Annotated in this window: 52 protein-coding genes (2 of these 52 cut by a window edge); 32 read left to right on the top strand and 20 right to left on the bottom strand. The window is 59.8% G+C overall.

From position 1 onward, the window contains the following. A protein-coding gene (locus CKW38_RS09295) for a CaiB/BaiF CoA-transferase family protein (RefSeq protein WP_007908962.1) crosses the window boundary here: on the bottom strand, positions 1-974 show its 5' portion. It extends 226 nt beyond the left edge of the window; the window shows 974 of its 1,200 coding nt (coding positions 1-974); the start codon lies at positions 972-974; its stop codon lies off the left edge, out of view. A gap of 147 nt (positions 975-1,121) precedes the next feature. Here CKW38_RS09295 and CKW38_RS09290 point away from each other — a divergent pair, with 147 nt between their 5' ends. The 3 genes from CKW38_RS09290 to CKW38_RS09280 all read left to right on the top strand — a co-directional run bounded on the left by CKW38_RS09290 (position 1,122) and on the right by CKW38_RS09280 (position 4,806). Further along, entirely contained in the window at positions 1,122-1,664 is a 543-nt protein-coding gene (locus CKW38_RS09290) for a YaeQ family protein (RefSeq protein ID WP_007908961.1), read from the top strand. Between the two features lie 55 nt (positions 1,665-1,719). Continuing rightward, the gene (recJ, locus tag CKW38_RS09285; RefSeq protein WP_007908960.1) at positions 1,720-3,429 is read left to right on the top strand and encodes a single-stranded-DNA-specific exonuclease RecJ; all 1,710 of its coding nucleotides are present in this window, start codon (positions 1,720-1,722) and stop codon (positions 3,427-3,429) included. Positions 3,430-3,699: 270 nt separating this feature from the next. Continuing rightward, on the top strand, positions 3,700-4,806 hold the full coding sequence (locus CKW38_RS09280) for an NADH:flavin oxidoreductase/NADH oxidase (protein ID WP_095112560.1): 1,107 nt from the start codon (positions 3,700-3,702) through the stop codon (positions 4,804-4,806). A gap of 202 nt (positions 4,807-5,008) precedes the next feature. Here CKW38_RS09280 and CKW38_RS09275 read toward each other — a convergent pair whose 3' ends face one another. Then, a complete protein-coding gene (locus CKW38_RS09275) occupies positions 5,009-6,637 on the bottom strand; it encodes a glucan biosynthesis protein D (protein ID WP_034154835.1) in 1,629 nt (542 codons plus the stop codon). Between the two features lie 392 nt (positions 6,638-7,029). Between CKW38_RS09275 and CKW38_RS09270 the strand changes: the two genes are divergently transcribed. Beyond that, positions 7,030-7,215 carry a hypothetical protein gene (locus CKW38_RS09270; protein ID WP_007908956.1) on the top strand — a complete coding sequence of 62 codons (186 nt, stop codon included), beginning with the start codon at positions 7,030-7,032 and terminating at the stop codon, positions 7,213-7,215. Here the strand turns inward: CKW38_RS09270 and CKW38_RS09265 are convergent. Both CKW38_RS09265 and CKW38_RS09260 read right to left on the bottom strand, forming a co-directional pair. Continuing rightward, complete coding sequence (locus tag CKW38_RS09265; protein ID WP_007908954.1) at positions 7,212-7,418, bottom strand: hypothetical protein; 207 nt, start codon at positions 7,416-7,418, stop codon at positions 7,212-7,214. The genes CKW38_RS09270 and CKW38_RS09265 overlap by 4 nt on opposite strands. 84 nt (positions 7,419-7,502) lie before the next feature. Then, positions 7,503-8,015 (bottom strand): Bro-N domain-containing protein, encoded by a 513-nt coding sequence (locus CKW38_RS09260; protein ID WP_095112558.1) that lies wholly within the window; start codon positions 8,013-8,015, stop codon positions 7,503-7,505. A gap of 347 nt (positions 8,016-8,362) precedes the next feature. Between CKW38_RS09260 and CKW38_RS09255 the strand changes: the two genes are divergently transcribed. After that, positions 8,363-8,944 (top strand): ComF family protein, encoded by a 582-nt coding sequence (locus tag CKW38_RS09255; RefSeq protein ID WP_007908952.1) that lies wholly within the window; start codon positions 8,363-8,365, stop codon positions 8,942-8,944. 5 nt (positions 8,945-8,949) lie between these two features. Then, positions 8,950-9,507 carry a hypothetical protein gene (locus CKW38_RS09250; RefSeq protein ID WP_007908951.1) on the top strand — a complete coding sequence of 186 codons (558 nt, stop codon included), beginning with the start codon at positions 8,950-8,952 and terminating at the stop codon, positions 9,505-9,507. Between the two features lie 58 nt (positions 9,508-9,565). On the opposite strand, the gene CKW38_RS09245 is transcribed toward CKW38_RS09250, so the two are convergent. The 8 genes from CKW38_RS09245 to CKW38_RS09210 form a co-directional block, all read right to left on the bottom strand. Then, the gene (locus CKW38_RS09245) at positions 9,566-11,050 is read right to left on the bottom strand and encodes an APC family permease (protein ID WP_007908950.1); all 1,485 of its coding nucleotides are present in this window, start codon (positions 11,048-11,050) and stop codon (positions 9,566-9,568) included. 226 nt (positions 11,051-11,276) lie between these two features. Beyond that, positions 11,277-12,701 carry a gamma-aminobutyraldehyde dehydrogenase gene (locus CKW38_RS09240; protein ID WP_095112556.1) on the bottom strand — a complete coding sequence of 475 codons (1,425 nt, stop codon included), beginning with the start codon at positions 12,699-12,701 and terminating at the stop codon, positions 11,277-11,279. Positions 12,702-12,870: 169 nt separating this feature from the next. Next, a complete protein-coding gene (locus tag CKW38_RS09235) occupies positions 12,871-13,680 on the bottom strand; it encodes an ABC transporter permease (protein ID WP_007908948.1) in 810 nt (269 codons plus the stop codon). After that, complete coding sequence (locus tag CKW38_RS09230) at positions 13,670-14,590, bottom strand: ABC transporter permease (RefSeq protein ID WP_007908947.1); 921 nt, start codon at positions 14,588-14,590, stop codon at positions 13,670-13,672. Before CKW38_RS09230 ends, CKW38_RS09235 begins: the two co-directional genes overlap by 11 nt. A gap of 16 nt (positions 14,591-14,606) precedes the next feature. Next, the gene (locus CKW38_RS09225; protein ID WP_095112555.1) at positions 14,607-15,644 is read right to left on the bottom strand and encodes an ABC transporter ATP-binding protein; all 1,038 of its coding nucleotides are present in this window, start codon (positions 15,642-15,644) and stop codon (positions 14,607-14,609) included. 279 nt (positions 15,645-15,923) lie between these two features. Next, complete coding sequence (ydcS, locus tag CKW38_RS09220; RefSeq protein WP_095112553.1) at positions 15,924-17,075, bottom strand: putative ABC transporter substrate-binding protein YdcS; 1,152 nt, start codon at positions 17,073-17,075, stop codon at positions 15,924-15,926. An 83-nt stretch (positions 17,076-17,158) separates the two neighbouring features. Continuing rightward, a complete protein-coding gene (locus CKW38_RS09215; protein WP_042704886.1) occupies positions 17,159-18,616 on the bottom strand; it encodes a gamma-aminobutyraldehyde dehydrogenase in 1,458 nt (485 codons plus the stop codon). Positions 18,617-18,747: 131 nt separating this feature from the next. Continuing rightward, a complete protein-coding gene (locus tag CKW38_RS09210; RefSeq protein ID WP_007949637.1) occupies positions 18,748-19,662 on the bottom strand; it encodes a LysR family transcriptional regulator in 915 nt (304 codons plus the stop codon). A 178-nt stretch (positions 19,663-19,840) separates the two neighbouring features. On the opposite strand from CKW38_RS09210, the gene CKW38_RS09205 reads away from it, so the two are divergent. From CKW38_RS09205 to CKW38_RS09135, 15 genes are all read left to right on the top strand, one after another. Further along, on the top strand, positions 19,841-20,563 hold the full coding sequence (locus tag CKW38_RS09205; protein ID WP_095112551.1) for a tellurite resistance TerB family protein: 723 nt from the start codon (positions 19,841-19,843) through the stop codon (positions 20,561-20,563). A gap of 367 nt (positions 20,564-20,930) precedes the next feature. After that, on the top strand, positions 20,931-22,553 hold the full coding sequence (locus CKW38_RS09200) for a methyl-accepting chemotaxis protein (protein ID WP_095112550.1): 1,623 nt from the start codon (positions 20,931-20,933) through the stop codon (positions 22,551-22,553). Next, entirely contained in the window at positions 22,553-23,089 is a 537-nt protein-coding gene (locus CKW38_RS09195) for a chemotaxis protein CheW (protein WP_095112548.1), read from the top strand. Before CKW38_RS09200 ends, CKW38_RS09195 begins: the two co-directional genes overlap by 1 nt. Next, complete coding sequence (locus CKW38_RS09190) at positions 23,086-24,357, top strand: CheR family methyltransferase (protein ID WP_095112547.1); 1,272 nt, start codon at positions 23,086-23,088, stop codon at positions 24,355-24,357. Before CKW38_RS09195 ends, CKW38_RS09190 begins: the two co-directional genes overlap by 4 nt. Continuing rightward, complete coding sequence (locus CKW38_RS09185; RefSeq protein WP_007908926.1) at positions 24,354-25,037, top strand: chemotaxis protein CheW; 684 nt, start codon at positions 24,354-24,356, stop codon at positions 25,035-25,037. The genes CKW38_RS09190 and CKW38_RS09185 overlap by 4 nt, the downstream gene beginning before the upstream one ends. Next, positions 25,034-27,319: a hybrid sensor histidine kinase/response regulator gene (locus tag CKW38_RS09180; protein WP_095112545.1), complete on the top strand. Its 2,286-nt coding sequence runs from the start codon at positions 25,034-25,036 to the stop codon at positions 27,317-27,319. Before CKW38_RS09185 ends, CKW38_RS09180 begins: the two co-directional genes overlap by 4 nt. Next, a complete protein-coding gene (locus CKW38_RS09175) occupies positions 27,316-28,326 on the top strand; it encodes a chemotaxis response regulator protein-glutamate methylesterase (RefSeq protein ID WP_007908919.1) in 1,011 nt (336 codons plus the stop codon). The genes CKW38_RS09180 and CKW38_RS09175 overlap by 4 nt, the downstream gene beginning before the upstream one ends. A gap of 48 nt (positions 28,327-28,374) precedes the next feature. After that, positions 28,375-29,376 (top strand): PleD family two-component system response regulator, encoded by a 1,002-nt coding sequence (locus tag CKW38_RS09170; RefSeq protein WP_007908918.1) that lies wholly within the window; start codon positions 28,375-28,377, stop codon positions 29,374-29,376. Positions 29,377-29,686: 310 nt separating this feature from the next. Then, a protein-coding gene (gene prfB / locus CKW38_RS09165; protein ID WP_102358477.1) for a peptide chain release factor 2 occupies positions 29,687-30,782 on the top strand; the annotation gives its coding sequence in 2 pieces (ribosomal slippage) (positions 29,687-29,758 and positions 29,760-30,782; 1,095 coding nt in all). A 114-nt stretch (positions 30,783-30,896) separates the two neighbouring features. Beyond that, complete coding sequence (gene lysS, locus CKW38_RS09160; protein WP_007908910.1) at positions 30,897-32,399, top strand: lysine--tRNA ligase; 1,503 nt, start codon at positions 30,897-30,899, stop codon at positions 32,397-32,399. Between the two features lie 105 nt (positions 32,400-32,504). Beyond that, a complete protein-coding gene (locus CKW38_RS09155) occupies positions 32,505-33,218 on the top strand; it encodes a TetR/AcrR family transcriptional regulator (protein ID WP_007908909.1) in 714 nt (237 codons plus the stop codon). Between the two features lie 157 nt (positions 33,219-33,375). After that, a complete protein-coding gene (locus CKW38_RS09150) occupies positions 33,376-33,930 on the top strand; it encodes a hypothetical protein (protein WP_095112544.1) in 555 nt (184 codons plus the stop codon). Between the two features lie 51 nt (positions 33,931-33,981). After that, entirely contained in the window at positions 33,982-35,232 is a 1,251-nt protein-coding gene (locus CKW38_RS09145) for a flavohemoglobin expression-modulating QEGLA motif protein (RefSeq protein WP_176091693.1), read from the top strand. A 165-nt stretch (positions 35,233-35,397) separates the two neighbouring features. Continuing rightward, positions 35,398-36,303 carry an alpha/beta hydrolase gene (locus CKW38_RS09140; RefSeq protein ID WP_095112542.1) on the top strand — a complete coding sequence of 302 codons (906 nt, stop codon included), beginning with the start codon at positions 35,398-35,400 and terminating at the stop codon, positions 36,301-36,303. After that, positions 36,300-36,629: a hypothetical protein gene (locus CKW38_RS09135; RefSeq protein WP_007908903.1), complete on the top strand. Its 330-nt coding sequence runs from the start codon at positions 36,300-36,302 to the stop codon at positions 36,627-36,629. The genes CKW38_RS09140 and CKW38_RS09135 overlap by 4 nt, the downstream gene beginning before the upstream one ends. 459 nt (positions 36,630-37,088) lie before the next feature. On the opposite strand, the gene CKW38_RS09130 is transcribed toward CKW38_RS09135, so the two are convergent. The 3 genes from CKW38_RS09130 to CKW38_RS09120 all read right to left on the bottom strand — a co-directional run bounded on the left by CKW38_RS09130 (position 37,089) and on the right by CKW38_RS09120 (position 39,048). Beyond that, the gene (locus tag CKW38_RS09130; protein WP_007908901.1) at positions 37,089-37,877 is read right to left on the bottom strand and encodes an OmpA family protein; all 789 of its coding nucleotides are present in this window, start codon (positions 37,875-37,877) and stop codon (positions 37,089-37,091) included. A gap of 54 nt (positions 37,878-37,931) precedes the next feature. Further along, on the bottom strand, positions 37,932-38,336 hold the full coding sequence (locus tag CKW38_RS09125) for a DUF4398 domain-containing protein (RefSeq protein WP_007908899.1): 405 nt from the start codon (positions 38,334-38,336) through the stop codon (positions 37,932-37,934). Positions 38,337-38,703: 367 nt separating this feature from the next. Beyond that, positions 38,704-39,048, bottom strand: coding sequence for a pilin assembly protein (locus CKW38_RS09120; RefSeq protein WP_095112540.1), 345 nt, complete (start codon positions 39,046-39,048; stop codon positions 38,704-38,706). Between the two features lie 213 nt (positions 39,049-39,261). On the opposite strand from CKW38_RS09120, the gene ppc reads away from it, so the two are divergent. The 7 genes from ppc (at position 39,262) to CKW38_RS09080 (ending at position 46,548) form a co-directional block, all read left to right on the top strand. Next, positions 39,262-41,892 carry a phosphoenolpyruvate carboxylase gene (gene ppc / locus CKW38_RS09115; protein WP_007908896.1) on the top strand — a complete coding sequence of 877 codons (2,631 nt, stop codon included), beginning with the start codon at positions 39,262-39,264 and terminating at the stop codon, positions 41,890-41,892. Positions 41,893-42,192: 300 nt separating this feature from the next. Beyond that, entirely contained in the window at positions 42,193-42,840 is a 648-nt protein-coding gene (adk, locus tag CKW38_RS09105; RefSeq protein WP_095112539.1) for an adenylate kinase, read from the top strand. Positions 42,841-42,933: 93 nt separating this feature from the next. Next, positions 42,934-43,608: a tRNA (adenosine(37)-N6)-threonylcarbamoyltransferase complex dimerization subunit type 1 TsaB gene (tsaB, locus tag CKW38_RS09100; RefSeq protein WP_095112537.1), complete on the top strand. Its 675-nt coding sequence runs from the start codon at positions 42,934-42,936 to the stop codon at positions 43,606-43,608. Between the two features lie 222 nt (positions 43,609-43,830). Next, positions 43,831-44,139: a hypothetical protein gene (locus CKW38_RS09095; protein ID WP_007908889.1), complete on the top strand. Its 309-nt coding sequence runs from the start codon at positions 43,831-43,833 to the stop codon at positions 44,137-44,139. Continuing rightward, positions 44,139-44,999, top strand: a complete 861-nt coding sequence (locus CKW38_RS09090; RefSeq protein ID WP_095112536.1) for a DUF72 domain-containing protein — start codon at positions 44,139-44,141, stop codon at positions 44,997-44,999. Before CKW38_RS09095 ends, CKW38_RS09090 begins: the two co-directional genes overlap by 1 nt. A 32-nt stretch (positions 45,000-45,031) precedes the next feature. Then, complete coding sequence (locus CKW38_RS09085; protein ID WP_095112534.1) at positions 45,032-45,853, top strand: oxaloacetate decarboxylase; 822 nt, start codon at positions 45,032-45,034, stop codon at positions 45,851-45,853. Positions 45,854-45,855: 2 nt separating this feature from the next. Next, positions 45,856-46,548, top strand: coding sequence for an extensin family protein (locus tag CKW38_RS09080; protein WP_095112533.1), 693 nt, complete (start codon positions 45,856-45,858; stop codon positions 46,546-46,548). Between the two features lie 3 nt (positions 46,549-46,551). Here the strand turns inward: CKW38_RS09080 and CKW38_RS09075 are convergent, their stop codons facing one another. Then, positions 46,552-47,172, bottom strand: a complete 621-nt coding sequence (locus CKW38_RS09075) for a hypothetical protein (RefSeq protein WP_007908883.1) — start codon at positions 47,170-47,172, stop codon at positions 46,552-46,554. Between the two features lie 92 nt (positions 47,173-47,264). Here CKW38_RS09075 and CKW38_RS09070 point away from each other — a divergent pair, with 92 nt between their 5' ends. Then, complete coding sequence (locus tag CKW38_RS09070) at positions 47,265-48,047, top strand: class I SAM-dependent methyltransferase (RefSeq protein ID WP_007908882.1); 783 nt, start codon at positions 47,265-47,267, stop codon at positions 48,045-48,047. 132 nt (positions 48,048-48,179) lie between these two features. Here CKW38_RS09070 and CKW38_RS09065 read toward each other — a convergent pair whose 3' ends face one another. After that, positions 48,180-48,815: a TetR/AcrR family transcriptional regulator gene (locus tag CKW38_RS09065; RefSeq protein ID WP_007908881.1), complete on the bottom strand. Its 636-nt coding sequence runs from the start codon at positions 48,813-48,815 to the stop codon at positions 48,180-48,182. Between the two features lie 94 nt (positions 48,816-48,909). On the opposite strand from CKW38_RS09065, the gene CKW38_RS09060 reads away from it, so the two are divergent. The 3 genes from CKW38_RS09060 to CKW38_RS09050 all read left to right on the top strand — a co-directional run bounded on the left by CKW38_RS09060 (position 48,910) and on the right by CKW38_RS09050 (position 55,209). Further along, positions 48,910-50,010 carry an efflux RND transporter periplasmic adaptor subunit gene (locus tag CKW38_RS09060; RefSeq protein ID WP_095112531.1) on the top strand — a complete coding sequence of 367 codons (1,101 nt, stop codon included), beginning with the start codon at positions 48,910-48,912 and terminating at the stop codon, positions 50,008-50,010. A 6-nt stretch (positions 50,011-50,016) separates the two neighbouring features. After that, positions 50,017-53,088: an efflux RND transporter permease subunit gene (locus CKW38_RS09055; protein ID WP_095112530.1), complete on the top strand. Its 3,072-nt coding sequence runs from the start codon at positions 50,017-50,019 to the stop codon at positions 53,086-53,088. Positions 53,089-53,817: 729 nt separating this feature from the next. Beyond that, complete coding sequence (locus CKW38_RS09050) at positions 53,818-55,209, top strand: Fic family protein (protein WP_095112528.1); 1,392 nt, start codon at positions 53,818-53,820, stop codon at positions 55,207-55,209. On the opposite strand, the gene CKW38_RS09045 is transcribed toward CKW38_RS09050, so the two are convergent. The 3 genes from CKW38_RS09045 to plsB form a co-directional block, all read right to left on the bottom strand. Further along, positions 55,206-55,895, bottom strand: a complete 690-nt coding sequence (locus CKW38_RS09045) for a DUF4197 domain-containing protein (RefSeq protein WP_007908873.1) — start codon at positions 55,893-55,895, stop codon at positions 55,206-55,208. The genes CKW38_RS09050 and CKW38_RS09045 overlap by 4 nt on opposite strands. A gap of 40 nt (positions 55,896-55,935) precedes the next feature. Beyond that, on the bottom strand, positions 55,936-56,334 hold the full coding sequence (locus CKW38_RS09040; protein ID WP_095112527.1) for a YbaY family lipoprotein: 399 nt from the start codon (positions 56,332-56,334) through the stop codon (positions 55,936-55,938). Positions 56,335-56,467: 133 nt separating this feature from the next. Next, on the bottom strand, positions 56,468-57,374 hold the end of the coding sequence (plsB, locus tag CKW38_RS09030) for a glycerol-3-phosphate 1-O-acyltransferase PlsB (RefSeq protein ID WP_095112525.1). The gene runs 1,595 nt beyond the window's last position; the window shows 907 of its 2,502 coding nt (coding positions 1,596-2,502); its start codon lies off the right edge, out of view; it ends in the stop codon at positions 56,468-56,470.

Here is a 57,374-nt window from a genome sequence, read left to right as displayed (position 1 = left end):
TCCTCGGCGCTGAAGATCCGGCTGGCCGGCACCTCGGCCTGATTGAGCAGGTCGAGCACGCTTTGCAGCGGCAGCGAATTGACCCAGCGATCGATCACGCCGTACAGCTCGTCGCGGCGATTGTCGCGGCCATCGTTGCTCGCCAGTGTCGGATCGTTGGCCAGGTCTTCACGGCCGATGATCAGCATGAAGCGTTTGAAGATCGCGTCACCATTGGCGCCGATCTGCACGTGCTTGCCGTCGGCGCTGGTGTGAATAGAAGAGGGTGTAATGCCCGGCATGATGTTGCCGGTGCGCTCGCGGATAAAGCCGAACACGTCGAACTCCGGCACCATGCTTTCCATCATCGCAAAAATGGCTTCATACAACGCCACATCGACAACCTGACCGGTGCCACCGTTGACTTCGCGATGACGCAGCGCCATCAGTGCGCCGATCACACCCCACAGTGCGGCAATCGAATCGCCGATGGAAATCCCGGTACGCACCGGTGGCCGGTCCTCGAAACCGGTGATGTAACGCAAACCGCCCATGGACTCGCCGACCGCGCCGAAGCCCGGTTGATCTTTCATCGGCCCGGTCTGACCGAAACCGGACAGCCGGACCATCACCAGTTTCGGGTTCAAGGCGTGCAGGGTTTCCCAGCTCAGGCCAAGCTTTTCCAGTACGCCGGGGCGGAAGTTCTCGATGAGGATGTCGGCTTCACTGAGGAGTTTTTTCAGGATCGCCAGACCTTCAGGGTGTTTGAGGTTCAGCGTCAGTGATTTCTTGTTGCGCGCCTGGACGAACCACCACAGCGACGTGCCTTCGTACAGTTTTCGCCATTTGCGCAAGGGATCACCGCCGTCGGGCGATTCGATCTTGATCACTTCGGCACCGAACTCGCCGCAAATGCGCGAGGCAAAAGGCCCGGCAATCAATGTACCCAATTCAATGACTTTCAGACCCGAGAGCGGTTTGCTGGTGAACGGCATGCGAAATCCTGTAGGACAAAGGCTGAGCAGATACAGCGTTTTAACATAGCCGGCTGTCAGACGCCGCAGCTTGATCGCCATCAATTCGATGATTGCCTACCGCATCGGTTAGACTTGCCGACTTTCCTCGTATCAAGAAGCCCGTTCATGGCCCAGCCGTCCACTACCTATAAATTTGAACTGAACCTCACCGACCTCGACCGCAGTGTCTACGAGAGCGTCAAGCAGACCATCGCCCGTCACCCTTCGGAAACCGAAGAGCGCATGACCGTGCGACTGCTGGCCTACGCTCTCTGGTACAACGAGCAGTTGTCGTTCGGCCGTGGTCTGTCAGACGTGGATGAACCTGCGCTGTGGGAAAAGAGCCTGGATGACCGTGTTCTGCACTGGATCGAAGTCGGCCAGCCAGACGCCGACCGTCTGACCTGGTGCTCGCGTCGCACCGAGCGCACCAGCCTGCTGGCCTACGGCAGCCTGCGTGTCTGGGAAACCAAGGTGATCCCGGCGATCAAGAACCTGAAAAACGTCAACATCGCTGCTGTCCCGCAAGAAGTGCTGGAAACCCTGGCCAAGGACATGCCCCGCGTTATCAAGTGGGACGTGATGATCAGCGAAGGGACGATCTTCGTCACCGACGACCGTGGTCAGCACGAAGTCCAGTTGCAATGGCTGCAAGGTGAGCGCGGCTGATCCCGCGTCACCACCGGAATAATCCCACGTAATCAAGAGAAGTCTCCGTCACCCCATGCGTATCGAACCTCGTCAACTGCCTGCCACTCTGCCTTTTCTCGGTGATCTGCCGCCGCTGTTGACCCGCTTGTACGCGGCGCGGGGCGTGCAGTCCGAGGCAGAGCTGGACAAGAGCCTGGCGCGGTTGATCCCGTTCCAGCAACTCAAAGGCATAGACGCAGCGGTAGACCTGCTGGTGACGGCGCTGGAACAACGTCAGCGCATCCTCATCGTCGGCGACTTCGATGCGGACGGCGCGACGGCCAGCACTGTCGGCATGCTCGGTTTGCGCTTGCTCGGTGCGGCGCACGTCGATTATCTGGTGCCGAACCGTTTCGAGTATGGCTACGGCCTGACCCCGGAAATCGTCGAAGTTGCGCTGACCCGCGAGCCGCAATTGCTGATCACCGTCGACAACGGCATCTCCAGCGTCGAAGGCGTGGCAGCAGCCAAGCGTGCGGGTCTGAAGGTCTTGATCACCGACCACCACTTGCCCGGTGATGAGCTGCCGCAGGCCGATGCGCTGGTCAATCCGAACCAGCCCGGTTGCGAATTCCCGAGCAAGGCACTGGCCGGCGTCGGGGTGATTTTTTACGTGTTGATGGCGTTGCGCGCGCGTTTGCGCAGCCTCGGCTGGTACGAGAACAAGCCGCAGCCGAACATCGGTGAACTGCTTGATCTGGTAGCGCTGGGCAGCGTTGCCGACGTGGTGCCGCTGGATGCCAATAACCGGATTCTGGTGCATCAAGGGTTGGAACGAATTCGCGCCGGTCGCGCACGGCCGGGGATCAAAGCGATCCTTGAAGTGGCCAAGCGTGACGCTGCACGCATTACTTCCACGGATCTCGGCTTCATCGTCGGCCCGCGCCTCAACGCCGCCGGGCGTCTGGATGATATGAGTCTGGGCATCGAATGCCTGCTCACCGCCGACGCCAACCTGGCCCGGGAAATGGCCGCACAACTGGACGGCATGAATCAGGATCGCAAATCTATCGAGCAGGGCATGCAGCGTGAAGCGCTGGCGCAGCTCAAGGACTTGCCGGTGGAGTCGATGCCGTTTGGCCTGTGCCTGTTCGATCCGGAATGGCACCAGGGCGTGATCGGGATTCTCGCGTCGCGGATGAAAGAGCGTTACTTCCGTCCGACCATTGCTTTTGCTGATGCCGGTGATGGTTTGCTAAAAGGTTCGGGCCGTTCGGTGCAGGGCTTCCACATTCGTGATGCCTTGAGTGTGGTGGCGGCGCAGCATCCGAACCTGATCGCCAAGTACGGCGGCCACGCAATGGCCGCCGGTCTGACCTTGCCGCAGGAGAATTTTCCGCTTTTTGCCGAGGCCTTTGACGCTGAAGTGCGTAGGCAACTTCGCGAGGAAGACCTGACCGGGCGCATGCTGTCGGACGGCACACTGGCGGTGGAAGAATTCCACCTCGAACTGGCTCGCGCCTTGCGCCATGCCGGGCCTTGGGGGCAGCACTTCCCGGAGCCGCTGTTTCATGGCGTGTTCCAGTTGGTCGAGCAGCGCGTGGTCGGTGAACGTCATCTGAAAGTGGTGCTGAAGAGTGAATGTGGCTCGGTGAAGCTGGATGGCATCGCGTTTGGTATCGACCGGGATATCTGGCCGAATCCGACGATTCAGTGGGTTGAGCTGGCTTACAAGCTCGACGTTAATGAGTTTCGGGGTAATGAGACTGTTCAGTTGATGATTGCCCACATCGAACCGCGCTGAAGATCAAAAGATCGCAGCCTGCGGCAGCTCCTACATGGGAATGCGGTTTCCTGTAGGCGCTGCCGAAGGTTTGGGCCGCGATCGGACGATCTTTTCTTGAATTTCCCGCGATCCCCCGTTGTCGACTAGGCTCTAAGCACTGCTTGATTGGCCTTGTGACGTCTTGTCGAATTTTTTGCCCGCGGGGGCGGGTGCTGTGCCTTTTTCCTGTCACTCGTCGACTATTCAAACAGAACCCTGGAGCCTGCCCACTGATTTGAGAGGTGCCCCATGAGTCTGCTGCTTGAACCCTTCACCTTGCGACAACTGACACTCCCGAACCGCATCGCCGTATCGCCGATGTGCCAGTACTCCAGCGTCGACGGCCTGGCCAACGACTGGCATCTGGTGCACCTCGGCAGCCGCGCCGTGGGCGGTGCCGGCCTGGTCTTCACCGAAGCCACGGCCATTACCGCCGACGGGCGGATCACCGCCGAAGACCTGGGCCTGTGGAACGACGAACAAATCGAACCGCTGCAACGCATTACCCGATTCATCACGTCGCAAGGCGCAGTCGCCGGCATTCAATTGGCCCACGCCGGGCGCAAGGCCAGCACCCATCGGCCGTGGATCGGCAAGCATGGCAGCGTCAAACCGGAAGATGGCGGCTGGACGCCGGTCGGGCCGTCGCCGATTGCTTTCGATCCGCAGCACACGCAACCGAAACAGCTGGATGAGGGGCAGATTGCCGACGTCATTCAGGCGTTTGTCGATGCTGCCAAACGTGCTTTGACGGCTGGTTTCAGTGTGGTTGAGGTGCATGCGGCGCATGGTTATCTGCTGCATCAGTTTCTCTCGCCGCTGAGCAATCAGCGTCGTGATCAATACGGTGGTTCGTTTGAGAACCGTATTCGTCTGGTGCTGCAAGTTACCGAGGCGGTGAGGGCGGTCTGGCCTGAGGAATTGCCGGTGTTTGTCCGCGTGTCGGCGACTGACTGGGTGGAAGACGGCTGGAATCCGGACGAAACCGTGGAGCTGGCGCGACGCCTGCACACCCTTGGCGCGGATCTGATCGACGTGTCGTCGGGCGGGACAGCAGCCAACGCTGAAATTCCGGTGGGGCCGGGTTATCAGACGCGTTTCGCCGAGCGTGTGCGCAAGGAGTCAGGCATCGCCACCGGCACTGTGGGAATGATTACCGAGCCGGCGCAGGCTGAGCACATTCTGCGCACCTGTCAGGCCGACATCATCTTCCTCGCCCGCGAGCTGCTGCGTGATCCGTACTGGCCGCTGCACGCGGACGATGATCTGGGTGGGCGCAAAGCGGTGTGGCCGGCGCAGTACCAGCGTGCGACTCATCGGGATCAGCCGATTCATGAGTCTGATCTGCGCGATTGAGTCAGTCGCGGTAAAGCAAAAAGCCCCGGTCAGTGATGGCCGGGGCTTTGTTTTGTCTGATGATCTTTTGTTGAAATACTGCCGTCATCGCTGGCAAGCCAGCTCCCACAGGTTTGGCGTCGTACATAAAAATTGTGATCAACACCAAACACTGTGGGAGCTGGCTTGCCAGCGATGAGGCCCGTGCAGGCGCCTCAAATCATCAAGGGTACTTACGCTTGTCCGGCGCCGGCGGGAAGTACTGGTACAGCCAGGTCTCGCTCAACGTTCGGTCATTGGTGCGAATGAACAAGCGCAGCTCCACCGGCTCCACGCTGTCATTGGTCGGGTACCAGTCGAACAGAATCCGGTAACCCTTGATGTCATCCAGCACCAGCACGCTGAAGTCCTGCACCTTGCCGTTCGAGCAGGTCACCACCGGCTCGATCCCGGTGCCCTGCGGCAGACGATCCAGACCACCACCGGTGAAGTCCACGGCAAAGCGACGGGCCCAAACCGGCGGATAATGCTCGCCCGGTGCCCAGCCCTCAACGAAACCGCCCATGCCGGAACGGGTCGCGTGCACCCGTGCCAACGGCGTACCCACTGGCGGTAATGCGCTCCAGTAAAGCTTGTAGCCATAGTTCAGCGAATCGCCGGCAGCCACCGGTTTTTTCGGTGTCCAGAACGCCACGATGTTATCGAGGGTCTCGCCGGTGGTAGGGATTTCCAGCAGATCGATAGAGCCTTCACCCCACGCCGTGGTCGGTTCTACCCACAGGCTCGGGCGCTTGCTGTACCAGTCGACGGTGTCCTGGTAGTTGGCGAACTCGTGGTCGGTCTGCACCAGACCGAAACCTTTCGGATCGGTGTCGGCAAACGCGTTGAACTGCAGAGTCGCCGGGTTGTTCAGCGGACGGCAGATCCACTCGCCGTTGCCGCGCCACATCGCCAGACGATCCGAGTCGTGGATCTGCGGGTGGATGGTGTCGCACATGCGGCGCTCGTGGGTGCCGCAACTGAACATACTGGTCATCGGCGAGATGCCCAATTGCTCGATCGCCGTGCGCGCATTGATGTGCGCATCGACTTCCATTACCACGCGCTCGGCCTGGCAATCGATGTCGAAACGGTAAGCGCCAGTGGCACTCGGCGAGTCGAGCAGGGCATACACCACAAATCGGGTGGCGTTCTTGTCCGGGGTCTCGAACCAGAACTTGGTGAAGTCAGGGAATTCTTCGCGTTTTTTCGCGTAAGTGTCGATCGCCAGGCCGCGCGCCGAGAGGCCATATTGGCCAGTGGCGTCTACCGCACGGAAATAGCTGGCACCGAGGAACGACAACACATCGTGACGATCCAGCTCTGGCGCTTTGAACAGCTTGAAGCCGGCAAAACCGAGGTCACCCTTGAGCTGCTGGGTGTCGACTGACGTGTTTTCATAGTTGAACAGTGCCGGGCGGAAATGCACCTCGCGGGCAGTGCGCGTCTTGGCGTCGACGCTGTACATGCGCACCGGCTGACGGAACCCCATGCCGACATGGAAGAACTGCACGTCCAGTTGGCCCTTGTTTTCCTTCCACAGCGAATGCTCGCCGTCGTAGCGGATCGCGTTGAAGTTCTGCGGGGTCATGGTCGCCAGGGTTGGCGGCAGCACCTGTTTGGTGTCCTGATAGGCGCTGCCAGCCAGTTGCTTGGCCTGGCGCTTCAGCGCTTCGAAGTCGAAGGCCTGCGCCTCGCCATCGGCGGCGCCGCCATTGGCCGCCCACGCACGGCTGGCCAGCAGGCCAGTGGCCGAAAGACCGGTGTAAGCCGCAATGGCCATGGACGCTTTGAGCAAATTCCTGCGGTGCATAAATACAACCTGTCGTGTGCAATCCCGCGCCGTTCCTGGCACGTGCTGGATCAGAAATAACGGTTCGGACAAGCCTTCGGCCAAACGCAACGGACTATTAACAGATGCCCGCTAGCTTAAACGGTTCGCTCGCAATGCAAAATTCGTTGATTCACCGCGCCAGTGTGTCAATGAAACAAGACATGTCGGTTAAATATCTGACAGGGCATTCTGATTTACACGGCATATCTGCTTTTTTCGACTAATTACTCTAAAAACCGCTTTTCAGCGCCGATTTAATTTCTATTCTATGGGCATGACCGGTGCTGACCGGTAGGGCACACGGCGCTGCTGTAAGGGGCAGGGCGATGTGGTGGTTTAGCAATTCTTTGAAGTATTGAAGGACATCGTCCATGGCAAAAATACAAGGTATCACCGACATGCTGGGCATCTTTCCCTGCCTCGGCAGCGGCCGCAAAAGGCGTCGGCTCAGCTCTGACGAAGTGAAACTGGTGGAGCGATATCGGGAGCTTTCGGAGAACGACCGGATTGCGATGCGGTACCTGGTGGATGCGATGCGGAGTGTTTCGCGGTTTTAACGCTGGGGTGGGCACCGGGAAAGCCATTTGGCTTTTACGCTGGCCAGGTCAATCAAATTGCCTGCGTCGGCATCGTCGATGCCGACGGCAATGGCTTTCTGAAGCTCGGCACTGTCGTTTAGTTTCAGGTAAGAGATCGCAAAGCTTTCATCGCAGGGAATGACTTCCTCAATCTGAGGAAATTTGAGAACAGTTCTACTCATCTGAATTCAACTCGCTAGAGGGGACACGCTAAACCTGTGGCGAGGGAGCTAGCTTCCTCGCCACAGGTTTTTTGTTTATGAGCCTTAGCTGCAAGTGGCCAGAACCGGATACGGCCGTTGGCCGTGCATTAACTCCGGCACATCCCGCCATTTGACCCACGCCTGCTGTTGCCAGTGCAGCAACGGCACGGTGACGCCTGCCCAATGCATCGAACTCACGCTGGGGTGGTTTTTCACAGAGCTTGAATGGGTTTCGCGCAGCATCGGGATGACTTCATGGCTCGGCCATTGGCGCAGGTGTCGGTTTTCCGGGACGAAGTGATGGACGAGCAGGGCGAACAGGCCGGATTCGCTGACCATCGCGCAATCGATGATTTCGCCGTCCCGACGCAGAAGGACATGGCGACGCTGGTCGGGATCGAGTTTCAGAGTAAGGCGTTCGTTCAGCGGATAGCCCATCAAGCGACCGAGATCCTGAACACAGAACCAGGTTTCGTGATCTTGCATGAAGGCGTGGAGGAAACGGTTGTGGCGGGTGAAGACGACGGGGGTGAAGAAAGCGGAGCTTTCAGAAGGAATTTGTACATGGTTAGGCATTTGTCGACTCCAATATCGAGAATAGAGCCGCCACTCAAATGAGTGCGGTCACGCCGTTTTGATATTTACTCCGGCTCCGACACCGGGCCGCTGATTTCGCTGCCGAGAGAAAGCCTATCGGCTAGCCACCTACTACGCCAAGTCGGCTCTATCGATACCTTCTGTAGGAAAGAGGATTTATCTCTGAGGGTCGTATCTGTAGGAAATGCCTGTTTTTGCATAGGTGCCAGCGAGCCCGCCCCTAACCAGTGTTTTTTCCGTTATTTGTTTGAATCTTGCGCATCGCTGCAGATGCTCGGCCCTTGGTTTCAGGGCTCAAAGGATTGTTAGGAATAACGGAGAATTCAATGAAGGTGTCTCTCAAGCAGATCAACGGCCCTTGGGATCAGGGCTGGGTGCTGGACAAACACATGGTAAGTAGTACCTTTCTTGGCAACGATGATCGCGGACACCCATGCTTCGATAATCAGCGCACTGAGATTGGCGAGGCGACCTACCGGCTCAAATACCAGAAGGACTGGACTCAGGTCAGCCCACTTGCTCAGGCAGTAGCGACAAATGTCTTCCCAAAACTGGATCAGGTCGGGTTTGTAGTGCCTATGCCTGCTTCAAATATTCGTCAGCGACAACCGGTAACTGAGGTTGCCCAGGCGTTGGGACGAATTATCGGTCGGCCGGTTTTCTCGGATTTGCTTCGAAAAGCGACCACGGGAAAGTCGCTCAAGGATTTGCATTCGAAAGCAGACAAGGTTGCTGCGATTGGAGACAGTTTCAGCGTCAATGATGAAATCACCACTGATGGGCGCTGGAATGTTTTGGTTGTAGATGATTTGTTTGATAGCGGGGCGTCCATGGACGCGGCCTGCGCTGTTTTGCGTAAATATCCGAAGGTAGGGAAAATTTACGTCGCAGCGCTAACTTGGAAGTGAATTCAATGACGACTGTATTTATTGCCGGCTCTATCAACATCAAGAACCTTGATCCGAAGGTTAAAGAGCGCATCAATAATATCGTAGCGTCAGATTTTGAGGTGGTGGTGGGTGATGCTGGGGGCGCCGATACCTCCATTCAGGAGTACCTGCTGAGTCTCGAACGATCCAGAACCACGGTGTTCTGCAGCGGTTCGGCGCCGAGGAACAACCTAGGGCACTGGCCCGCCAGAACAGTCGACTCCAAGCATTCCAAAGGGTCGAGAGCTTTCTTCACCGAGAAAGACGTCGTCATGGCCGAAGCGGCTGACTACGGCTTGATGATCTGGGATGCAAAGAGCACCGGTACGCTCAGCAACGTCATTGAATTGTTGTCGAGAAAGAAGAAGTCGCTTGTTTTCGTCAACAAGGAAAAGCAATTCAAAGTAGTCGGAGACGTTAGTCAGCTCGAAGAGTTGATTGCATTCATGTCCGATCACGCCAAGCAAAAAGCCAATGAAAAAATCAAACTGTTCGACCGTATTTCCCTGTTGAAGCACGATCAGGCAGAGCTTTCTTTTTGATGATGTTTCACGGCTTGCCTGAACCCCGGCACCTTGTCGGTGCCGGGATCACAGGCTCTTAGCGACTCACCTTCCACGCATCCCCAGCCGGCGCCTTGCCATGGTCATACGGCTTGCCAATCCACATGTAAACCAAGCCCAACCCAATCACGATCGCAGTACTCAACACCATCGCATAGTTCACATACCAAGCCGCATCCGGCGTACGTGGCCAGGCCATGTTGATGATTGCGCCAACGCCGTACACCAGCGCGCCGATGTTCACCGGCCAGCCCCACGCGCCGAGGGTGAATTTGCCGCTCGGTTTCCAGCCTTTGCTGCGGGCGTACAGTGCGGCCAGGACGATCATCTGGAATGCGAGGTAGATGCCGATGGCGGCGAAGCTGACGATGGTGGCCACGGCGTCTTGCAGGAAGAAGCCGAGGGCGATGATCAGGGCGGGCAGGACGCCGGACACGAACAGTGCGGCAACCGGTACTTGGGTGGTAGGAGAAATCTTTTTCAGCAGTCGGCTGCCGATGACCATTTCATCGCGAGCGTAGGAGTACAGCAGACGGCTTGCCGCTGCTTGTAGGCTGATGACGCAGGAGATGAAGGAAATCATTACCACGCCCATCACCACTTTCGAACCGACCGGGCCGAAGGCGTTGTTGAGGATGGTGGTGACCGGGTCTTTGTCGGTGCCGTTGATCACCGCTTGCATGTCCGGCACAGCGAGGATCAGCGCCAGGCAGGCGAACATCGCCGCGATGCCGCCGATGTAGATGGTCATGCGCATGGCCACCGGGATTTTTGCGCTCGGGTTCGGGGTTTCTTCGGCGACGTCGCCGCAGGCCTCGAAGCCGTAGTAGAGGAACATCCCCGCCAACGACGCGGTGAGGAACGCCGGCAGGTATGAGCCGTCGACGCTGATGTCGAAGGTGTTGAACAGCACGCTCAGCGGTTGATGGCGTTCGAACACCAACAAGTAAACACCAACGATCACTGCGCCGACCAGTTCGCACAGAAAGCCGAACATGGCGATGCGCGCCAGCACTTTGGTGCCGCTGAGGTTGACCAGTGTGGCGAACAGGGTCAGCACCAGGGCGATGACGATGTTGGTGTTGTTGCTCGGCTCAAAACCGAGCATGGCGGCCAGGTATGGGCCAGCGCCGACCGCAACGGCAGCGATGGTGACGCAGAGGGCGATGGAGTAGATCCAGCCGACCATCCATGCCCATTTTTTACCGACCAATCGGCGTGCCCAAGGGTAAACACCGCCGGAAATCGGGAACTGCGAAACCACTTCGCCGAAGATCAGGCACACCAGCAATTGGCCGCAACCGACCAGCAAGTAGGCCCAGAACATCGGTGGGCCGCCGGCGGCGAGGCACAGGCCGAAGAGGGTATAAACCCCTACGACCGGTGACAGATAAGTGAAGCCCAAGGCGAAGTTTTCCCACAGGCTCATGCTGCGGTTGAAGTTCGAGGTGTAGCCCAGTTTGCGCAGTTGTTCGGCATCGCTGTCGGCAACGGCTGTGGCGAGATCGGGTGAGGAACTCATGTGTGTTTTGCTCCGTGAAATCGGCAGATTTCGGATGGCCGAAGCCGTGGCGAGGCTTTGCAGGCGCCGCCCGGTTCGGTAGTTATTGTTTTGGTTTCGGTGAAGCCTGGTGGTGGATCGCCGACATCGTCCGTGTGTCGCGGAAAAGATCGCAGCCTGCGGCAGCTCCTACAGAAGAGCGGCGTCCATCATGTAGGAGCTGCCGCAGGCTGCGATCTTTTCGCTGTTAATGCTTGAACATCACATGCCGAACCGTGGTGTAGTCCTCCAGCCCATACATGGACATGTCTTTCCCGTAGCCGGACAATTTCTGACCGCCATGGGGCATTTCGCTGACGAGCATGAAGTGCGTGTTCACCCACGTGCAGCCGTACTGCAAACGCGCCGACATGCGATGCGCGCGTCCGACATCTGCCGTCCACACGGAGGAGGCGAGGCCGTAATCCGAGTCGTTGGCCCATTCCAGCGCCTGCGCTTCATCGGTGAACTTGGTCACCGAAACCACCGGCCCAAACACTTCGCGACGGACAATCTCGTCGTCCTGCTGCGCATCGGCCAAAACGGTTGGTTCAAAGAAGAACCCGTTACCGTCGACAGCCTTGCCACCAGTGATCAAACGAATGTGCGACTGCGCCACGGCACGCTCGACAAACCCGGCAACACGGTCGCGATGTTGTGCAGTGATCAACGGCCCCAGTTCGGTCGACGGATCATCCTGCAAGCCGTACTTGATGCTGCTGACCGCCGCGCCAAGCTTCTCGACGAACTTGTCGTAGATGCCCTGCTGCGCGTAGATCCGGCACGCGGCGGTGCAGTCCTGCCCGGCGTTGTAAAAACCAAAGGTACGAATGCCTTCCACCGCCGCGCCGATATCGGCGTCATCGAAGATGATTACCGGCGCCTTACCGCCCAGTTCCATATGCATGCGTTTGACGCTGTCGGCAGTGCTGGAAATGATATTGGCGCCCGTGGCGATGGAGCCGGTCAGCGAAACCATGCGCACTTTCGGGTGTGTGACCAACGGACTGCCTACGGTAGGCCCACGACCAAACACCAGATTGAGTACGCCAGCCGGGAAGATTTCCGACGCCAGTTCGGCCAGACGCAACGCGGTCAGCGGGGTTTGCTCCGACGGCTTGAGCACCACGGTATTACCGGCGGCCAATGCTGGAGCGATTTTCCAGGCGACCATCATCAGCGGGTAGTTCCACGGCGCGATGGAGGCGATCACGCCGACCGGATCGCGGCGGATCATTGAGGTGTGGCCGGGCAGGTATTCGCCAGCGGCCGAACCGCTCATGCAACGGCTGGCGCCGGCGAAGAAACGGAACACGTCGGCAATCGCCGGAATCTCGTCGTTGAGCGCGGCGCTGTAGGGTTTGCCGCAGTTGTCGGATTCCAGTTTGGCCAGCTCCTCGCCGTGGGCTTCGATGGCGTCGGCGAGTTTGAGCAGCAGCAGCGAGCGGTCTTTCGGCGTGGTTTGCGACCACTCGGCGAAGGCGTTATCGGCGGCGCGCACGGCGGCATCGACCTGGGCTTCAGTGGCTTCGTTGATTTCTACCAGGACTTCGCCGAGCGAGGGATTGAGCACTGGTTGCGCCGGGCCTTCGCCGTTGACCAGTTGGCCGTTGATCAAGAGTTTGGTTTGCATCGTTCTGTCCTCTTCGAATCTATTATTTTTCTGCCGAAACCGGATTAAAAACTGTGGGAGCGAGCCTGCTCGCGAAAGCGGTGTATCAGTCGACATCAATGTTGGATGTGACGGCCTCTTCGCGAGCAGGCTCGCTCCCACAAGGGGATTTTTGGTGTCTGTTGAATATTTATTTACCGCCGCTGCCGGCGACGCTCTCGCCACCACGCGTCAGGTAATACGCGCCGAGGATTGGCAGCATCGTCACCATCATCACCAGCATGGCGACGACGTTGGTCACCGGTACATCCCGTGGCCGGCTCAGTTGGTTAAGTAGCCACAACGGCAACGTGCGTTCATGCCCGGCGGTGAACGTGGTGACGATGATTTCGTCGAACGACAGCGCAAACGCCAACATGCCGCCGGCCAGCAACGCCGAGCCGAGGTTGGGCAGGATGATGTAGCGAAAGGTCTGCCAGCCATCGGCGCCGAGATCCATCGAGGCCTCGATCAAACTGTGCGAAGTACGGCGCAGGCGGGCGATGACGTTGTTGTAGACGATCACCACACAGAAGGTCGCGTGACCGACGATGATGGTGAACATCCCCGGCTCGATCCCCAGCGTCTTGAACGTCGCCAACAGTGCGATCCCGGTGATGATCCCCGGCAGCGCAATCGGCAAAATCAGCATCAGCGAGATGCCTTGTTTGCCGAAGAAATCCCGGCGGTACAACGCTGCTGAAGCCAAGGTGCCGAGGACCATCGCAATCAACGTGGCGATGGCTGCGATCTGCAACGAAAGCTTGATCGCCTCCAGAACATCCGGCCGCGAAAACGCCACGCTGAACCAGTGCAGCGTGAAGCCCTTCGGCGGAAAGCTGAACGCGGCTTCTTCAGTGTTGAAGGCGTAAAGGAAGATGATCAGGATCGGGAAGTGCAGAAACACCAGCCCGCCCCAGGCTGCGATTCGTAGCCCGATTGAAGCCCTTTCAGAGCGCATCGAAGGCCCCCAGTCTTTTGACGATGGACAGGTAAACCGCGATCAACACAATCGGCACCAACGTAAACGCGGCGGCCATCGGCATATTGCCGATCGCACCTTGCTGCGCGTACACCATGCTGCCGACGAAGTAACCTGGCGGCCCGACCAGTTGCGGCACGATGAAGTCGCCCAAGGTCAGCGAAAACGTGAAGATCGAACCGGCGGCGATGCCCGGAATCGACAGCGGCAAAATCACCTGCATAAACGTCTGACGCGGCTTGGCCCCAAGGTCAGCGGAGGCCTGCAACAGCGACGGCGGCAGACGTTCCAACGACGCCTGAATCGGCAGAATCATGAACGGCAGCCAGATATAAACGAACACCATGAACCGCCCCAGATGCGAGGTCGACAAGGTGCTACCGCCCACCCCGGGAATCCCCAGAATGAACTGCAATACCGGCTCCAATCCCAAGTGCTGCACGAACCACTGCGCCACGCCGCCCTTGGCCAGCAGCAACGTCCACGCATACGCCTTGACGATGTAACTGGCCCACATCGGCATCATCACTGCGATGTAGAAAAACGCCTTGGTTTTGCCCGTGGTGTAGCGCGCCATGTAGTATGCAATCGGGAACGCAACGATGGCGCTGGCGATCGACACGACGATGGCCATGCTCAGCGTGCGCAGGATGATGTCGAAGTTCGACGGCTGAAACAGCGCGGCAAAATTCGCCAGGGTCAGGTCCGGCGTGACCGCCATGGTGAAGTCGTCGAAGGTGTAGAAACCCTGCCACAACAGCACCAGCAGCGAGCCGAGGTAGATCGCGCCAAACCACAGCAGTGGCGGCACCAGCAGCATCGACAGATACAGGTTCGGCTTGCGGTAGAGCAGGTTGGAAAACCGGCGCAACGGCGGCGATGCAGTCATCGCGAGCATGCTCATGTCACACCCCGCTCGCCACGTTATCGTGCAGCGGGATCATCGCTTCCCGCGCCCAACGCGCGCTCAGACGCTGGCCGGTCTGGTGCTGTGCGCTGCTGTCGATCCATTGATTGTTGGCGTGGCTGATGCTCAGGGTCTGACCGTTATCCAGCTTCAATTCATAACGCGTGGCGCGGCCCTGATACTGGATGTCATGGAGCAGACCGCTGACTTCGATTTCGTGACTGGCCAGCGGGCCTTCGGCAAAACGTACATGTTCCGGACGGATCGAAAACGGCTGCGGATGGCCGCTGATTTGGCGGGCCAGATCGCCGCGAATCACGTTCGAGGTGCCGACGAATTCAGCCACGAATGTGGTGGTCGGTTTCATGTACAGATTGCGCGGCGTGTCGACTTGTTCGATGCGGCCCTTGTTGAACACGGCGACGCGATCGGACATCGACAGCGCTTCGGTTTGATCGTGAGTGACGAAGATGAAGGTGATGCCGAGCTGGCGTTGCAGCTTCTTCAATTCACTTTGCATTTGTTCGCGCAGTTTCAGATCGAGTGCACCCAACGGCTCATCGAGCAGCAGCACACGCGGACGATTGACCAGAGCGCGGGCGAGGGCCACGCGCTGGCGCTGACCGCCTGACAATTGCACCGGTTTGCGTGCGCCATAACCGCCGAGGGCGACCATGTCCAAGGCTTCTTCGGCGCGTTTGTGGCGCTCGGTTTTACCGACGCCTTTGACCTTCAAACCGTAGGCGACATTGTCGAGGACGTTCATGTGCGGGAACAGCGCGTAGTCCTGAAACACCGTGTTGACGTCACGTTGATACGGCGGCAAACCGGCCGCTTCGGCGCCGTGGATGCGGATCGAGCCGGCGCTCGGTTGTTCGAACCCGGCGATCAGGCGCAGGCAGGTGGTTTTGCCCGAGCCGGAAGGGCCGAGCATGGAAAAGAACTCGCCGTCCTCGATATCGATGGAAACCCGGTCAACGGCCTTCACTTCGCCGAACTGCCGGGAAACGTTGGTGAACTGGACTGCAAGCGTCATGGTGCGGTGCTCCAAAAAGGCGAGGGCCGTCGCAGCGGCCCAGCCTGGACTTCTGAAAAATCTGAAACGTTTTACGGTTTGCTTGGTTCACACATTCGGCGGACGAGATGCGATCCGCTTTTAGCTCCCTCTCCCTCCGGGAGAGGGCGGGGGGTGAGGGTGGCTTTATTGGCCGTTGCTCTGAAGTCAAAGGCAAGGTCAAAAGCTACCCCCTCACCCCAGCCCTCTCCCCCAGGGGGGCGAGGGGGGAAAGGGAGCAGACCGCGTCGTTGTCGAGAGCTAGCGGCCGCCCATGATCGCGATGTAATCCTGGGTCCAGCGGCTATACGGCACAAACTTGCCACCCTCAGCCTGCGGGGTTTTCCAGAAGGCGATCTTGTCGAACTGGTCGAAACCGTTGGTCTTGCAACCTTCAGCACCCAGCAATTCGCTCTCCTTGCACGCCGCAGGAACGGCCGGCAACGAACCAAACCAAGCTGCTACATCACCCTGGACTTTCGGTTTCAGCGACCAGTCCATCCACTTGTACGCACAGTTCGGGTGCTTGGCCTCGGCGTGCAACATGGTGGTGTCAGCCCAGCCCGTGGCGCCTTCTTTCGGAATGGTCGACGCGATCGGCTGCTTCTCGTTCATCAAACCATTGACCTGATACGGCCACGCACTCGATGCCACCACGCCTTCGTTTTTGAAGTCGCTCATCTGCACCGTGGTGTCGTGCCAGTAGCGGTGGATCAGCGGCTGCTGCGCGCGCAACAGGTCGAGCACGGCTTTGTATTGATCTTCGGTGAGCTGGTACGGATCCTTGATGCCCAATTCAGGCTTGGTCGATTTCAGATACAACGCCGCATCGGCGATGTAGATCGGCCCGTCATAGGCCTGCACGCGGCCCTTGTTCGGCTTGCCGTCGGGCAGATCCTGCGCGGCAAACACCACGTTCCAACTGCTCGGCGCGGTCTTGAATACGTTGGTGTTGTACATCAGCACGTTCGGGCCCCACTGGTACGGGGTGCCGTAAGTCTGGTTGTTGACCACGTACCACGGCGCGTCTTTCAGGCGCGGGTCGAGGGTGTTCCAGTTCGCGATCAACGCAGTGTTGATCGGTTGCACACGCTTGCCGACGATCAACCGCAGCGACGCATCGCCCGACGCGGTGACCAGGTCATAACCGCCCTTGGCCATCAGGCTGACCATTTCGTCGGAGGTCGCAGCGGTCTTCACATTGACCTTGCAGCCGGTTTCTTTTTCGAAACCGGTGACCCAGTCGTAAGCCTTGTCGCTCTCGCCACGTTCGATGTAACCCGGCCACGCAACGATATCCAGCTGACCTTCGCCAGCACCGACAGCCTTTAACGGCTCGGCCGCTTGCAGGCTGGCGCTGGCCAGCAGGGCCGTGGTGATTGCACTGAGCAGTGCGGTCTTGTGCACGAACATGGTTGAACCCTCTTCTTCAAATTATGGTCGGGGCAGTTGTGAACGCGGTGAAGCATGCCGTTGGCGGCTTGTTATTAGCGTAGTCAGAGATGCTGGCCGTGGCGGGCCATGATGTGCCGCACCACGCTGTAGTCCTGCAGCGAATCACTGGATAAGTCTTTGCCGTAACCGGAGCGTTTCAGCCCGCCGTGGGGCATTTCGCTGACCAGCATGAAATGGCTGTTGATCCACGTGCAGCCGTACTGCAGGCGCGCGGCAACTTGCATCGCCTTGTCCAGATTCTGTGTCCACACCGACGAGGCGAGGCCATACTCGGAGTCGTTGGCCCAGTCGACGGCCTGCGCGAGTTCGTCGAAACGGGTCACGGTGACCACCGGGCCGAACACTTCGCGCTGAACGATTTCGTCGCTTTGTTTGCAACCGGCGAGCAGCGTCGGTTGATAGTAGAAACCGGCACCGGAATGCACCGCCGCACCGGTCACCCGCTCGATGTGTGGTTGGCCGAGGGCGCGCTCGACAAAACTGGCTACGCGGTCGCGTTGGCGGGTGCTGATCAGCGGGCCGATCTCGTTGTCGGCATCACGTTTGCCGGCGAAGCGCAGGCTGCTGACGGCTTGGCCGAGTTCGGCGACCAATTTGTCGTGAATCCCGGCCTGCGCGTAGATCCGGCATGCGGCGGTGCAGTCCTGGCCGGCGTTGTAGTAACCGTAAGTGCGCACTCCGTCGACCACGGCCTGGATGTCGGCGTCGTTGCAGACGATTACCGGGGCTTTGCCGCCGAGTTCGAGGTGCGTGCGTTTCAGGGTTTTCGCGGCGGCCTGGAGGATTTTCTGCCCGGTGACGATATCGCCGGTCAGCGAGACCATGCGCACTTTGGCGTGACCGACCAAATGGCTGCCGACGCCTTCGCCACCCCCGCAGATGATGTTGATCACCCCGCGCGGAAGAATCTCGGCGAGCGCTGGCGCCAGCGCGAGGATCGACAGCGGCGTGTGCTCGGAGGGTTTGAACACCAGCGTGTTGCCGGCGGCGAGGGCCGGGGCGATTTTCCACGCGGCCATCATGATCGGGTAATTCCACGGCGCAATCGAGGCGATCACGCCAATCGGATCGCGACGAACCATGCTGGTGTAACCCGGCAGGTATTCACCGCTGAGCTGACCGGTCTGGCAGCGCACGGCGCCGGCGAAGAAGCGGAATACATCGACGGTCGCCGTCAGATCGTCCTGACGCGCCAGGTGCAGCGGCTTGCCGCAGTTCAGCGATTCGAGGCGGGCGAGGTGATCGGCGTGTTTTTCCACGGCGTTGGCAATCTCGAGCAACAGGTTGGAACGTTGCTGAGGCGTGGTGCGCGACCATTCGGCAAAGGCGCGGTGGGCGGCGAGGATGGCGGCTTCGACTTGCTCGGTGCTGGCCTCGGCGATGTGCGTGAGGATCTCACCGGTGGCTGGGTTAAGAATCGGCTCGACAAAACCTTCCCCAGCGACCAATTCGCCGTCGATCAACAACGCGGTACACATCGGGGTCTGCGCGCCAGCCATCTTCCGCGATCTCTTTTCTTGTGTGGCCATTGTTGCTCCCTGATATCGGGAGCCGACCGTCTTATAGATGCAGCAAGACTAGTGCGCGGCTCCGAGGTCGACAAATTCTAAATACTGAAGGCTGTGTTCGATTAAATAGATGGCTTGCGTCCGCCGTGGGGTTGTTCACGGGCTACGGTCAGGAATGGGTCGACCAATGCCGGGCGCGCGGTGCCACGACGCCAGGCCAGACCAACGTCGAGGGTCTGGTTGAGGTCGGCGATCGGACGCGCTTCGATGATGTCGCCCTCCAGTGACCACGGGCGATAAGTCATGTCCGGTTGAATCGACACGCCCAAACCGGCGGCAACCAGACTTCGTACAGCCTCGGTGGACGCGGTTCGCAGAGTGATCTTCGGTTGCAGCCCGGAACCGCGCCAGAAACGCTGGGCATTGCGATCCATCTCATCGACGTTCAGTTGAATCAGAGGTTCGCGGGCAACGTCGGCGAGGTTGATGCTGTCGTGCTCCAGCAGTGGATGCTGGGCTGGCAGCCACAAACGGTGCGGTGAGTGGGTCAGTACTTCAGTTTGCAAAGCGTGACGATCTTCGAGGTTGGAGAGGATCAGCACGCCGACATCAATCTCGCCGCTGACCAGCAAATGCTCGATGTAAGGGCGCTCGTCTTCCATCACACGGATCTCGACATTGGGATAGGCGCGTTGGAATCGTGTGAGCAAATCCGCTAGGTAATAACCGGCGACCAGACTGGTCACGCCGACGATCAACTGCCCGGCGACCTGATCGGTACTCTGTTGCAGGCTGCGCTTGGCGTTGTCGACGGTCGCGAGAATCAGGTGCGCCTGACGCAGGAATTGATGCCCTTGATGCGTCAGGGTCATGCCCTTGGCGTGGCGGCTGAACAGGCTGACGCCGATTTCCTCTTCGAGTTGCTGGATCGCCAGCGTCAGAGTCGATTGGGAAATGAATGCAGTTTGTGCGGCGGCGGAGATCGAGCCGGTCTCGGCCACGGCGATGAAATGACGAATCTGACGCAAGGTCATCATGAGAAGGGGTACCCAGTGGGCGGTTTTTATAGATTGGCCTGAGTGTATATCTATTTTCGCGAACGGCTCGGGCGTACTGAGCAACATCTGGAAGCACACTCGCGGGCCGGGCAGGGGCACTTTCGAACTAGGCTGAGGGCCTTATAGATCCGGATAACCCCTGTTTTGGAGGCGGAACATGAACACCCGTGGATTGCTCGATCAACTGCTTAAATCTGGCCAGGATCTGTTGCAGAACAAGGCTGGCGGAACGCACAACAAACCGGCGGCCGGTGGCTTGGGCGGTTTGCTCGGCGGTTCTTCAGGCACTGGCGGCCTCGGCAGTCTTTTGTCCGGCGCAGGTGGTGGCGCGTTAGCTGCTGGCGCGATGGGCTTGTTGCTCGGTAACAAGAAAGTGCGCAAGGTCGGCGGTAAAGTCGCGATCTACGGCGGGCTGGCCGCGCTGGGCGTACTGGCCTACAAGGCCTACGGCAACTACAACGCGCAAAAAGGCACGGCCCCGCAACGCGAACCACAGACCCTCGACCGTCTGCCTCCGGTGCAGGCCGAACAACACAGCCAGGCCATTCTCAAGGCGCTGGTCGCTGCCGCGAAGGCCGACGGCCACATCGATGACCGCGAGCGTCAACTGATCGAAGGCGAATTCACCAAACTCGACAACGATCAGGAGCTACAGAACTGGCTCCACGCCGAACTCAACAAACCCCTCGACCCCACCGACGTCGCACGGGCCGCGAGCACGCCGGAGATGGCGGCAGAAATGTACATCGCCAGTGTAATGCTGGTGGATGAGGAGAACTTCATGGAGAAGTCATATCTGGATGAACTGGCGCGCCAGTTGAAGCTGGAGCCAGGTTTGAAGGTGGAACTGGAGAAGCAGGTGCGGCAGGCCTCTGTGTAGAGACAGCGTGCTTTAACAATCGCAACCCCCTGTGGGAGCGAGCCTGCTCGCGAAAGCGCCGGGTCAGACGACATCGATGTTGACCGTTCCGGCCTCTTCGCGAGCAAGCTCGCTCCCACAGGTTATTCCGGCGTGCACGGAGCTTGCTCGCGATGATGTTTCAGCCTCACTGCATACGCCATGGCCGATCTATCGCCTCCTTTTGCCATTACCCCACTGGCACGCCCACCCGCAATTGTCGGACAGTCCCAGCCCAGAGCCCTCCCGCGACCAAGGCGGACAGGCCCGAGGGTTACAAAGCGTCTTATAAATGAAACACCGCCCTCGGCTATACTCCCCGCATTTCGACTAGGCACGAGGAATCACTGTGAAGAACTGGACGTTGCGCCAACGCATTTTGGCGAGCTTTGCGGTGATTATCGCCATCATGTTGCTGATGGTCGTCGTTTCGTATTCACGGCTGTTGAAGATCGAGGTCAGTGAAAACAGCGTGCGTGATGACGCGATTCCCGGCGTCTATTACAGCTCGATGATTCGCGGCGCGTGGGTCGACAGCTATCTGCAGACTCAGGAACTGCTCGGGCTCAAGGAAGGCCAGGGGATTTCCAGCGAGGACGCGGCTGACTACAAGGCGTTCGAGGCTCGTCTGCAGGAGCAGATGGCCAACTATCGCAAAACCATGGCGACCGACGAGGATCGTGTCGAGTTCGCCGCGTTCGAGAAGTATCACGACGCCTACATCCAGATTCAGGATGCCGTGCTGGATCTGCACAAACGCAACCTGGAAGCGGACGCGGTCAGGATGTTCCACGACAAGCTCACGCCTGCCTGGTATTCCGGGCGCATGAAGCTCAACGACATCATCGGCGAAAACAAGACAGTCGCCGATCAGGCCATGAACAATATCGACGATGCCGTGGCCGCAGCCAAAGTCAGCATGTTCATTTCCCTGTTGGTCGCTGTCCTCGCCGCTGGCCTGTGCGGTCTGTTGCTGATGCGCGCAATCATGGCGCCGATGAACCGCATTGTGCAGATCCTCGAAACCATGCGCACCGGTGACCTCAGTTCGCGTCTGAACCTCGATCGCAAGGACGAATTCGGCGCCGTCGAAACCGGCTTCAACGACATGATGACCGAGCTGACCGCGCTGGTGTCGCAAGCCCAGCGCTCCTCGGTGCAGGTGACCACTTCGGTGACCGAGATCGCCGCCACCTCCAAGCAACAACAAGCCACCGCCACCGAAACCGCTGCCACCACTACCGAAATCGGCGCGACGTCGCGCGAGATCGCCGCCACCTCGCGCGACTTGGTGCGCACCATGACCGAAGTGTCCACCGCCGCCGATCAGGCCTCAGTGCTGGCCGGCTCCGGCCAGCAAGGTCTGGCGCGCATGGAAGACACCATGCACTCGGTGATGGGCGCGGCCGATCTGGTCAACGCCAAACTGGCGATCCTCAACGAGAAGGCCGGCAACATCAATCAGGTGGTGGTGACCATCGTCAAAGTCGCCGATCAGACTAACCTGTTGTCGCTCAACGCAGCGATTGAAGCCGAGAAGGCCGGCGAGTACGGACGCGGTTTTGCCGTGGTCGCCACGGAAGTGCGGCGTCTGGCGGATCAGACCGCCGTGGCCACTTACGACATCGAGCAAATGGTTCGCGAGATCCAGTCGGCGGTGTCGGCGGGTGTGATGGGCATGGACAAGTTCTCCGAAGAAGTACGCCGTGGCATGTCCGAAGTGCAGCAGGTTGGCGAGCAGCTGTCGCAGATCATCCATCAGGTGCAGGCGCTGGCGCCGCGGGTGTTGATGGTCAACGAGGGCATGCAGGCGCAGGCCACCGGTGCCGAGCAGATCAACCACGCGCTGGTGCAACTGGGTGATGCCAGCAGCCAGACCGTCGAGTCGTTGCGTCAGGCCAGTTTCGCCATCGACGAACTGAGCCAGGTGGCCGTCGGGCTGCGCAGCGGCGTTTCGCGATTCAAAGTCTGATGAGCGAAATCATCGCCAAACGCAGCGCCGCGCAGGTGGCGAAGCCGGCGTTGTTCCTGCTGTTTCGCATCGGTAGCGAACGTTACGCCCTGCGCGCTACTGAAGTCGCCGAAGTGTTGCCGCGCCTGCCGTTGAAGCCGATCGCGCGGGCGCCGCAATGGGTTGCCGGTGTGTTCGCTTATCGCGGTGCGGTAGTCCCGGTAATCGACCTCAGCGCATTGACCTTTGGCCATCCCGCTCAGGCGCGTACCAGCACGCGTCTGGTGCTGGTCAATTACCAGCCTGATCAGTCGCAACCGGCGCAATGGCTTGGGCTGATTCTGGAACAGGCCACCGACACCCTGCGTTGCCATCCGCAAGAGTTTCAGCCTTACGGCCTCGACAACCGCGAGGCGCCTTACCTCGGCCCGGTGCGTGAAGATGCGCAGGGATTGGTGCAATGGGTACGGGTCAATGATTTGCTCGATGACGCCGTGCGTACTTTGCTGTTCCCCGATCCGCCGTTGAATCCGGCGCAGCTTGAGGCGCAGCCATGAGCGGCGATCAACGTTTTTTCGACTTTCTCAAGGAGCGCATCGGCCTCGATGTGACGTCGGTGGGCCCGGCGATCATTGAGCGCGCGGTGCGTCAGCGCACCACGCTCTCGCAAGCGGCGCATGCCAATGAGTATTGGCAGTTGCTGCAAGGCTCGCGGGATGAACAACAAGCGTTGATCGAAGCGGTGATCGTTCCCGAGACATGGTTTTTCCGCTACCCGGAATCTTTCGCGACGCTGGGCAAACTCGCCCGCAAACGCCTTGGCGAACTGAACAACATGCGTGCCTTGCGCATCCTCAGCCTGCCGTGTTCCACCGGCGAAGAACCGTATTCGATTGCCATGGCCTTGCTCGATGCCGGGCTCAAGCCTCATCAGTTCAAGGTCGACGGCATGGACGTCAGTCCGCTGTCGGTGGAGAAGGCGCGGCGCGCGTTGTACGGCAAGAATTCGTTTCGCGGTCAGGATCTGGACTTTCGCGAGCGGCACTTCACGTCTGAGCAGGACGGTCATCGAGTCAATGAAAACGTCCGTGAGCAAGTGCGTTTGCAGGTCGGCAACGTGCTCGATCCGACGCTGCTGGCCAGTGAGCCGGCGTTCGATTTCGTGTTCTGCCGCAACCTGCTGATCTATTTCGATCAGCCGACGCAAAAACTGGTGTTCGAGGTGCTCAAGCGCCTGACGCACTTCGATGGCGTGCTGTTTATCGGCCCGGCCGAGGGCAGTTTGCTTGGGCGGTTGGGCATGCGTTCGATCGGCATCCCGCAATCCTTTGCCTTCAGTCGCCACAGTGAGCCGCATCCCGAACCGCTGCCGACAGCCAAACCGATCGCGGTGCCGATCAGCCAACCGCAGCGCAGCACGCCGCCAGCGCCGGTGCGCAATCGACCGTTTGCTGCCGTAACACCACTGCCAATCGCCAGCAAAAGCGCGAACCCGGACGCGGCGACGTTGCTGGCCAACATCGCTGCACTGGCTAACGAAGGCAAAAGCGCCGAAGCCCGGGCGGCGTGCGAACAGTATTTGCGCAGCCACGAACCGGTGGCCCAAGTCTTTTACTGGCTCGGCTTGCTCAGCGATGTCGCCGGCCTGACCCTCGAAGCCCAGGGTTTCTACCGCAAGGCGTTGTACCTCGAACCGCAACATCCCGAAGCGTTGATGCACCTGGCCGCATTGCTGCAGGCCCAGGGCGACAGCGTCGGTGCCAGACGATTGCAGGAGCGCGCCGCCCGCAGCGGGCGCACCGCCGACAGTGAGCGTAAACGATGATCCCGTCCGACACCTTGAACGTCACCCACGAAGACGCCCGGGCCATCGACGATTGCTGGAACCGCATCGGCATTCATGGCGACAAGTCCTGTCCGCTGCTTGAAGACCACATTCATTGCCGCAATTGCTCGGTGTATTCCGCCGCTGCCACGCGCTTGCTCGACCGTTATGCGTTGCAGCAGGACGAGCGCGACCCGGTGGCGACTGCCGTAGAAAGCGATGTGAAAACCCGCTCGTTGCTGATGTTCCGTCTCGGCGAAGAATGGCTGGGACTGGCGACGCGCAGCCTTGTTGAAGTGGCACCGTTGCAGGCGATTCACTCGTTGCCGCACCAGCGCTCGCGCGCCTTGCTCGGTGTGGCCAATGTACGCGGCGCGCTGGTGGCGTGCCTGTCGCTGGTTGAGTTGCTTGATCTGGATGGCAACTCGGCGCCAGCCACAGGCGCGAGAATCATGCCGCGCATGTTGATCATTGCCGCCCATGGCGGACCGGTGGTGGTGCCGGTGGATGAGGTCGACGGCATTCATGCCATCGACGAGCGCATTCTTGATGCGGCATCGCAGTCCGGGGCGCAAGCCAGCGCGAAATACACCCGTGGCGTTCTGCAATATCGCGGTCGCAGCCTGCGTTGGCTGGATGAAGAACAGCTGTTGTCCGCCGTGACCCGGAGCCTCACATGACCCCCGAGCAAATGCGCGACGCCTCGCTGCTGGAGTTGTTCAGCCTCGAAGCCGAAGCCCAGACCCAAGTGCTCAGTGCCGGATTGCTGGCGCTGGAACGTAACCCGAGCCAGGCCGATCAACTGGAATCGTGCATGCGCGCGGCGCACTCGCTCAAAGGTGCGGCGCGGATTGTCGGCATCGACAGCGGTGTCAGCGTTGCGCATGTCATGGAGGATTGCCTGGTCAGTGCGCAGGAAGGGCGGTTATTGCTGCGCCCCGAGCACATTGATGCGCTGTTGCAGGGCACCGATTTGCTGATGCGCATTGCCACGCCAGCGAATGCTCCGCAACCGGCTGACATCGAAGCGTATGTGGCGTTGATGGCGCAGTTGCTGGATCCATCGTCCGCGACTGCTGTCGCAGCGCCAGTCATGGCCGAATTGCAACTGCAAGCTCCGCGAGTTGAGCCGACGCCGCCAGCGCCCGTCATCGACGTTGCGAGTGAGACGCCAGAGCCAGCGCCACGCAAAAACAAACGCACTACCGAAGGTGGCGAACGCGTCTTGCGCGTTACCGCCGAGCGCCTGAACAGCCTGCTCGATCTGTCGAGCAAATCGCTGGTGGAAACCCAACGCCTGAAACCGCACCTGGCGACCATGCAACGCCTCAAGCGCATGCAGAACAACGGCCTGCGCGCGTTGGAAAACCTCAACGTGCACCTCAAGGAACACGCGCTGAGCCTTGAAGCGCTGGAAGCCCTGGAAGACGCGCGCCGTTTGCTCGCCGAATCCCAGCAACTGCTGAGCGAGAAAAACGCCGAACTCGACGAATTCGCCTGGCAGGCCAGCCAACGCGCGCAAGTGCTTTACGACACCGCGTTGGCCTGCCGCATGCGGCCATTTGCCGATGTGCTTACCGGCCAGGTGCGCATGGTCCGCGATCTGGGCCGCAGCCTCGGCAAACAGGTACGCCTGGAGATCGAAGGCGAGAAAACCCAGGTCGACCGCGACGTGCTGGAGAAACTCGAAGCACCGCTGACTCATTTGTTGCGCAACGCCGTCGATCACGGCATCGAAACCCCGGAGCAACGGCTGCTCAAGGGCAAGCCTGAAGAGGGCCTGATCCGCCTGCGCGCCTCGCATCAGGCCGGTCTGCTAGTGCTGGAATTGAGCGATGACGGCAACGGCGTCGACCTGGAAAAAGTCCGCCGCAGCATTGTCGAGCGGCAGTTATCCCCAGCGGAAACGGCGGCGCAGTTGAGCGAGGAAGAACTGCTGACCTTCCTCTTTCTGCCTGGTTTCAGCCTGCGCGACACGGTCACCGAAGTGTCCGGGCGGGGCGTCGGCCTCGATGCCGTTCAACACATGGTTCGCCAGTTGCGCGGCGCCGTAGAGTTGGAGCAGACCGCAGGCGAGGGCAGTCGCTTTCATCTGGAAGTGCCGCTGACCTTGTCGGTGGTGCGCAGTCTGGTGGTGGAAGTTGGCGAAGAAGCGTATGCCTTCCCGCTGGCGCACATCGAGCGCATGTGTGATCTGGCGCCGGAGGACATCGTGCAGGTCGAAGGCCGTCAGCATTTCTGGCACGAAGGCCAGCACGCCGGGCTGGTCGCAGCCAGCCAGTTGCTCAACCGCCCGGCCAGCCAGAACAGTGGCGAAACCCTCAAAGTCGTGGTGATCCGCGAGCGCGATGCAATTTATGGCGTTGCCGTAGAGCGTTTCATTGGCGAGCGCACGCTGGTGGTCTTGCCACTCGACGAGCGGCTGGGCAAAGTGCAGGACATCTCCGCTGGCGCCCTGCTCGACGATGGCTCGGTAGTGCTGATCGTCGACGTCGAAGACATGATGCGTTCGGTGGACAAACTGCTCAATACCGGGCGCCTTGAACGCATCGCCCGTCACGGCAATCAAGCCGCCGAAGCCGCGCGCAAACGCGTGCTGGTGGTCGATGATTCGCTGACCGTGCGCGAGCTGCAACGCAAACTGCTGCTCAATCGCGGCTACGACGTTGCGGTGGCGGTGGACGGCATGGACGGTTGGAACGCACTGCGTTCGGAGGACTTCGATTTGCTGATCACCGACATCGACATGCCGCGCATGGACGGCATCGAACTGGTAACTCTGCTGCGCCGCGACAATCGCCTGCAATCGCTGCCGGTGATGGTCGTGTCGTACAAGGATCGCGAAGAGGATCGCCGCCGTGGCCTCGATGCCGGCGCTGACTATTATTTAGCCAAAGCCAGTTTTCATGACGACGCCCTGCTCGACGCAGTGGTCGAGCTTATTGGAGGAGCGCGGGCATGAAGATCGCAATCGTCAACGACATGCCCATGGCGGTGGAGGCCTTGCGCCGGGCGCTGGCCTTCGAACCGGCGCATCAGGTGGTCTGGGTCGCCCGCAACGGCGCCGAGGCGGTGCAACTGTGCGCCGAAAACACCCCGGACCTGATCCTGATGGACCTGATCATGCCGGTGATGGACGGCGTCGAAGCCACCCGCCGGATCATGGCCGAAACCCCGTGTGCCATTGTCATCGTGACCGTTGACCGCCAGCAGAACGTGCATCGGGTCTTTGAAGCCATGGGCCACGGCGCGCTGGATGTGGTCGACACTCCGGCACTCGGCGCCGGCGACGCTCGGGAAGCCGCCGCGCCGTTGCTGCGCAAGATCCTCAATATTGGCTGGCTGATCGGCGAGAAGCCCACGCGTTCGCGGCCGGCGCCACCGGCCCAGCGCAGTTCCGCTTCGTGCCAGCGGCTGGTGGCGATTGGCTCGTCGGCTGGTGGGCCGGCGGCGCTGGAAGTCCTGCTCAAAGGCTTGCCGAAGGATTTTTCGGCAGCCATTGTGCTGGTGCAGCACGTCGATCAGGTGTTCGCCGCCGGCATGGCCGAATGGCTGGCCAGCGCCAGCGGCCTCGATGTGCGTCTGGCCCGCGAGGGCGAACCGCCGCAAGCCGGCGCGGTGCTGCTGGCCGGCACCAATCACCATATTCGCTTACTGAAAAACGGCACGCTGGCCTACACCGCCGAGCCGGTCAACGAAATCTATCGGCCCTCGATCGATGTGTTTTTCGAGAGTGTCGCCAGCTATTGGAATGGCGACGCCGTCGGGGTTTTATTGACCGGGATGGGGCGCGACGGGGCGCAAGGGCTTAAGCTCATGCGTCAGCAGGGTTACCTGACCATCGCGCAGGATCAGCAAAGCAGTGCGGTGTACGGCATGCCCAAGGCTGCTGCGGCGATTGATGCCGCGGTTGAAATCCGTGCACTGGAAAAGATAGCGCCACGATTGCTGGAGGTTTTCCCCAAATGAACAGGTTTATCGGCAATCCTGGCCCCCGCAGTACACAGGTGACCGCCCATGAATGACTTACAGATCGACGACATTAAAACCGACGAAAACGCCGCCATGGTGTTGTTGGTGGATGATCAGGCGATGATCGGCGAAGCGGTGCGCCGTGGGCTGTCGAATCAAGAAAACATCGACTTCCACTTCTGCTCCGACCCGCAGCAGGCCATCGCGCAGGCGGTACGGATCAAACCGACGGTGATTCTCCAGGACCTGGTGATGCCCGGCCTCGATGGCCTGAGCCTGGTGCGCGAATACCGCAATCACCCGGCGACCAAGGACATTCCGATCATCGTCCTGTCGACCAAGGAAGACCCGCTGATCAAGAGCGCGGCGTTCTCCGCCGGCGCCAACGATTACCTGGTGAAACTGCCGGACACCATCGAACTGGTGGCGCGCATCCGCTATCACTCGCGCTCGTACATGACGTTGTTGCAGCGCGACGCGGCGTATCGCGCGCTGCGGGTCAGCCAGCAGCAATTGCTCGACACCAATCTGGTGCTGCAACGGCTGATGAACTCCGATGGCCTGACCGGGCTGTCCAACCGTCGGCACTTCGACGAATACCTGGAACTGGAATGGCGCCGCTCGTTGCGCGATCAGAGCCAGCTGTCGTTGTTGATGATCGATGTCGATTACTTCAAGTCCTACAACGACAGCTTTGGCCATGTTGAAGGCGACGAAGCGCTGCGCAAGGTCGCCACGGCGATCCGTGACGCCAGCGCGCGACCGTCGGATCTGCCGGCGCGTTATGGCGGTGAGGAGTTTGTGCTGGTGTTGCCGAACACCTCGCCGGGCGGTGCGCGGCTGGTGGCGGAGAAACTGCGGCAGACCGTGGCATCCTTGAAAATTCCGCACAACACCCCGGCGGAAGGGGCGAGCCTGACCATCAGTATTGGTCTGGCGACGATGGTGCCGCAGGCGGGTAGTGATTGTCGGTTGCTGATTTCAGCGGCGGATCGTGGCTTATATCTGGCCAAGAACAATGGGCGTAATCAGGTCGGGATCGAGTAGCGGCTGACCCTCACCCCATCCCTCTCCCGGAGGGAGAGGGGGCCGACCGAGGTGTCTTGGGTTCTGCATCGACCTGAAAGACCTCGGCGATTATGGATCTGTAAGCGTGGCGATCATGGATTCGGCAAAGCCCTTTCACGTCGGCGTACCTCTCAAATATCCCCCAATCGGTCCCCTCTACCTCTGGGAGAGGGTTAGGGTGAGGGCAAAGGTTTTAATGATCCCCACACCCGCCAGACGGGCTGCCGTGACAGCCTGATTACGTTATACTCGCCGGCTTTCAAAAGTTCGCCAACGAGTGCTGCCCGTCATGGAAATCAATCCGATCCTGAACACCATCAAGGACCTGTCCGAGCGCTCCGAAACTATTCGGGGGTATCTTTGACTACGATCAAAAGCATGAGCGTCTGACTGAAGTCAATCGCGAGCTTGAAGATCCGAGTGTCTGGAACAAACCTGAATACGCCCAGGAGCTGGGCCGCGAGCGTTCGGCGCTGGCGCAGATCGTCGATACCCTCGATGAACTGAACGCCGGCCTGGCCGATTGCCGCGATCTGCTGGACATGGCCGTCGAAGAAAACGACGAAGGCGCAGTGGGCGATGTCGTCGCCGAGCTGGCCCGTCTCGAGGAAAATCTGGCCAAGCTGGAATTCCGCCGTATGTTCAGCCATGAAATGGACCCGAACAACGCCTACCTGGATATCCAGGCCGGTTCCGGCGGCACCGAAGCCCAGGATTGGGCCAACATCCTCCTGCGCATGTACCTGCGCTGGGCGGATAAACGCGGTTTCGACGCGACCATCATGGAACTGTCGGCCGGTGAAGTCGCCGGTATCAAAGGTGCGACCGTGCACATCAAGGGCGAATACGCCTTTGGCTGGCTGCGCACCGAGATCGGCGTGCACCGTCTGGTGCGCAAGAGCCCGTTCGACTCCGGCAACCGTCGCCACACCTCGTTCTCCGCGGTGTTCGTCTCGCCAGAGATCGACGACAAGGTCGAAATCGAAATCAACCCGGCAGACCTGCGAATCGACACCTATCGTTCTTCGGGTGCCGGTGGTCAGCACGTAAACACCACCGACTCGGCCGTACGTATCACTCACGTACCGACCAACACCGTGGTCAGCTGCCAGAACGAACGTTCCCAGCACGCCAACAAGGACACCGCCATGAAAATGCTGCGGGCCAAGTTGTACGAGCAGGAAATGCAGAAACGCAACGCCGCATCGCAAGCGCTGGAAGACACCAAATCCGACATCGGCTGGGGTCACCAGATTCGCTCGTACGTGCTCGATGCGTCGCGGATCAAGGATCTGCGCACCAACATCGAACGCAGCGACTGCGACAAGGTACTCGACGGCGACATCGACGAATACCTGTATGCCAGCCTGAAATCGGGCCTGTAAAAGACGCAATACAGCATCGGCTGATTCAAGCCGATCCCTGTAGGAGCCAGCCCAGCTGGCGATCTCCGGGCCGCCAGGCCCGGGGGCAACGAACCTGATGGAATATCTAAAGACATGAGCGACCAACAACTCGACCCGCAAGCCCTGCAACAGGAAGAAAACTCCCTGATCGCCCTGCGCAAGGAAAAGCTGGCTGCCGAGCGCGCCAAGGGCAATGCCTTCCCGAACGACTTCCGCCGCGAAAACTACTGCGAAGATCTGCAGAAGAAATACGCGGACAAGACCAAGGAAGAGCTGGCAGAGGCTGCAATCCCGGTCAAGGTTGCCGGTCGCATCATGCTCAACCGTGGTTCGTTCATGGTGATCCAGGACATGACCGGTCGCATCCAGGTCTACGTCAACCGTAAAACCCTCTCGGAAGACACCCTGGCCGCGGTGAAAACCTGGGACATGGGCGACATTATTGCTGCCGAAGGTACCTTGGCGCGTTCCGGCAAGGGCGACCTGTATGTTGAAATGACCAGCGTGCGTCTGCTGACCAAATCGCTGCGTCCGCTGCCGGACAAGCACCACGGCCTGACCGATACCGAACAGCGCTACCGTCAGCGTTACGTTGACCTGATCGTCAACGAAGACGTGCGTCAGACCTTCCGCGTCCGTTCGCAAGTGATCGCGCACATCCGCAGCTTCCTGATGAAGCGCGACTTCCTCGAAGTCGAAACGCCGATGCTGCAGACCATTCCGGGCGGCGCCGCAGCCAAGCCGTTCGAAACCCACCACAACGCGCTGGACATGGAAATGTTCCTGCGTATCGCCCCTGAGCTGTATCTGAAGCGTCTGGTGGTCGGTGGTTTTGAAAAGGTTTTCGAGATCAATCGCAACTTCCGTAACGAAGGCGTCTCGACTCGGCACAACCCTGAATTCACCATGTTGGAGTTCTACCAGGCTTACGCCGACTACGAAGACAACATGGACCTGACCGAAGAACTGTTCCGTGAACTGGCGCAGCTGGTGCTGGGCAGCACCGACGTGCCGTACGGCGACAAGGTGTTCCACTTCGGCGAGCCGTTCGTGCGTCTGTCGGTGTTCGACTCGATCCTCAAGTACAACCCTGAGCTGACTGCCGATGATCTGAACGACATCGACAAGGCCCGCGCCATCGCCAAGAAGGCCGGCGCCAAGGTGCTGGGCTTCGAAGGTCTGGGCAAGCTGCAGGTGATGATTTTCGAAGAGCTGGTCGAGCACAAACTGGAACAGCCGCACTTCATCACTCAGTACCCGTTCGAAGTCTCGCCGCTGGCTCGTCGCAACGATGACAACCCGAACGTCACCGACCGTTTCGAGCTGTTCATCGGTGGCCGTGAAATCGCCAACGCCTACTCCGAGTTGAACGACGCGGAAGACCAGGCCGAGCGCTTCATGGCGCAGGTGGCCGACAAGGACGCCGGCGACGACGAAGCCATGCACTACGACGCCGACTTCGTTCGCGCGCTGGAGTACGGCATGCCGCCAACGGCCGGTGAAGGCATCGGCATCGACCGTCTGGTGATGTTGCTGACCAACTCGCCGTCGATCCGCGATGTGATCCTGTTCCCGCACATGCGACCGCAAGCGTAAACGTTTCAGTTAAAAAGCCGCCTAAAACAGGCGGCTTTTTATTGCCTGTCTGGTACAAATGTATCAATTGGTTAATTTTGCAATAGCAGAGGAAGTTCTGTCGTGATGGGTGCAATAGCTCAAGAGGGTGCAGCGGGTATCGCCACTGCGGTCGCTGAAAGTGTTCAGTACCAGGGTCGCAAGGCCAGCCGACAGGGCAGTGAGCAGCGTCGCCAGGACATTCTCGACGCCGCGATGCGCATTGTCGTGCGCGACGGCGTGCGCGCCGTGCGCCATCGTGCAGTGGCCGCCGAGGCCGGTGTGCCGCTGTCGGCGACCACGTATTACTTCAAGGACATCGATGACCTGCTCACCGATACCTTCGCCCAATACGTTGAACGCAGCGCGGCGTACATGGCCAAGTTGTGGGTCAACAATGAAGGTCTGTTGCGTGACATGGTCGTCAGTGGCGACGGCAGCCCGGAGTCGCGCTCGCAACTGGCGGACGATATTGCGCGGCTGATGGCCGACTATGTGCACCGGCAGTTGATTAACCGGCGTGAGCATTTGATGGCCGAACAGGCATTCCGTCAGGAGGCGTTGCTTAACCCGCGCCTGGCGATTCTGGTGCGTTCACATCAGCAGATTCTGTTGCAGGGTACTTGCCAGTTGTTCCAGGTGTTGGGCTCGCGTGAACCGCAGCAAGATGCCAAGGTGTTGACGGCGATTATCGGACGGATGGAATATCAGGGCCTGCTCAACGACGCCGAGCCTTTGGCCGAAGAGGACATGCTCGGCATTCTGACGCGGTATATGCACCTGGTGCTCGCGTCGGTCTGACCACAAGATCGTTCCCACGCTCTGCGTGGGAATGCCGCCGGGGACGCTCCGCGTCCCTTCGTCGACATGACGCAGAGCGTCAGTGAATGCATTCCCACGCAGAGCGTGGGAACGATCGATCACCATGAGGGCGGCCAATGTTCATAGGGAGTATTGAATGAAAGCCTGGCGTGGCGTGCTGATCGCCTTGTCGTTCCTGCTGCTCAGTGGCTGTCTGGTGACGTTCAAGGAACCGCTGACCGCCAGCGAACCGGCGCCCAAAGGCCTGCTCGGCAAATGGTCGAGCACCAATGCCTGGGGCGAGCCGATGAACCTTGAGCTGACGCGCCTGGGCAACGATCGCTATCAGGCCATCACGTACTTCAGGGCCAAACCCCACGAGCGTGAAGCCTATCCCTTCACCGTGTCGCGCCACGGCAGCCGCTGGTATCTGTCGGCGAAAGTGCCGGCGCGCTTCGGCGGCCACTTCACCATCGCCGGCTTCGAGCTCACCGACAAACACGAACTGGTGGTCTACAACCTCGATCTCGACCAGATCAATCAAGCGATCAACCAGAAAGCCCTCGACGGTCAGGTTTTCCAGACTGACGATGGCGACGGCGTACAGGTCGACAGCAACCTCGACAAGGTTTTTGCATACCTCGATGATCCGGCCAATTCCGATGTTTTCGTGGAAGCCGTGCGCTACCAGCGTCAGGCCCGCGCCAAATAATTCAGTTTTCTACAGGAGTTTCGGGTGGACGATTACCAGCAGACGATACGCATGTTGTCCGACCGCATTGTGCTGGCGCAGACGCCGATCCGTGTGCTCGACGCGGTCAAGTGGGACGAGAACATCCGCAAGGGTTTCCTCAAGGCCAAAGGCAAGGAAATGCCCGCCGTCGATCGCGACTACTACCTCAATCGGCCGCTGAGTTTCGATTCGAGCAAGGTCAAGCTGGAGTTCCAGAACATCGAGCGCGACATCACTCGCCAGCTCGGCCAGTTCAACCCGGTCGGGCAGATCATGCGCCGTATGTGCAAGGAATACCGCATGGTGGTGCGCATGCTTGAAGCGCGTGGCACCGAGGATTTCGGCCTGATTTCGCAGGAACTGTACGGCGCCGCCTCCGATGCATTCCACGCCGGTGACCCAACGCTGGCCGACCTCGGCCTGATGATGTCCGACTACCTGAACAACATTGATGGCCGTGGCGACCTCAAGGACGAGCCGAAAATTCTCACCGCCAAAGACGCGGTGCACTTGCTGCAGACCCGTCTGAACAAAGTGTTCGGCGAGGCCGAGGAAACCATCCGCGTGTTCGAGTCCGACGGCATCGTTGCCGACGCGGCGGCCGGCGCCGACTACATCAAGATCCGCACCGACGCGATGTTCAACGATCGCGACGTACGCGCGCTGGAAGTCCACGAAGGCCTGGTGCACGTCGGCACCACGCTCAACGGGCTGAACCAGCCGATCTGCACCTTCCTGTCCAAAGGCCCACCGTCGTCGACGGTGACCCAGGAAGGCCTGGCGATCCTGATGGAAATCATCACGTTCGCCTCCTACCCGAGTCGCCTGCGCAAGCTGACCAACCGCACCCGCGCCATTCACATGGTCGAGGAGGGCGCCGACTTCCTGCAGATCTTCGAGTTCTTCCGCGAGCAGGGCTTTGAGATGGCGGAAAGTTACGGCAACGCCAGTCGGGTTTTCCGTGGATCGACACCGACCGGGCTGCCATTTACCAAAGACTTGTCCTACCTCAAGGGTTTTATCATGGTTTACAACTACATTCAGTTGGCCGTGCGTAAGGGCAAACTTGAGCAGATTCCGTTGTTGTTCTGCGGCAAGACCACACTGGAAGACATGCGGACCTTGCGCCAGCTGGTGGATGAAGGATTGGTGGTGCCGCCGAAATACCTGCCGGATCAGTTCCGCGATTTGAATGCGTTGTCGGCGTGGATGTGTTTCTCCAACTTCCTCAATCACTTGAGCCTGGACCGGATCGAAGCGGATTACTCCAATATCCTTTGAACAACCAATTTCCCCTGTGGGAGCTGGCTTGCCAGCGATTGCATTCTGTCAGTCAATATTGATGTTGGCTGACCCACCGCCATCGCTGGCAAGCCAGCTCCCACAGGGTTATTTGTTTTTCTCTGAATCGTTTGTTTGCCAATTTCTTTTGCGAGGTTTCACCGGATGAGAATCCTCGGCATCTTCTGCCTGCTCCTGACCCTCGGCGGTTGCAGTTCGCTGTTGTTCTACCCCGAGCCGGGCCAGATCTTTACCCCGGAAAAAGCCAAGCTCGAATACCGGACGGTAACTTTGGTTACCGCTGATGGCTTGAAGCTCAACGCCTGGTGGCTACCGGCGAAACCCGGTGTCGAAGTCAAAGGCACCGTTCTGCACCTGCACGGCAACGGCGGTAACCTGCCGATGCACCTCGGTGGCAGCTGGTGGCTGCCGAAAAACGGCTATCAAGTGCTGTTGGTCGACTATCGCGGTTATGGCCTGTCCGAGGGCGAGCCGAGTTTGCCGGCGATCTATCAGGACATCGACGCCGCGTTCGCCTGGCTCGACAAGGCGCCCGAGGTCAAAGGCAAGCCGCTGATTCTGCTCGGTCAGAGCCTCGGCGGTTCGATGGCCGTGCATTGGCTGGTGCAGCATCCCGAACGGCAGAAACAACTCAAGGCTTTGGTGCTCGACGGCGTGCCCGCGAGCTATCGCAGTGTCGGCCAATATGCTCTCAGCACTTCGTGGCTGACCTGGCCATTTCAGGTACCACTGTCGTGGCTGGTGCCGGATGGCGACAGCGCGATCAACTCGATGCCGCAACTCAACGGCGTGCCGAAGCTGATCTTCCACAGCATCGACGATCCGCTGGTCCCGCTTTCCAACGGCATCCGTCTGTATCAAGCTGCGCCGCCACCGCGTGTGCTGCAACTGACCCGTGGCGGTCATGTGCAGACCTTCGGCGACCCGGTGTGGCGTCAGGTCATGCTGCGCTACCTCGACGATCCCGAGCATTTCAACGGCCTGCGCCGTCTCGGCGAAATCCCCAATTACCCGACACCCCCGAATTCTGAAGATGAGAGTCCGCAATGACTGAAGAACGCAACGCCATCCCGCTGATCATCACCGGTATCTGCAGCATCCTCGGCACCGTCGGGGCGCTGTGGTACTACGGCTACCTGCACTTCGCCAAACCCGAGGATGCGTTGCTGCTCAATGAATTCACCATGCTCAAGACCGTGCCGGGCGAAGACTACAAGGTCTCGCTCGACCCGGCGGCGCAAGTGGCGCAGTGCATTGATGGCGTGTTGGTGTTGTTCGATACCGAGCAGAAAGGTTTGACCGGTGTGCTGATTAACGCCCAGAAGAAAGCCGTGCGTTGCATGGGTGAGGAGACTCCGCAGAAGCTGGAACAGTGATTCTGCAGGTTCAGCCCTCACCCTAACCCTCTCCCAGAGGGAGAGGGGACTGACCGAGGTGTTCTTTCGCTATACGCCGACCTGATCCACCGAGTCGAACGCAAATGTGGAAAACACCACAAATCGGCCCCCTCTCCTTCGGGAGAGGGCTGGGGTGAGGGGCTGCGATATCAGCCAGCACAAAAAGCCCCGCCTGATCCATCGTGTCGAACACAAATTCTGAAAGCACCACAAATCGGCTCCCTCTCCCTCGGGAGAAGGCTGGGGTGAGGGGGCGCGATTTCAGCCCGCACAAAAAAGCCCCGCCTGATCCATCGTGTCGAACACAAATTCTGAAAGCACCACAAATCGGCTCCCTCTCCCTCGGGAGAGGGCTGGGGTGAGGGGGCGCGATTTCAGCCCGCACAAAAAAGCCCCGCCTGATCACTCAGGCGGGGCTTTTGCGTTACAGCAGGGCGCTTAGTTCGAGCTGACCGCCGAACGTGGCATCACTGGCTGGTTGTCGTTGGAAATGGTCACTTCCACGCGACGGTTCATTGCACGACCGGAAGCGCTGCCGTTTTCGGCAACCGGGTATTCCTTGCCGTAGCCTTGGGTGACGATACGCGCTGGATCAACGCCCATTTTCACCAGTGCGGTGCGCACGGAGTTGGCGCGACGCTCGGACAGCGACTGGTTGTGGCTGGCTGTACCGGTGCTGTCGGTGTAACCCTCGACGATCACTTTGCGATCCGGGTTTTCCTGGAGGAATTGCGCCAGTTTGTTGATGTTCACCAGGCCGCTGGATTTAAGGTCGGCACGGTCGGTGGCGAACAGCACGTCACCGAAAGTCACCAGCGTACCGCGATCGGTCTGCTTGGCGTTCAGGCTGTCCTGCAGCTGTTTGATCTGCTGATCGCGAGCATCCAGACGCGCTTGAGCACGTTGGGCAGCTGCGTTCTTCAGATTGTTTTCAGCGGTGCGCAGGGCGATGGTCTGCTTGGCCACTTCCACACGCTGGTTGGTCAGGTAAGCCAGTTGGTCAACTTTGGCCGCGTCTTGTTTGTCCAGGTAAGCCTTGTCGGCCTTGTCCAGGTAATCGCTGGCGTCTTTGGTTTCCAGCGCCGCGACTTTGCTTGCCTGCGGGTTGGCTTGCAGGCCGGCGTAGTTGGTGCGCGCGTTTTCCAGATTCGGGTTAGGCGGAGTGGAGCAGGCAGCCAGAGCAACGCTTGCGGCCAGAAGAGCGGGGATCATCAGTTGCTTACGCATAATTTTCGTCCTTTCTATCGATAAGAGATTCAGCTTTGCGGTCGGGATGCGCGCTTACTGCACGGTGCGCTGACTTTCCTGACGCAGTTCCTGAACACCTTTCTGGGAATCCTTCACAGCCTGTTCGGCTTTTGCGGCCTGAGCCTTGCGTTCGGCGACGCGAGCGTCCCACTCGGCTTGCTCGGACAGGGTGCGAGCCTCGTCATACTTCTTGTCGTGCATGGCGATTTCGGCTTGTTTCAGTTTGTCCTGCGCCTGCTTCATCTCAACCGCAGCGAACTCGGTACCGCCGGCGCTGACAGCGCTGTTCACGGCCGATTGGGTCACGGCGTATTGCTCGCTCGGTGGGTTACCGGCGCAACCGGCCAGCACGAAGCTGGTGCCGATGGCCAGAGCCGCCAGTTTCAGACCGCGCAGGTGGGTAAACGAGGTTTGGTTTTTCATGGTCTTCAACTCCATTAGGCATCTCCTGAATACATCTGAATCCATCCTGGTCGAGGAGCCGCAAGCGACGTGTGAAAGCGCGTTTTTGAAACGCTCGTTCCAGGCGTGGTTACAGGTTCCGACCGGCGGGATTTTTCAAAAGTTCAGAAAAGATGGCCTATCGCCAAAATAATTTTTGACTGAATGGACAAGGCTCTAAAGCGGGAACTTTGGCGGGATGAAGCGGTACGCGCGGGGAAAGAAAGACGTAGTGCTGGAGGAAAAATACATTCCCTGTGGGAGCTGGCTTGCCAGCGATGGGGCCATCAGATTCAACACATCGGTGACTGAACGGACGCCATCGCTGGCAAGCCAGCTCCCACAGGGTTAACGCAATGCCGGATCAGTGTTTTTGCTTGCCTGCTGCGGCCGAGAGGTCATGCAAATGCCGGCGCGAAAGCGCCAGAAACCGCGGCGTAGGCCCGACATCCTCATACAACGGATCACCTTCCTCATCCGTCGCCACCACCGTCGAACCCTTCACATACGGCAGGCTCGCCTCAAACTCTTCAAGCGCCGCGCCGATCAGTTCGCCGAGCAATTCTTCGACATGCCGTTTGGGGTACATCTCGGTAATCGCTGCCAGACGCGCAGCGGCTTCGACGTCCAGATGAATCGAGTAGCCAGTGTCGGTCAGGCGACCCTTGGCGTTTTCTTCCCAATGCTGGGCGAGTTCACGAATTTTCATGATGACCTCATTTCGCACCTGCTCATGGCAGGTCTGGGTGAGTGTCCGCCGGGGCCGGCGGCAAGCCGTTGTACGGCTTACTGTTGAGACTAGCTTTCGCCCGCAAGGTTTAACGTCCCTTGGTCGGATGCTTGTAAGAAGCGTCGTAGAGCGGCACTCTCTAAGTCATGCACTCGTTTCTAAGCCGTCCGGATTACTGCTGGGGAATTGCTGATGACCGATATTGATGCACGCTTGCGCGAAGACGTTCACCTGCTCGGAGAGCTGTTGGGCAACACCATTCGAGACCAGTACGGCGAGGCCTTTCTCGACAAGATCGAGCAGATTCGCAAAGGCGCCAAGGCCGATCGGCGTGGCTCGATGGACGCTGAACTGAGCGCCAGCCTCAATCAATTGAGCGAAGACGAGTTGCTCCCGGTAGCCCGGGCGTTCAATCAGTTTCTCAACCTGGCGAACATCGCCGAGCAGTATCAGTTGATCCATCGCCGCGAAGAGTCGCAGCCGGCGCCGTTCGAATCCCGCGTATTGCCGGAATTGCTCGCGCGTTTGCGCAGCGAAGGCCACAGCGCCGAGTCGCTGGCCCGGCAATTGGCGCGCCTGGAAATTGAATTGGTCTTGACCGCGCACCCGACCGAAGTGGCACGCCGCACGCTGATCCAGAAGTACGACGCGATCGCCGGGCAACTCGCCGCGCAGGATCATCGCGACCTGACCACAGCCGAACGCGAACAGATTCAAAATACCCTGCAACGGCTGATCGCCGAAGCCTGGCACACCGAAGAAATCCGCCGCACACGACCGACACCGGTTGATGAAGCCAAATGGGGTTTCGCGGTGATCGAGCACTCGCTGTGGCAAGCGATCCCCAACCATATGCGCAAGGCCGACAAGGCGTTGTACGAAGCGACCGGCCTGCGTCTACCCTTGGAAGCGGCGCCGATTCGCTTCGCTTCCTGGATGGGCGGCGACCGAGACGGCAACCCCAACGTCACCGCTGCGGTGACCCGCGAAGTGTTGCTGCTGGCGCGCTGGATGGCCGCCGATTTGTACCTGCGCGATGTCGATCATCTGGCGGCCGAACTGTCGATGCAGCAGGCCAGTGAAGCCCTCAAAGCCAAAGCCGGCGACAGCGCCGAACCGTATCGCGCGGTGCTCAAACAACTGCGCGAACGCCTGCGCGCCACGCGCAACTGGGCGCACGCCGCGCTGACTGCGCCAACCCCGGCGCCGGCCGATGTGCTGCACAACAACCGCGATCTGCTTGATCCGCTGGAGCTGTGTTTCAACTCGCTGCACGAATGCGGTATGGGCGTGATTGCAGACGGCCCGTTGCTCGATTGCTTGCGTCGTGCGGTGACCTTCGGCTTGTTCCTCGTGCGCCTCGATGTGCGGCAGGATTCCTCGCGGCACAGTTCGGCGATGACTGAAATCACTGATTACCTCGGTCTCGGTCGCTATGAAGACTGGGACGAAGAGCAGCGCATCACCTTCCTGACCCGCGAATTGAGCAATCGTCGGCCATTGCTGCCGGCGCATTTCAAGCCTTCTGCTGATACCGCCGAAGTGCTCAACACCTGCAAGGAGATCGCCGCCGCGCCGGGTGCGTCGCTGGGTTCCTACGTGATTTCCATGGCCGGCGCCGCTTCCGATGTGCTCGCCGTGCAACTGCTGCTCAAAGAGTCCGGCGTGTTGCGGCCGATGCGCGTGGTGCCGCTGTTCGAAACCCTCGCCGACCTCGACAACGCCGGGCCGGTGATGGAGCGGCTGTTGCTGCTGCCGGGTTACCGCGCGCGGCTGCAAGGCCCGCAGGAAGTGATGATCGGTTACTCCGACTCGGCCAAGGACGCCGGCACCACGGCGGCGGCCTGGGCGCAATATCGCGCGCAGGAGCGCCTGGTGGAAATCTGCCGCGAGCAGCAAGTCGAGCTGCTGCTGTTTCACGGTCGCGGCGGCACTGTGGGCCGTGGCGGTGGCCCGGCCCACGCGGCGATTCTGTCGCAGCCACCGGGGTCGGTGGCGGGGCGGTTCCGTACCACCGAGCAGGGGGAAATGATTCGATTCAAATTCGGCCTGCCGGACATCGCCGAGCAAAACCTCAATCTGTATCTGGCGGCGGTGCTTGAAGCGACCTTGCTGCCACCGCCGCCACCGACGCCAGAGTGGCGTCATCTGATGGATGAATTGGCGGCTGACGGTGTCAGTGCTTATCGCCAGGTCGTGCGGGAAAATCCGCAGTTCGTCGAGTATTTCCGCCAGTCCACACCCGAGCAGGAACTGGGTCGTTTGCCGCTCGGCAGTCGCCCGGCCAAACGCCGGGCCGGCGGTATCGAAAGCCTGCGGGCAATCCCGTGGATCTTCGGCTGGACGCAAACGCGGTTGATGCTGCCAGCGTGGCTCGGTTGGGAATCGGCACTGAGCAAGGCGCTGGAGCGCGGCGAGGGCGAGTTGCTTGGGCAAATGCGCGAGCAGTGGCCGTTCTTCCGCACGCGCATCGACATGCTGGAGATGGTCCTGGCCAAGGCTGACGCGGATATCGCGCTGTCCTACGATGAACGTCTGGTCGAGCCGGATCTGTTGCCGTTGGGCGCGCAGTTACGCGACCTATTGTCGCAGGCGTGCGCGGTGGTGCTTGGCCTGACTGGCCAGTCGCAGCTGCTGGCACATAGCCCTGACACCCTCGAATTCATCCGGCTGCGCAACACCTACCTCGACCCGCTGCATCTATTGCAGGCCGAATTGCTGGCCCGTTCGCGACAGCAGGATGTCGAGCAGGGCAGCCCGGTGGAACAGGCGTTGCTGGTGTCTGTGGCGGGGATTGCCGCCGGTTTGCGAAATACCGGCTAACGTTTTTGTCGTGGCGCGCGGCACCGCACACAAATGCCGGGTGCCGCTTTGCCTGACGGATGAAAATGCCGCCAGGCGACAGTTATTGATGGGGTTGCGACTTGGGTTACCGCGTCGCAAGGTCGCGGGGGGCGTCGGTTTCTCCGACTTTTGGCGTCTTGTGTGGGCGCAGCCTGCTGTGTATCTTGATCAGCCTTTGGCCGTTTGTGCGGCCACGACCCGTATTTTCAGGATTCGTCCCAAGAGGCGAATCCTTTGTTTTGTAAAAGCTTTTTATAAAAAAATTGAGGAGCACATCTAATGCGCGTCATTCTGCTGGGAGCTCCCGGGGCCGGTAAAGGTACTCAGGCTAAGTTCATCACCGAAAAATTCGGCATTCCACAAATTTCCACTGGCGACATGCTGCGTGCAGCGGTCAAGGCCGGTACTCCGCTGGGCGTGCAAGCCAAGAGCATCATGGATGCCGGCGGCCTGGTGTCGGATGACCTGATCATCGCACTGGTTCAGGACCGTATCGCTCAGCCAGACTGCGCCAACGGTTTCCTGTTCGACGGCTTCCCGCGCACCATTCCGCAGGCTGAAGCCCTGGTGACTGCCGGCGTCGAGCTGGATGCCGTGGTTGAAATCGCTGTTGAAGACGAAGAAATCGTGCAACGCATCGCCGGCCGTCGTGTTCACGAAGCCAGCGGCCGCGTTTACCACATCGTCTACAACCCGCCGAAAATCGCGGGCAAAGACGACATCACCGGCCAAGAGCTGGTACAGCGCAAGGACGACACCGAAGAAACCGTGCGTCATCGCCTGTCGGTCTACCACTCGCAGACCAAGCCGCTGGTGGATTTCTACCAGAAGCTGTCGGCTGCCAACGGCAAGCCGAAGTACAGCCACATCGAAGGCGTTGGTTCGGTTGATGCGATCACCACCAAGGTGCTGGCCGCGCTGAGCTGAAAAGTCTGATCGGCTGCATCATCCACGGCCCGCTTGCGGGCCGTAGTTGTTTATACTGACGCCCTTTTTCCCACCCCTGTTTTGGAAACATCGATGAGCACCTTGCTGGCCCTGGACACCGCGACTGAAGCTTGCTCCGTTGCCTTGCTGCATGACGGCAAGGTCACGAGCCATTACGAGGTGATCCCGCGCCTGCATGCGCAGAAGCTGCTGCCGATGATCCAGCAACTGCTGGCCGATGCCGGCACCACGTTGCAAGCGGTCGATGCGATTGCTTTCGGTCGTGGCCCGGGTGCGTTTACCGGTGTGCGGATTGCCATTGGTGTGGTGCAAGGTTTGGCGTTCGCGCTGGATCGTCCGGTGTTGCCGGTGTCCAATCTGGCCGTGTTGGCGCAACGTGCGTTGCGTGAGCACGGCGTTAGCCAGGTCGCGGCGGCGATCGATGCGCGGATGGATGAAGTGTATTGGGGCTGCTACCGCGAGACGGCAGGGGAGATGCGTCTGGTCGGTGCCGAAGCGGTGTTGCCACCGGAAGTCGCCGCGCTGCCGGCCGATGCCAGTGGCGACTGGTTTGGTGCTGGCACCGGTTGGGGTTATGGCGAGCGGATCGCGGTCGATCTGACCGGCTCCGACGCCGGCATGTTGCCCCACGCCGAAGACTTGCTGACCTTGGCGCGTTTCGCTTGGGAGCGCGGCGAGTCGATCCCGGCGGATGATGCACAACCGGTTTACCTGCGCGACAAAGTCGCCACCCCCAAGGCTCGTTGAGCCTTTAAAAAGATCGCAGCCTGCGGCAGCTCCTACAAGGATCGCATTCCAAATGTAGGAGCTGCCGCAGGCTGCGATCTTTTGATCTTCTGAAGCCAATCGTCAGTTTCTAACCCCCCGCTTTAAACCTTTTACGCTTTATGTGTTCTAGTTATCACTCGGCGGTTTGCTAAGTCGGTCAAGTGCCGCTAAATTGCCATCATCGATACCGAGCATGAAATTATGCGTATAGACGGCCTTTCCTCTCAGTCCTACCCCATCAAGCGCAAGCCTCGCAAAGGCAATGTGGCGCTGGATGAATCCGTCGACGATATCGACGGCGAGCTGGAATTCCCGACTGAAGAGCAATTGGCCGCCCGCGCTGCCAAAGCCTCGGCCCAACGCCTGAGCAATCTGCCTGCCCGTCAGCAAGACATGATCTATCACCGTGCGATGAAAAAGAGCGTAGCGATGGCCTTGGCCAGTTACCTGAGCACCGCCGGTTTTGTCGATTGGGATGCAGACGTGCTGGGCCTCGATCTGTACATCTGATGGATCTGCCTTACTATCTCGGTTGCCCGTCCTGGAGCGAAAACGCCTGGCGCGAATATCTGTACCCGGTAGATGCAAAAACCTCTGACTTCCTCGGTCTGTATTCCCAAGTGTTCAACGCCGTTGAAGGCAATACGACCTTCTATGCCAGTCCATCGCCCGCGACTGTGCAGCGTTGGGCTGACGTTATGCCCGAGCACTTTCGCTTCACCGCCAAATTCCCCGGCGACATCAGCCACAGCGGAGACCTGCGCGAGCAACTGACCGCCGCCGAAACCTTCCTGCAATTACTCAAGCCGCTCGGTGAGCGTGCTTCGCCGCTGTGGCTGCAACTGTCGAAAAGCTTCACGCCGCATCGCCTGCCGGAACTGGCGGCGTTCATCGATGCACTGGATTGTCCGTTGGCGGTGGAAGTACGGCATGAGCAGTTCTTCGCCAAGGGCGAGAGCGAACGTTTGCTCAATCGTCTGCTGCTGGACCGTGGCGTTGAGCGCATTTGTCTCGATCCGCGTGCGCTGTTCAGTTGCCTGTCGACCGAGTCGTCGGTGATCCACGCGCAATCGAAAAAGCCGCGAGTGCCGACGCGCCCGGCGGCGTTTACGCAGTTCCCGCAGGTGCGTTTCATTGGCCATCCGGAACTGGAAGCCAACGACTCGTTCCTGGTGCCGTGGGTGGCGAAAATCGCCGAATGGATCGAAGAGGGCCGCACGCCGTACATCTTCCTGCACACCGCCGACAACCTCCTGGCGGCGAAGCTGGCGCAACGTTTTCACGCACAACTGATGCAACGTTTGCCTGGCCTGCCGGCGCTGCCTGAGCTATACAGAGAACCCGCTGCGGAGCAACTTGGCCTGCTCTGAAGCGGATTTTTATCCTGCCCAGGAGCCTGCCGATGGATGCCCAAGCCGTTAAAGCACACGCCTTCAAAGCCCTGCATGAACGTCCGGGAATTTTTGTCATACCCAATCCGTGGGATGCAGGTTCGGCGAAAATGCTCGCCAGCCTCGGCTATCAGGCGTTGGCAACGACCAGTGCCGGTTACGCGTTTTCCCAGGGCAAGGCCGATGGCGCGTTAAGTCTCGACGAGACCCTGGCCAATGTCCGCGCGATTGTCGCGGCCACCGATTTGCCGGTGGCGGTGGATCTCGAAAACGGTTTTTCCGATGACCCGGCCGAAGCCGCGGAAAGCCTGCTTCGCGCAGCAGAGGCGGGTGCGGTCGGTGGCTCGATCGAAGACGCCACGGGCCGCGCGGATGCGCCGATCTATTGCTTCGAACACGCTGTGGCACGTATCGAAGCGGCCGTCGCCGCTGTGCGCACGCTGCCATTCCCCTTCATCCTGACGGCGCGCGCGGAAAACTACCTGCACGGCAATCCTGATATCAACGACACCATCCGCCGCTTGCAGGCCTTCGCCGAAGCGGGCGCCGACGTGTTGTACGCGCCGGGTTTGCGCAACGCCGAGGAAGTGCTGGCAGTGGTGCGCGCGGTGGCGCCGAAACCGGTCAACGTGCTGATGTCCGGCGGTTTGAAACTGACCGTGCAGGAGCTGCAAGAAATGGGTGTGCGGCGTATCAGCACCGGCTCGGCATTGGCGTTGGCGGCGTTCGGCGAGTTCTTCCGCGCCGCTGAAGAGATCCAGCAATCCGGCACGTTCGGGTTTACCGCGCAGTCGATGCCGTACGCCAAAGCCAACCAGTTTTTCAAAGGCTGAACATGGGGCGGTGGATATTCTGGCTGGTGCTGCTGACGATTGGCGGCGCTGCGGTCAGTGTCTGGCGCGGTTGGCTGGACGTACCGCCGCAATGGAATCCATGGGCGCCACTGGACGTCAAAGCCGCGCCCAATTGGCTGACCGGTTACAAGCTGATGCGCTTGCGCAGCGATCCTGAACTCTGCGCCCAGGCGTTGAGCAGCTCTGATCTGCGCGTCACGCGGCAATCCGACAGCCCCGACGCCAAGTGTCCACTGATCGGCGCCTTGCGCGTACAGGGTGGTGAGGTGGCGCTGAGCAGCAGCTTCCTCGCCAGTTGTCCGCTGGCAGTGGCCTACGCGATGTTTGAACACCACACGCTGCAACCCGTCGCGCAATCCGTTTACGGGCAAAAGATCGCGCGTGTCGATCACCTCGGCAGCTTCGCCTGTCGCAATGTCTACAACCGCGAAAGCGGCGCGCTCAGCCGTCATGCCAGTGCTGATGCGCTGGACATCGCCGGGTTTCGTCTGGCCGATGGTCGCACGGTCAGCGTGCTCAAGGACTGGCCCAAGCAAAATCAGGACGCGCAGTTTCTGCGTCAGTTGCGCGACGGTGCCTGTGAGGCATTCAGTGTGGTGTTGAGCCCGGATTACAACGCCGCCCACCGCAATCACTTTCATGTCGATGTCGGGCGCTGGAGCGTGTGTCGCTGAGGTTTAGGCGGCGAGGCGCAGGTTCTGCAGAACGATCGGGCGGGCCCAGCCATTATCGAAGTCCAGCGCCTTCTGTTGCTCGACGATTTCTTCCGGCGGGAACGGCGGATAAGGCTTTTGCAGCAGATCCAGATCGAATTCGGCAATCGGCAGGTACAGCGGTTTCTTCTGCGGGGCCGGGCCAGGCTCTGGAACGGGCTGACCATTGTTGATCACCACCGGACGCACCCAACTGCTGTCGAAATCCTGTTGCTCTTGCTGAGCTTTCAGTTCTTCCGGCGGGAACGGCGGGAAGGGTTTGTCCAGCAAGTCCATTTCGAATTCGGCGATCGGCAGGAACAGCGGCTCTGGCGGACGCACTTCGGTTTCCACCACATCGCACTCGCGCTGGCTGACGATGTGCGCGTGCAGCTCGCTGCCGATGGTCGGTTCTTCCGGGCTGCTCAGGTCAACCGGAGGGAACGTGCCACAGGCAGGCACCACTTCACTCGTCTGTTCGGCCATCGCCTGGGCAAAGAAATCCTGCCACAGGTGACTGACGCCGCTCAGTGCTTGAGTGTTGTGACGGCTAAAGTCGCCATGGGGCGAGATGTAGCCAATCGATGTGGGAAGAATGCCTGACATTTTTTTCGGTTGACGCTCAGCTCTGGCAAAATGCGCGTTGAATGAATTATCGGCGGTTTTTGCCGATCCTTGAATTTTTGAGCGTGTTTTCCATGATCGAGCAACCTGCGGCCTGCCGCATCCATGTTCAGGCCCTCGGCCCGACGTTTGAAGCGCAAGCCGGGCAGTGGGCCGAGCGCCTGGGCCTGCCGCTTGAAGTGGCGGACGGCGAGTTTGCCTTGCAGGTCGGCGAGCAGGGTTTGCAGCTGCAACAGCTCGGCCCGGATGCACCGGGGCCGGTGCGGGTCGACTTTGTTGAAGGTGGTGCGGCGCATCGGCGCTTATACGGTGGCGGCAGCGGGCAGATGATCGCCAAGGCTGTCGGCATCGCTCAAGGCGTGCGCCCACGGGTGCTGGATGCCACGGCGGGGCTGGGCAAGGATGCGTTCGTGCTGGCCAGTCTCGGTTGCGAGATGAGCCTGATCGAACGCCAGCCGCTCATCGGCGCGCTGCTGGAAGATGGTCTGGCGCGGGCGGCGGAAGATTTCGACGTGGCGCCGATCGTGGCGCGGATGAAGTTGCTCAAGGGCAATTCCATCGAGGTCATGCAGAACTGGGAGGGTGAGGCGCCGCAGGTGATTTATCTCGACCCGATGTTTCCGCATCGCGAGAAGACTGCGCTGGTGAAAAAGGAAATGCGTCTGTTCCGGCCGTTGGTGGGTGATGATCCGGATGCGCCGGCGCTGTTGCAGGCCGCTTTGGCATTAGCGACGCACCGGGTGGTGGTCAAACGACCGCGCAAGGCGCCGTGCATTGAAGGGCCGAAGCCGAGTCATGCGCTGGATGGCAAATCGAGCCGCTATGACATCTACCCGAAGAAAGCGCTCAAGGCTTGATACCGAGTCGCGCTCATCGCTGGCAAGCCAGCTCCCACAGGGTTTGGTGGTGTGTACACGATTTGTGATCACACCCAAATCCTTGTGGGAGCTGGCTTGCCAGCGATGGCGTCAGTGCCGACACCGCAGAAATTAGGCTTTGTACGCCCGCATAAACAACCCCACCACTTCCTGCACATGGCTTTCCGCTGCCTCTTCAGTCAACGGCTCCCCACAGCCATACAACAGCCGAAAATTCCCCGCACCCTTGATCAGGCAAAAGAAATGCTCGGCGGCATTGCGCGGCAGATCGATGCTCAGCGCGCCTGTCTCGTGAATGCGCGTCAACAACCGCTCCATGCCTTGCACCATGCGCTGAGGGCCGGCCTCGAAGAAGATCAGCGACAGCTTCGGATCCTGACTGCCCAGCGCCATGATCAAGCGGTGCAAGTTCACCGACTCATCACTGTTGATCAGGTGATGAAAGCCTCGCGCAATGTTCAGCAACACATTTTCCACGGCGATGCCTTCGGGCAATTCGAAGAACAATGGCGGCAATTGCTCCTCGCACTTGGCCACGACGGCGGCGGAGAACAGCGTCTCTTTGTCGTTGAAATGGCTGTAGACCGTCAGCTTCGACACGCCAGCCTCGCTGGCGACCGCGTCCATGCTGGTGTTGGCATAGCCATGACTCAGAAACAGAATTTTCGCCGCGTCGAGGATCGCCTGGCGCTTGGCCAGATCCTTGGGACGGCCCGGACCGTTTGGAGCTGAAAGATTGTTCGACATTCTTCGCTTTTAATACTGGACTGGTGAGTTTGCTATTAATAACATACCCGCCAGTATAATTATTCCAAGCACCATTAGCGAAAGGTCCGTCACCATGTTCCGCCATGCGTTGTCCCTCGCGTTGCCAGTGAGTCTGGCGTTCCTTTTGTCAGCGTGTGGTCAGGAAGAGGCGACGCAAGTCACCGTGCGACCGGCCATGGTGGTGCAGCCAGAGCCTTCGGCGCAGACGATGGAAAGTTATCCGGGCGAGGTGCGCGCCCGCTACGAACCCGATCTGGCGTTCCGCATTGGCGGCAAAGTCAGCCGACGACTGGTCGATGAAGGTCAGCGCGTGAAGGCAGATCAACCGCTCGCTGAACTCGATCCGCAGGACGTGCGCCTGCAGCTGGAAGCCACCCGCGCCCAGGTTGCCGCCGCCGAAGCCAATCTCAACCTGGTGCGTGCCGAGCGCGATCGCTACAAGACCCTGATGGATCGGCAGATGGTCAGCCGCTCGGCCTACGACAATGCGGAAAACCTTTACCGCTCCGGTGAAGCCCGCCTCAAACAAATCAAAGCTGAATTCAACGTATCGACCAATCAGGCCAGTTACGCGGTGTTGCGTGCGCCGCAGGATGGCGTGGTGGCCAAGCGTTCGGTGGAAGTCGGACAGGTCGTCGCCGCCGGGCAAACGGTGTTTACCCTCGCCACCGACGGCGAGCGCGAAGTGCTGATCAGCCTGCCGGAGCAGAGCTTCGGGCGCTTCAAGGTCGGTCAGCCAGTGACGGTCGAGCTGTGGACCCAACAGAACCAGCGTTTCGCCGGGCAGATCCGCGAACTGTCGCCCGCCGCCGATCCACGCTCGCGCACCTTCGCCGCACGCATTTCCTTCACTGGTGGCAAAGTCCCGGCCGAACTGGGCCAGAGCGCCCGGGTGTTTGTGCAATCGGCCGATGCCGTGTCGCTGTCGGTGCCGCTCTCGGCACTCACTGCCGAAAACGGCGCGACCTACGTCTGGGTCGTCAACGGCAACAACACCTTGAAGAAAACCCCAGTGCGCGTCGGCCCGTTCGGCGAAAAAACCGTGCCGGTGCTTGAAGGCCTGAACGCCAGCGACTGGGTGGTCGCCGCCGGCGTTCACGTGTTGCTCGAGGGTCAGCAGGTGCGTCCGGTGGATCGCTCCAACCGTGTGGTCAATCTGGCGGACAAGGAGTAAGTCCCAATGCGCTTCAACCTTTCCGAATGGGCGCTGCGTAATCGCCAGATCGTACTGTTCCTGATGCTTTTGCTGGCCATCGTCGGTGCGTTGTCCTACACCAAACTCGGCCAGAGCGAAGACCCGCCGTTCACCTTCAAAGCGATGGTGATCCAGACTCGCTGGCCGGGCGCGACCGCGCAGGAGGTCTCGCGGCAGGTTACCGAGCGCATCGAAAAGAAGCTGATGGAAACCGGCGAATACGAGCGCATCGTCTCGTTCTCGCGCCCCGGTGAATCCCAGGTCACCTTCATTGCTCGCGATTCGATGCATTCCAAGGAAATCCCCGACCTCTGGTATCAGGTGCGCAAGAAGGTCAGCGATATTCGTCAGACCTTGCCGCCGGATATTCAGGGGCCGTTCTTCAACGATGAATTCGGCACCACGTTCGGCAATATCTATGCGCTGACCGGCGACGGTTTCGATTACGCGGTGCTCAAGGATTACGCCGATCGCATCCAGATTCAGCTGCAACGGGTCAAGGATGTCGGCAAGGTCGACTTGCTCGGTTTGCAGGACGAGAAGATCTGGGTCGAGCTGTCCAACGTCAAACTGGCGACCCTCGGCTTGCCGCTGGCGGCGGTACAACAAACGCTGCAAGAACAGAACGCGGTGTCGACCGCCGGTTTCTTTGAAACCGGTAGCGAGCGCTTGCAGCTGCGGGTCTCGGGAAATTTTCAGACGGTAGAGGAGATAAAAAACTTCCCGATCCGCGTCGGCGATCGTACGTTCCGCATCTCCGATGTCGCCGATGTGCGCCGCGGGTTCAACGATCCACCGGCGCCGCGCATGCGTTTCATGGGTGAAGACGCGATCGGTCTGGCGGTGGCGATGAAGGATGGCGGTGACATTCTGGTGCTCGGTAAAGCACTGGAAGGCGAGTTCTCGCGCATCCAGAAAAACCTCCCGGCCGGCATGCAATTGCGCAAGGTTTCCGATCAACCGGCGGCGGTGAAAACCGGGGTCGGCGAGTTTGTTCAGGTGCTGGTCGAGGCGCTGGCGATTGTCTTGCTGGTGAGCTTCTTCTCCCTCGGCGTGCGCACCGGCATGGTTGTGGCGCTGACCATTCCACTGGTGCTGGCGATGACTTTCGCCTGCATGTATTACCTCGGCATCGGCCTGCACAAGATCTCCCTTGGCGCGTTGGTGCTGGCGCTGGGCTTGCTGGTGGACGACGCGATCATCGCCGTGGAAATGATGGCGATCAAAATGGAGCAGGGTTTCGACCGTATCCGTGCGGCGAGTTATGCCTGGACCAGCACCGCGTTTCCGATGCTTACGGGGACGTTGATCACTGCCGCCGGGTTTCTGCCGATTGCCACGGCGCAGTCCGGTACTGGCGAGTACACACGCTCGATCTTCCAGGTGGTGACCATCGCGCTGCTCGCGTCCTGGGTGGCGGCAGTGATGTTCGTGCCGTATCTGGGGGAAAAACTCCTGCCGGATCTGGCGAAAATTCATGCGGCCAAACATGGCACTGGCGATGGTCAGGCTGATCCGTATGGCACGCCATTTTATCAGCGCGTTCGGCGTCTGGTCGAGTGGTGCGTAATGCATCGCAAGACCGTGATCGTGCTGACGGTGGGACTGTTTATCGCGTCGGTGATGTTGTTTCGTTTCGTCCCGCAGCAGTTTTTCCCGGCCTCGAATCGGCTGGAGTTGATGGTCGATCTGAAACTGGCTGAGGGTGCGTCGCTGGCCAATACCACCGGTGAAGTCAAACGTCTGGAAGCGATGCTCAAGGATCACGCCGGCATCGACAATTACGTCGCCTATGTTGGCACCGGCTCGCCGCGTTTCTATCTGCCGCTCGATCAGCAATTGCCGGCGGCGAGCTTCGCGCAGTTTGTGGTGTTGGCGAAGAACATCGAGGAGCGTGAGGCGCTGCGCAGCTGGTTGATCGAAACGCTTAACGAGCAATTTCCTGCATTGCGTTCGCGGGTCACGCGGTTGGAGAACGGTCCGCCGGTGGGTTATCCGGTGCAGTTCCGCGTGACCGGTGAACACATCGAAGAAGTTCGCGCGCTGGCGCGTAAGGTGGCAGCCAAGGTTCGCGAGAATCCGCATGTGGTCAATGTGCATCTGGATTGGGAGGAACCGAGCAAAGTCGTGTATCTGAATATCGATCAGGATCGTGCCCGGGCGCTGGGTGTAAGCACGGCGAATCTGGCGAAATTTCTGCAGAGTTCGTTGACCGGATCGAGTGTCAGTCAGTATCGCGAAGACAATGAGTTGATCGAGATTCTGTTGCGCGGCACGGTGCATGAGCGCACTGAATTGTCGTTGCTGCCGAGTCTGGCCGTGCCGACGGATAACGGTCGCAGTGTGGCGTTGTCGCAGATTGCCACGCTGGAATACGGCTTTGAGGAGGGGATCATCTGGCATCGTAATCGTCTGCCAAACGTGACCGTGCGCGCGGATATTTATGGCAAGGAGCAGCCGGCGACGTTGGTGAAGCAGATCATGCCGACGCTGGATTCGATTCGTGCCGAGTTGCCCGATGGTTATCTGTTGGATGTCGGCGGCACGGTGGAGGATTCCGAGCGTGGGCAGAAGTCGGTGAATGCCGGGGTGCCGATGTTCATTGTCGTGGTGCTGACGTTGCTGATGGTGCAGTTGCGCAGTTTTTCGCGTACGGCGATGGTGTTTTTGACGGCGCCTTTGGGGTTGATCGGGGTGACGTTGTTCTTGATGGTGTTCCGTCAGCCGTTCGGGTTTGTGGCGATGTTGGGCACGATTGCGTTGTCCGGGATGATCATGCGTAATTCGGTGATTCTGGTGGATCAGATTGAGCAGGATATTGCCTCGGGGCTTAAGCCTTGGCAGGCGATTATCGAGGCTACGGTTCGACGCTTCAGGCCGATTGTGTTGACGGCGTTGGCGGCGGTTTTGGCGATGATTCCGTTGTCGCGGAGTGTGTTTTTTGGGCCGATGGCGGTGGCGATCATGGGCGGGTTGATTGTTGCGACTGCGCTGACGCTGTTGTTTTTGCCGGCGTTGTATGCGGCTTGGTTCAGGGTTCGCAAAGACTCCGTTTGATTTGTGGGTTGCGTGGCGGCCTTCGGGCCGACCATGTTCTTGGGGTTTTGGGTGTATATCCGTTTTTGTGGGTGCTGCCGCTGGCGGTTTCGCCCTTACGGCGAGTCACCTTTTCCAAACGCCGAAAAGGTAACCCAAAAGGCTTTGCCCTGACGTTCGGCCCGCTCGCTGGGGCTCGGGGTTCCTTCGCTCCGGGATCGATCCGGGGGCATCGCCTACGGTTTGCTTCGCTGCACCTCCTCTCGATGTGTTCGACTTCGTCGAACGGTCGCTGCGCTCCCACCCCCGGATCAATCCCTCCACTCAGCCTGCCGATGGGCCTTCAGATCAAGATCAAAAGCTGCAGCCGAGCTAACGCTCATCCTGTTGAGTGGTGAGGAGCAGAAGCGGTCTGCTCTTGCTCTTCTGTGGGAGCGAGCCTGCTCGCGAAGGCGGCCTGACAGCCGACCTGTTTTTTGCAGATGTACGCAATCCAACTGTAGGAGTGAGCCTGCTCGCGATGAGGTCCTGACAGCCGCCCAATCTCTACCTGCATACACCCAAGCCAATTGTGGGAGCTGGCTTGCCAGCGATGGCGGGCTGACTGCCGACCAGTTTCTAGCTGATTACCCGTAGTCCGCTCTACCTCAGCCACTTCCTACATCTTTTTCAGAAACCTCCGATATTGAGCCTTGGTGCCTCGGATGCTGTACTCCAGCCTCTGCTTCCAGCGTTCCTGAGTTTGTCTTGATGAAAAAGCCGCCAGCATTGAAAGGCAGAACCGACCCCGTTTTCGACTTGTTGGTGCGCCCGCCCCACAAGCATCGTCTGGAGGATTATCTTGCGCTGCTCAAGCCGCTCGATGATCAAGGTCGTTATCTGCCATTTGAAGCGTTGCGTTATCGCTGGGCGGCGGGGCTGGATGCCAGACTGTGCTGGGCTTTGGTCAAGAAGGCGCGGGCGGCCCAGCACATTAACCTTCTGCCACTGGGTGAGCCTGTGCAGTGGGGGAAGTATCTGTTGACGCCGCTGGCGCAGAAGACCATCTCCATCGTCGATCGACAGGCCAGTACGGCTGCGCTGGAGTACATGACCAGCCAGATTGGCGAACGGGCGCATTTCAGTTATCTGCTCAATGATCTTATCGAAGATGAAGCGATTGCCAGTAGCCAGTTGGAAGGCGCTGCGACGACTACGCGTGTGGCCAAGGACATGCTCAAGCAGCAGCGCCAGCCCCGCACTCCGGATGAACGCATGGTGATGGGTAATTACCGGATGATGAATTTTGCCTGGGAGAGACGTTACGAACCCATGAGCGTGGATTTGATCGCGGCGATTCATCGGGTGGGGGTCGAGGGTATCGATGACGAGCAGTATTCCCCTGGGGTGTTCAGGACCAATGACGAGGTGGTCGTCCAGGACGGGGCGGGCAATACGGTGCACCGGCCGCCACCTGCAGCAGGATTGGTGTCGCGGCTTGAGCGACTGTCACACTGGATCAACCTGCCCGAAGGCTCACCGCAAGAGACGAGTTACCTGCATCCACTGATCAAGGCGATCACACTGCATTTTGCCTTGGGCTACGAACATCCCTTTCGCGACGGCAACGGGCGGGTCGCCAGGGCTTTGTTTTACTGGTTCATGTTCAAGAACGAGTTTGCGGCGTTTCGCTACATAGCGATCAGTTTGTTACTGCGTAATGCACCGGTGAAATATGGACGTTCATACCTGCATACCGAGGCGGATGAGCTGGATCTGACGTACTTCATCGAATTCCAGTGTTCGGTGATCCAGCGAGCGGTGCTCGGGTTTACCGATGTTTACCGCAAGAGCGTGGCCTACACCGAAGAGTTCGAGCGCTGGCTGACGAATTCTGGCTACTTCGATCAGATGACGGAAAAACAGCGCGCGGTGTATCAGGCGGCAAAAAGCGGGGAGGCTAAGGAGTTCACGGCAGGCAATTTGGCGGAAAATTTTGGTTGCTCGTATAACGAGGCGACTTCGGTTCTGGAGGGGCTGGACCAATTGCAGCTTTTGGAGAGAAGGAAGATGGGGCGGGAGTGGGTGTTCTTTTTACGTAGTCCTTTACGTGGAGGGAAGCACGGGAGCGAATTGATTCGCCCCCGTGTCGTGGCTGTTTAGAGTGTGCCGAACACCTTCTTCGCCAGACTGGTCGCCGCAGCGGCCGGGTTCTGGCGGATGGTTTCTTCCTGTTTGCCGATCATCTCGAACAGGCCATTCAGCGCTTGTTCGGTGACGTAGTTTTCAACGTTGGCGCTCTTCGCATCGACAACGCCAAACGCAGCAGCCTGACCAGCGAACGAGTTGTACTTCTGCGCTACGCCAACCTTGTCGGTCGCCTGTTTGACGATCGGCAGGAACTTGGCGCGGATCTGTTCGCGGCTGGATTTGTCGAGGTATTGCGTGGCCGAATCCTTGCCGCCGCTGAGGATGCCTTTGGCGTCTGCCACGCTCATTTTCTTCACGGCGTCGACGAGGATTGGCTGGGCCTGAGTCACAGCGGATTCGGCAGCCTTGTTCATCGCGGTTTCCAGTTCTTCAACCTGGGCGCCCATGCCGAAGGCTTTCATCTTGCTCGCGGCTTTGCCGAGTTTGCCCGGCAGTTCGATCTTCACGTCGGGGTTGTTACTGAAACCGCCGGGTGTGCCCAGTTGTTTGACGGCGATTTGTGCGCCTTGGGTCAGGGCATCCTTGAGGCCTCCGGTGGCGTCTTTTTGCGACAGGTCACTGAGCGACAGCGCCAGCGCGCTGGCGGAGATCATCAGGCCTGCGCACAGGCCGGCGAAGCGAAGGGTAGGGCGGAGCATGGCGGCTTCCTTGTTGCGGAAAAGGGCTGCGGAAAATGAATTAACGAACGGCGTCGACGCGGATTTTCAGCGGCTGCGGGTCGTTACCGTCGAGTTGCACGGCATGGTTTTCGGTGGTGATGAACATCAGCTCACCATTGACTTCGATGCGCGCGCTGACCGAATAGCGATGGCCGGGTTTGACCTGCGCCGGGTCGTAGCTCAGGTGGAAAGGCAGCGGCACCTGGCCTTTGACCTGGCCTTTTTGCTCGTCCAATACGACGGCTGGCGCGTCGGCCAATGAAACGTCTTGCAGGCTGACGCTTAGGGTCGCGCTCGGTGGCAGAGCGATGCGCTGCAGGTAGAACACTTCACCGTCGAGGCCGACTTTGCCAGCGGGGGTGGTCGATTGGCAGGCGCTCAGCAGTGTGGCAGCGGCGAGCAGGGTGAGTTTTTGCATCGGAAGTTCTCCTTTTCATTGTGGGAGCGAGCTTGCTCGCGAAGGCGGTTTAGCATTCAACATTTCAGTTGTCTGACACGCCGTCTTCGCGAGCAAGTCGAATCGTCGCACCGTCACTCCCACCAGGTTTGCATCAGGTCTCGGGTTGGGCGACGACCTGATCTGCTGCGTCTTCACTGCGATGCAGCGCGACTTGACGGATCGACAAACGAATCTCCGCCGGCAACACACGTTTGGCCGCACCTTCGGCGAGTTCGCCGAGCAGTTCGTGGTAACTCAGTTTGCCGGCCTCGTCGCGACGCAGTACGTCGAGGTCGAGCAGGGTCTGGATGAAGTGGCGGAACAGGCTCTTGTCGAAGAACTCCGGGGCGTTGAGGCCGTGGAGGATCGACAGGCGCTGGGCCATGACCGTGCAGAGGTCTTCCAGCTCTTCGGCGCTGATACTGTTCTGGCCGCTGTTGAGCAGCAACGACACGGTCATGTAGAAGCGCTGCAAGGTCTGGGCGATGCTCTTCGACAGCAGCGTCAGCAGGACGAAATGTCGCGAACTTGGCGCCGGACGCAGGTACACATCTTTCTCGAAACGCAGCAGGCCTTGCTCGACGAACGCTTCCAGCCACTGATCGACCACACCGTCCAGTTCGTCCAGCGTCCAGCGAATGAACAGTTCCGATTGCAGGTACGGATACAGCGCGCGGGTGTAGCGCAGGATCTGTTCGCGGCTCATGCGCGAGGCGCTCTGGAAGAAACTCGCCAGCAGCGCCGGCAGCGCGAAGATGTGCAGCACGTTGTTGCGGTAGTAGGTCATCAGGACGGCGTTCTGCTCGTCCAGATAGAGAATCTTGCCCAGCGCATCGTTCTGCTCGGCGAGCAGGTCCATGTCCTTCACATGCTCGATCAACGCCCGGCCGTCGCCTTCCGGCAGTGTGGTGTGCGGCGAGTACGGGACTTTGCGCAGCAGCGCCAGATACAGATCCAGCACCCGCGCCATGGCGCGATCATCCAGCGCCAGACGTGTAGTCGACAGCAGCGCCAGCGCC

Origin of the sequence: Pseudomonas sp. Irchel 3H7, assembly GCF_900187605.1 — a bacterium.
Lineage (GTDB): Bacteria > Pseudomonadota > Gammaproteobacteria > Pseudomonadales > Pseudomonadaceae > Aquipseudomonas.
Note: the sequence above shows the minus strand (reverse complement) of the source record. Positions and strands in the feature narration are given on the sequence as shown.

Coding starts and splice junctions, on each gene's coding strand:
- CKW38_RS09135 (WP_007908903.1), top strand. CDS start 36,300: ATGACTGAAGAACGCAACGCCATCCCGCTGATCATCACCGGTATCTGC.
- CKW38_RS09150 (WP_095112544.1), top strand. CDS start 33,376: ATGAAAGCCTGGCGTGGCGTGCTGATCGCCTTGTCGTTCCTGCTGCTC.
- CKW38_RS09090 (WP_095112536.1), top strand. CDS start 44,139: ATGGATCTGCCTTACTATCTCGGTTGCCCGTCCTGGAGCGAAAACGCC.
- CKW38_RS09080 (WP_095112533.1), top strand. CDS start 45,856: ATGGGGCGGTGGATATTCTGGCTGGTGCTGCTGACGATTGGCGGCGCT.
- CKW38_RS09185 (WP_007908926.1), top strand. CDS start 24,354: ATGATCCCGTCCGACACCTTGAACGTCACCCACGAAGACGCCCGGGCC.
- CKW38_RS09045 (WP_007908873.1), bottom strand. CDS start 55,895: ATGCTCCGCCCTACCCTTCGCTTCGCCGGCCTGTGCGCAGGCCTGATG.
- CKW38_RS09280 (WP_095112560.1), top strand. CDS start 3,700: ATGAGTCTGCTGCTTGAACCCTTCACCTTGCGACAACTGACACTCCCG.
- CKW38_RS09190 (WP_095112547.1), top strand. CDS start 23,086: ATGAGCGGCGATCAACGTTTTTTCGACTTTCTCAAGGAGCGCATCGGC.
- CKW38_RS09120 (WP_095112540.1), bottom strand. CDS start 39,048: ATGAAAATTCGTGAACTCGCCCAGCATTGGGAAGAAAACGCCAAGGGT.
- CKW38_RS09065 (WP_007908881.1), bottom strand. CDS start 48,815: ATGTCGAACAATCTTTCAGCTCCAAACGGTCCGGGCCGTCCCAAGGAT.
- tsaB (WP_095112537.1), top strand. CDS start 42,934: ATGAGCACCTTGCTGGCCCTGGACACCGCGACTGAAGCTTGCTCCGTT.
- CKW38_RS09130 (WP_007908901.1), bottom strand. CDS start 37,877: ATGCGTAAGCAACTGATGATCCCCGCTCTTCTGGCCGCAAGCGTTGCT.
- CKW38_RS09140 (WP_095112542.1), top strand. CDS start 35,398: ATGAGAATCCTCGGCATCTTCTGCCTGCTCCTGACCCTCGGCGGTTGC.
- lysS (WP_007908910.1), top strand. CDS start 30,897: ATGAGCGACCAACAACTCGACCCGCAAGCCCTGCAACAGGAAGAAAAC.
- CKW38_RS09240 (WP_095112556.1), bottom strand. CDS start 12,701: ATGCAAACCAAACTCTTGATCAACGGCCAACTGGTCAACGGCGAAGGC.
- CKW38_RS09125 (WP_007908899.1), bottom strand. CDS start 38,336: ATGGAGTTGAAGACCATGAAAAACCAAACCTCGTTTACCCACCTGCGC.
- CKW38_RS09205 (WP_095112551.1), top strand. CDS start 19,841: ATGAACACCCGTGGATTGCTCGATCAACTGCTTAAATCTGGCCAGGAT.
- CKW38_RS09210 (WP_007949637.1), bottom strand. CDS start 19,662: ATGATGACCTTGCGTCAGATTCGTCATTTCATCGCCGTGGCCGAGACC.
- adk (WP_095112539.1), top strand. CDS start 42,193: ATGCGCGTCATTCTGCTGGGAGCTCCCGGGGCCGGTAAAGGTACTCAG.
- CKW38_RS09145 (WP_176091693.1), top strand. CDS start 33,982: ATGTTGTCCGACCGCATTGTGCTGGCGCAGACGCCGATCCGTGTGCTC.
- CKW38_RS09245 (WP_007908950.1), bottom strand. CDS start 11,050: ATGAGTTCCTCACCCGATCTCGCCACAGCCGTTGCCGACAGCGATGCC.
- CKW38_RS09085 (WP_095112534.1), top strand. CDS start 45,032: ATGGATGCCCAAGCCGTTAAAGCACACGCCTTCAAAGCCCTGCATGAA.
- CKW38_RS09155 (WP_007908909.1), top strand. CDS start 32,505: ATGGGTGCAATAGCTCAAGAGGGTGCAGCGGGTATCGCCACTGCGGTC.
- CKW38_RS09215 (WP_042704886.1), bottom strand. CDS start 18,616: ATGGCTGGCGCGCAGACCCCGATGTGTACCGCGTTGTTGATCGACGGC.
- CKW38_RS09055 (WP_095112530.1), top strand. CDS start 50,017: ATGCGCTTCAACCTTTCCGAATGGGCGCTGCGTAATCGCCAGATCGTA.
- recJ (WP_007908960.1), top strand. CDS start 1,720: ATGCGTATCGAACCTCGTCAACTGCCTGCCACTCTGCCTTTTCTCGGT.
- ydcS (WP_095112553.1), bottom strand. CDS start 17,075: ATGTTCGTGCACAAGACCGCACTGCTCAGTGCAATCACCACGGCCCTG.
- CKW38_RS09070 (WP_007908882.1), top strand. CDS start 47,265: ATGATCGAGCAACCTGCGGCCTGCCGCATCCATGTTCAGGCCCTCGGC.
- ppc (WP_007908896.1), top strand. CDS start 39,262: ATGACCGATATTGATGCACGCTTGCGCGAAGACGTTCACCTGCTCGGA.
- CKW38_RS09075 (WP_007908883.1), bottom strand. CDS start 47,172: ATGTCAGGCATTCTTCCCACATCGATTGGCTACATCTCGCCCCATGGC.
- CKW38_RS09260 (WP_095112558.1), bottom strand. CDS start 8,015: ATGCCTAACCATGTACAAATTCCTTCTGAAAGCTCCGCTTTCTTCACC.
- CKW38_RS09180 (WP_095112545.1), top strand. CDS start 25,034: ATGACCCCCGAGCAAATGCGCGACGCCTCGCTGCTGGAGTTGTTCAGC.
- CKW38_RS09235 (WP_007908948.1), bottom strand. CDS start 13,680: ATGCGCTCTGAAAGGGCTTCAATCGGGCTACGAATCGCAGCCTGGGGC.
- CKW38_RS09255 (WP_007908952.1), top strand. CDS start 8,363: ATGAAGGTGTCTCTCAAGCAGATCAACGGCCCTTGGGATCAGGGCTGG.
- CKW38_RS09265 (WP_007908954.1), bottom strand. CDS start 7,418: ATGAGTAGAACTGTTCTCAAATTTCCTCAGATTGAGGAAGTCATTCCC.
- CKW38_RS09060 (WP_095112531.1), top strand. CDS start 48,910: ATGTTCCGCCATGCGTTGTCCCTCGCGTTGCCAGTGAGTCTGGCGTTC.
- CKW38_RS09040 (WP_095112527.1), bottom strand. CDS start 56,334: ATGCAAAAACTCACCCTGCTCGCCGCTGCCACACTGCTGAGCGCCTGC.
- CKW38_RS09270 (WP_007908956.1), top strand. CDS start 7,030: ATGGCAAAAATACAAGGTATCACCGACATGCTGGGCATCTTTCCCTGC.
- CKW38_RS09175 (WP_007908919.1), top strand. CDS start 27,316: ATGAAGATCGCAATCGTCAACGACATGCCCATGGCGGTGGAGGCCTTG.
- CKW38_RS09275 (WP_034154835.1), bottom strand. CDS start 6,637: ATGCACCGCAGGAATTTGCTCAAAGCGTCCATGGCCATTGCGGCTTAC.
- CKW38_RS09050 (WP_095112528.1), top strand. CDS start 53,818: ATGAAAAAGCCGCCAGCATTGAAAGGCAGAACCGACCCCGTTTTCGAC.
- CKW38_RS09225 (WP_095112555.1), bottom strand. CDS start 15,644: ATGACGCTTGCAGTCCAGTTCACCAACGTTTCCCGGCAGTTCGGCGAA.
- CKW38_RS09250 (WP_007908951.1), top strand. CDS start 8,950: ATGACGACTGTATTTATTGCCGGCTCTATCAACATCAAGAACCTTGAT.
- CKW38_RS09230 (WP_007908947.1), bottom strand. CDS start 14,590: ATGACTGCATCGCCGCCGTTGCGCCGGTTTTCCAACCTGCTCTACCGC.
- CKW38_RS09290 (WP_007908961.1), top strand. CDS start 1,122: ATGGCCCAGCCGTCCACTACCTATAAATTTGAACTGAACCTCACCGAC.
- CKW38_RS09195 (WP_095112548.1), top strand. CDS start 22,553: ATGAGCGAAATCATCGCCAAACGCAGCGCCGCGCAGGTGGCGAAGCCG.
- CKW38_RS09170 (WP_007908918.1), top strand. CDS start 28,375: ATGAATGACTTACAGATCGACGACATTAAAACCGACGAAAACGCCGCC.
- CKW38_RS09095 (WP_007908889.1), top strand. CDS start 43,831: ATGCGTATAGACGGCCTTTCCTCTCAGTCCTACCCCATCAAGCGCAAG.